Here is a 57,325-nt window from a genome sequence, read left to right as displayed (position 1 = left end):
GAACTCCGCCACATCGCGTGGCTTGGCATAGCGCTGACCGATGTAGTCGAGCAGGCGGTCGTTGCCCTCGCCCTTCAGGAATTTCTGATGGGCGCGCAGCACCGGGCTGTCGATGGCGAGCGGACCCTTTCCGGCAAATTCGCGGATCGTCTTCATATCGGGCATGGCTTCCAGACCATATTCCGACATGAAGCGCGGGCACGCATCGAGATAGCTCTCGACCGGCTTCTTGCCGCCCCACACGTCCCAGTAATGGCGGTCGCCATTGTGGTCCTGATCGGCCTTGTCCTCGTAATTGGCGCTGGGCGAGCCGGGCCAGTAGACGGCATCGGGATCGCCCTCTTCGGCGGCCTTGCGCAGCACGCCGTTGAACAGGATCGCCATGCCGACGGCCACCTTCTCCTGCTCATCGGGGCCGATGGCCTTGCGGAAGGTCTTGCGGTCATCCCAGCTGTCCCAGCCGGAGAGCACCTCATTGTTGCCCGACCACAGCACCAGCGAGGGATGCGATTGCAGGCGCGCGACCTGCTGCTCGGCCTCGATGCGGACATTCTCGCGATAGGCCGGATCGGGCGGGGTGACCGCACCGCCGAACATGAAATCTTGCCAGACCATCAGGCCCATCTCGTCGGCGGCCTCGTAGAAGGCGTCGTCGGGATAGATGCCGCCGCCCCAGACGCGCAGCATGTTCATGTTCGCATCGCGCGCGGCGCTCAGCAGCGAGCGGATTTTCGCGGGCGTGACGCGGGCCGGGAAGCTGTCGAAGGGGATGACGTTCGCGCCCTTGGCGAAGATCGGCACGCCATTGACGGCAATCGCGAAACCGCGTCCGTGATCGTCCTTGTCGCGCAAGAGGTCGATTTTGCGTAGGCCGATGCGGTGGGTGACAGTGCCGAGCGAGCCACTCGCGTCGCTTAACCCACCTGTCACCGTATAGAGCGGCTGCGCGCCATAGCCTGCGGGCCACCAGCGCTGCGGCTGGGCGATCTCCAGCGGCAGCGAGATATGGTTCACGCCCGCGACCAGATCGACGCGGCGCTCGAAGGGCATGGCGGCAGTGCCGTCCGGCGCGGCGATCGTGGCGCGCAGGGTGAAGGGCGCGGCCTGGTCGGCGTGAACCTCGAACGTGCCCATCAAGCGGGCCGAGGCATCGCCCAGCGCTTCCTGCGTGACGCGCATCGTATCGATCCGCGCGCTGTCCCAGGCCTGCAGATGCACCTTGCGCCATGGGCCGATGTTGACGATGCGCGGGCCCCAGTCCCAGCCGTAATGGTATTTGGGCTTGCGGATGTAGGGCGAGGTCTGCTTGCCTTCGGGTTCGTCGCCATAGATGGAATCATATTCGCCGGGCAGCGGATGGGCTTCCTTCAGTACCATCGGCTGCAGAGTCCTGATCGGCGAGGCGAAATGGATCTCCAGCATGTTCTCGCCGGGGTGCAGCACGTCCTTCACCGGCACCCGCCACTGGCGATGCGCATTGTCGGTGGAGAGGATGTCGCGGCCATTGAGCGTCACCCGCGCGAAAGTATCCAGCCCGTCCAGCACCAGATCGACATGGCCGCGCGCCAGCATCTCGGGCGTGGCGGTGATGGTGGTGCGGTATTGCCAGTCGGTCAGGCCCGCCCACTGGATCGCGCCCTCATTCTGGCCGAGGAAGGGATCGGGCACCTGACCCGTGGCGATCAGATCCTGCTGGACGCTGCCGGGCACATGGGCGGGAAGCCAGCCTGCCGCCTTGGGATGCGCCTTGGCCGCCGCTGCGTCCGCCGGGTCGATCCGCACGCTCCAGCCGCTGTCGAGCGGGGTGTCGGTGGGGGCCTGCGCCATGGCGCCGCTGCTGGCGCCCAGCAGCAGCAGGGCGATCAGTTTCATGGTGCGCTTCACTGGGCGGACTCCAGTTGCAGGCCGGCAACGGTGTAGTAAGGCCCATCATTGGGCGCGGTGAAGAGCATGCAGACATTCTGATCGCCCGCGCCCGCCGGCACCGTGCCGTTGAAGGTGAAGCGGTTGGGCGCGGTGGCCGGATCGGGCAGCGGGAAGGTGGCGATCACCTGGCCCTTGGGGCCCCCGCCGGGGATATCGCCCTCGCAGCCGCCGACGCGCATCACCAGCTCGCCATGGGGGCTGGTGTTGTAATGCCAGAGTTCCTTGGTCTTTTCGTAAGCCAGACCATAGTGGCGCGCCAGCCGCGCGACATCGACAGTGAACTTGCGCGGTGCGTCGGTGGGCACGGCGGGGGCCATGCTGCAATCGTCGAACAGATTGACGTTGAAGACCGGGCTGCCGTCGGGCGCTTCGGCGGTTAACGGGATGCGGTGGCCCAGCGCGCCCTTGGGGCAGGCGACCATCTGCGAGCTGCCCCAATGCAGCAGGCTGGCGGGCGAGGCATCGAAGGTGCGCGGCTTGGCGGTGGGCCGGTCGCCGTCGAAGGCTGCGGCCTTCAGCATCTGGCCCAAGCGGACCGTCACCGGCTCCTTGTAGAGCGGGGAGCGGGCAGTCGGTTCGCGCCCGTCGGTGGTGTAATGGATCTGGCCGAAGGCGCTCTGGCTGGCGATGGCCACGGTGCCCTGCTTGGCTGTCAGCAACTGGCTGCGCGGCACCTGCAGCGCGAAATCGACCGCGAAGGCGCTGTCGGCATCGTTGATGCCCTCGCGGGCATAGCGCAGGCGCTGGGGCTGCAGGCGGGTGAGGAAGCCCTGCCAGTCATGTTGCGCCGGGGCCGACCAGACCACTTCGGACAAGGCATCCAGACGCGGGAACATCACATGCTGCACTCCGCGCGGCGTGGTGAGATATTCCGAAAACGCCGTGATTTCCGCGCCCAGAATATGCCCCGCCTTGTCGGCAGCCAGCCCTTTGGGAAAGGGATCGTAAGCGTAGAGATCGGCCAGCGTCACCACGAAGAGGCGCCCGGCGGATTCATCGGCGCGGCGGCTCTGCACGCTGTCGAGATAGAGCGTGGGGGCCGGGGCCAGCACCACGTCGTGGTTCTGGTTGGCCGCCTCGACCGCGCCCTTGTCGCCGCGCCATGACATCACCGAGGCCGAGGGGGCAGGCCGCCCTCAAGGATCTCGTCCCAGCCGATCAGGCGGCGGCCATGGTCGGCCAGATAGGCGCCGAGCTGGTCGATCAGCCAGCTCTGCATGGCGTTTTCGCTGGAGATGCCCAGCGCTTTCATTTTCGCCTGCACCTCGGGCGAGCGCTGCCACTGGTCCTTGATCGCTTCATCGCCGCCCAGATGGATCATGGGCGAGGGGAAGATCGCCATCAGCTCATCGAGGACATTCTTGATGAAGGTGACCGAATGGTCGTTCACATTGAAAAGATAGGGGTTGATGCCCCAGTCATGGCTGACTTCGGGCCGGGCGCCCAGCACGCCGATCTCGGGATAGGCGGCCACGGCGGCCTGTGCATGGCCGGGCAGGTCGATCTCGGGCACGATGGTGACGCCGCGCTGGGCGGCATAGGCGACCAAGGCTTTCAACTCTTCCTGGGTGTAGAAGCCGCCGACCTTCTCGCCCGGCGCGCCGCCTGCCGAAGGGGGCGTGCGCCAGGCGCCGATGCGGGTGAGATCGGGATAGCGCTTGATTTCCACCCGCCAGCCCTGATCGTCGGTGAGATGAAGATGCAGCGTGTTGAGCTTATGCGCCGCCATCTGGTCGATGGTAGTCTGGATCGCGCTGATCGGCATGAAATGGCGCGCCGTATCCAGCATCACGCCGCGCCATTTGAAACGCGGCGCGTCGGCAATCTGCATCGCGGCAAGGCGGACCGGGGCGCCGATATGCGCATCGGGGCTGAGAAGCTGCGCCAGCGTCATCGCGGCATAGACCAGCCCGGCATCGCCCTTGGCGGCGAGGGTGACGCCCTTGGGTGTCACCTCCAGCCGATAGGCTTCATCGCCCGGCAGGCTGGCATCGCGGATGAGATGGATCACGCCCTTGGCGCCGGTGGCCAGCGTCAACCCGCGATCCTTGGCGACCTTCTCGATCAGCAGCTTTGCGGCGGTCTGAGCGCCACTGTCGCCCTCGGGCAGGGCGATGGCGGCGCCATTGGCGATGTTCAGCGTGCCCTGCTGGGGGGTGATCTGCGCGGGCATCGGGATCAGCGGCGGCAAGCTCGATGCCATGGCCGGGGCGCTGATCGTGGCGGCCAGAGCGATCGATAGCATGTGCAGGGCTTTCATCAGGACACCGCCTTGGCTTGATTTTGGGTAGGATCGGGCGGAAAGGGCGCGCTGCCCGCCTTGAAGGGAAGATAGTCGAAACGCTGCACCATGGCCGCCGCGCCCTGGGCATTGCGGACCTCGACCTGCACCTGCACCGGGCCATCGACACGCGGCCATGCGCCGGTCAGATCGAGGTGGTCCAGCCCGCCGGGGCCCAGCAGCGGCAGCGCGGCATCGCCCTGAGCCAGCAGGCTGCGGTCCTTGCCGATGGCCTGCCAGTGCAGGCGCAGATGGCTTAGCGGATAGGAGGGCAGGCTGCCCGCCGCATTGGCCACCAGCTTGACGGTAAAGCCGGAGGGCGCGCCATCGGCATAGGTCCATTGCACGCTGGCATGCAGGGGGCGGTTCACCTCTTCCCATGCGGCGAAGCTGGGGCGGCGCTGGCGGTCCTTGTCGACCAGACCGTGGTCGACATAGCCACCTTCTTCCGGCGCGAAGAGGTTCTTGTTCGAGCGATAATCCTGATAATCCCAGAAGATCGTGCCGCCCACAAAGGGGCGCGCGGCAAAGGCGGCCATCTGCTCACGCAGGTTCTGCGTGCGGTCGCGGTCGGCGCCGGCGCTGTCCGCCGAGAAAGGGCCGGGCCAGCCAAATTCGGAGATGACCAGCATCTTGTCGGGCCAGGTCTTGTCCATGGCCTCCAGCCATGGGCCCACGCCGCTGGCCGCGCCGCTCCATGTGCCGAAATAGGCGTTGGCCATGATAAAGTCCGCCGCCGCCAGTGCCGGAGTGCGCGGAGCGGCATGGGTCGAGACATCGGAATCGGCAAAAGTGACGAAGCGGCCCGGATCGATGCGGTTCAAATGCGCCTTCATCGCCGCGACATAGGCAGCCCCCTGCGGCGATGAGGAGTCGCATTCATTCATCACGCTCCAGGCCAGAATGCTGGGGTGATTGCCTGACTGCGCCACCACCTCGGCGGTCATGCGTTTCGCCAGATCCAGCAGGCGCGGATCGCCGAGTTGCTCGGCCTTCATCTGCCAGACCGGGATCTCGGGGATCAGCAGCATGCCCGCCCGGTCGGCGATGTCGAACACCGTTTCGGGCTGGGGGTAATGGATCGGGCGGGTCAGCGTGGTGTGCAGCTCGGCCAGATCGCGGTAGTCCTTCAGGATCGTGCCGCGTGTCTCGGCAGCGCCTTCCCACGGCGAGTCCTGATGGCGCGAGACGCCCGACAGGCGCACCGGCTGGCCATTCACATAGAGCTTGCGGTCGCGCAGGGTGATGGTGCGGAAACCGAGCGTGTCGCGCTTTTCATCCAGCATATGGCCGGTCTCATCGCTCAGGCTGGTGGTGACCTCATAGAGACGGCCATCGCCGATGTTCCAGAGCTGCGGATGCGGCACTGAAAGCGCTGCATCGACACTGCCGGACTGATGCGCGGGCAGGGTAATCTGCTGATGTGTCTCGCCAGCGGCTTGGCCATCGGGGTCGGTCAGCTTCGTGGTGATCGTAAACTTGCGGGGCTGCGCATCGACATTGTCGAGGCTGATATGCGTGCTGACAGTGCCCTTCTCCGCCGACAGTGTCTGGCTCAGCTTCTGGCCCCGGATCAGGCCGCCCTGGGCAATCCGCAGCGAGACATCGCGGGTGATCCCGCCGCCGCGCCACCAGTCATACCAGACATTGCCCGAGCCCTTCAGCCGCATCGCATAGCCGGGGATGGTGGCAAAGCCGGGGCGGTTGTCGGCCATCACCACGATGCGGTTGGCGCCCGCCTTCATCAGGCGCGAGACATCGAGGTCGAAGGCGGTGTGGCCGCCCTCATGCGCGCCGGCCTCCACGCCATTGACCCAGATCCGCGCCTTGTAGAACACCGCGCCGAAATGCAGTTCGAGATGCTGCCCGGCCAGCGCCTGAGGCAGCACCACCTCGCGTGAATACCAGCCGATCCCATCGGCATCGGCGCCGCGTGTCACATTCCAGCTATGGGGCAGATCGACGCTCTGGGCGCCCGGCGCATCGGCCTCAACCGGCGCCAGTGAGGCATCCTTGCCGGCGAAACGGAAATGCCAGCCCGCGTCCAGCGCGATGCTTTCGGCCCTGACGGCAGCGGAAGGCCAGCAGGCTGCGAGCAGCAGCAAAGTAGCCGGACGGAGGGTTTTCATGGCGCCCCGTTTCATAAATCTTGCAGGAAGAGAGGCGCCCGGCCGAAAACCGGGCGCCCTTTTGTCATCAGAAGGTGAACGACATCGAACCTGAGAAGGTGCGGCCGTTCTTGTAGAGAGCAGTCGGCGCGTCCTTCGTGCCGCTGTAGGAGTAGTAGGTCGAATCCAGCAGGTTCTGAGCGTTGAAGTTCAGCGTGAAGTGCTCATTGATCTTGTAGCTGGTCGAGAAGTCAAGCTGGTGATAGCCATCGGTGCTGTCCACCGAGTTCAAACGACCGATCCCGGTGAAATAATGGGTGCGGTAGTTCCAGCTCACCCGCGCCTGGAACGGCCCCTTCTCGAAATAGGGGATCACGTTGATCGTGTGGCGCGAGAGATAGGGCAGGTTCAGCACATCGCCCGCCGCATCGGTGCCCTTCTGGTCGGAGGCATAGGTGTAGTTGGTCTGGATGCCGAAACCGCCCCAGATCGGCGCCTGGAACGAGGCCGAAATACCGTTCACCACCGCATTGGACGCATTGATCGGCGAGCTGACCGAGTAAACGGCATTCTGGCCGGTCAGCGTGTTGAGCAACGTCTGGTTGTTGGTGGTCGTCACGATGTAGGACTGGATCTGGCGGCGGAAATACTCAAGCGAGAACAGCGCGCCAGGGCGGAAATACCACTCGGCCGAGGCCTCGAAGTTCCACGACTGATAGGGCTTGAGATCCGGGTTGCCGCCGCTGGCCGTGAACTGCGTGTCGTTGCGGCTGAAGGAACCGGCGAGCTGGGCATAGCGCGGACGGGCGATCACCTCGGCGATCGATCCGCGCAGCAGCACGTCGTCGCGCAGCTGATACGAGACGTTGAAGCCCGGCAGGAACTTCAGATAGTCGGTCGAATGGCGGGTTGGCGTGCCGACGGCCGCACCATTGGGGAACTCGGCATAGTCCGAAATGTCCTTGGTGTAGACCATGCGGTAGCCGACGTTGCCGCGCCACTTCTCATGCTCGAAATCGAGCTGGACATAGGCGGCGGCGTTCTTTTCCAGCACGCGGAAGGACGAGCCAAGATCCTTGCCGGTGTCCAGCAGATAGCCGTTGTTCAGCGCGTCGATCACGCCCTGCGAGGACAGGGTGGCGAACTGATTGGCATTGCCGCCGGCGCCCAGACCCGAGAACACACCAGCCGGGGTCAGCGTGGTCGAGAAGTTCGAGAGGCCGACCTGCGAGGTGTAGTAAACCTGCGAGCCATAGGCGTCGAGGCGGTTGACGTGGCTGGTGTATTTGGCGCCCAGACGGACCTTGCTGAACAGGGAATCCTCGACCGGGATCTCCGCGTCGAGCTGGCCATAGCCCTCGGCATCGGTGGTCATCGAGCGGCTGATGCCGCCGATCTGATAGCCGTTGATCGTCTGGCCATTGGCCAGCGTCACGGGCTTGGAGGTGTCGCCGCGGAAGAAGGCCGCCGGGTTGGTCGGATCGGTCGAATAGTTCACATTGGTCTGCGTGCCCGAATAGCTGAAGCTGTAGGGCATGTTGCTCTGCATGTTGAACAGATATTCGGGGTCGGTACCGCCCGAGGCCTTGCTCCAGCCGCCATTGCCGCTGATCGTCGCCTTGCCGACCTTCCACTTCCACGCCAGATTGGCGCTGTCATTGGTGACGGTGGACTTGCGGTAGTTCATGTCCAGCTCGGAGCTGGTCGAGGGCAGGGTGGTCGAACCGAAGCTGGCCGAGGTGACCAGGCCGTTCGAGACATTGGCCGACTGCAACTGGCCGGTGGCCCAGCCCGGATAGATGAACTCGGACTGGCTGAAGTTGTTGTAATTGGCCGTGATATGCATGCCGGTCAGCGACAGTTCCAGATTGCTGGAAGGCTTCCACTGCAGGCCGCCCTGGGCGCCGATACGCTCACGCGTCTGAACGAAATAGGCATGGTTGATGCCGACCGGGTAACGCGCCTTGTAGAGATCGGCCAGCGTGCCGCCGGTGACCACCGTGTTCGGGTTCTTCAGCGTGTAGCTGCCATCGGCGGCGGTGTTGAAGAAGTCCGAGCCCGAGCCATAGCCGAAATATTCGATGCCGGCGCGCGTCAGCGTCTGCTTGTCATAGGTGCCCGCCAGCAGGACGCCGAAGGTGTTGTCCTTGTTGTGCCAGCTATACAGCAGCGAGGCGCGAGGATTGGCCTTGCCCGAGCGGTCGTTGTAGGTCGCGCCCGCCGAGCCATTGATGGTGTTGGCCTTGAGGTCGAGCGGCTGACGGGTGCGCACGATCACGGTGCCGCCCAGGCTGCCCTCGTCGATGCGCGCTTCGGGCGACTTGTAGACCTCGATGCGCGAGACGATCTCGGGCGCCAGCAGCGTGTAGTTGAAGGTACGGCCCGAGACGTCGCCGGGGGCGCCGCCCCAGTCGGTCGAGGCGATCGAGTGGTCGTCGATCAGGATGCGGTTGAGCGCCGGATCGGTGCCCTGAATGGCCACCTTCTCACCCGCGCCGAACTGGTGGTCGACGCTGACGCCCGGAATATGGGCCAGCGATTCCGCCACGTTGCGGTCGGGGAACTTGCCGATGCCCTCGGCAGTAATCACGTCCACAACCGCGTTCGCGGCGCGCTTCACGCCGATCGAACTCTTGAGACTGGCGCGAATGCCGCTCACCACGATCTGATTGCTGTCTGTCGTTTCGGCGGCCTGGCTCTGGGCCTGTGCTGTTCCGGCGCATGCGATCAGGCCCAACAGGGCGCTGCTAACCATGAGTGCGGATTTACCATGTGTCATGCTCGAAAACCCCCTCGATCATCGGCAAAGCTGCCGGTTTCCCTCCCCGCAATGCAGCCATTCTGCATTTTTTGGTATGTAACCAATTGCGGATTCGTCCTGTAGAGCATGGTTACGCTACCACTCCAATAAGGCAATTCATATTTTTTAAAACACCGTGACTGTGTTGCATTTTTGCGGCATTTTGCAGGGGAATCCGGTGAGTGAGGCATCGTCAATGGGGAGAATGACGAGGGAAATCAGGATGCTGTGAGGATAAAGCGCGGCGGTGGATAAGGGGCTGTGGCCATCAGGCGTCGAGTTTTGGCCGACTCGAGCCCGGCATCGAGACGAAGTGCGGGGCTGGCACCTGTCTAAGAAGGTGAGAGATGTCTTTGTCGCGGTGGCAATACCAATACAGGCTTGATTCGACCGCCGTTTATAGATTGGAGGCATCGGGCGGAGAGGCTGGTGCTATTTAGGAGGCCAGGTTGGTGCGTCGCGGATGGCCTTCGCGCTTCACCCTGAAAACATAGGGGAGGGCGGGGGATTAGAGGCGTTTCTCCCGGTTCCCACATGTTGAGTGCCAGCCGGGTGGGTCGCGATTCTGCCGCAGTGTGGCTCGCTCTTACGAGGATAAAAAATACAAGTGCGGGTCATATTGCCAATTTTATAATACCAAAATATGATGACTGTCCGAGTGGCGTTCATGCCGGGATCATCCGGCATCGCGATCGACGACAAGATGGAAGGAATTGCCGGTGGCTTCTGGCCTTGATGTGTCCCTGATGGTCGCGCCCGACACCGGTGCGGGCGCCCCCTCGACCTTGATGCAGCGCGAAGCAGCGGAATGCGGGCAAGGGCTCGCCGCCTTTCTGGAGCGTAACCGCGCCACGCTGCGCGAGCTTGGCGCAAAATTGCGCGAATGGTCCCCCTCGATGGTGGTGACCTGCGCACGCGGCTCCTCCGACAATGCGGCCACCTATGGCAAATATCTGATCGAAACGCGGCTGGGTCTTCCGGTGTCCTCGGCGGCGCTGTCGGTCTCCTCGGTCTTCGAGGCGCCCCTGCGTGAGACCCGCGCCCTGTGCCTCGCCATCTCGCAATCGGGCCGCAGCCCGGACCTGCTGGCCACCGTCAGCCGCCACAAGGACAGCGGCGCGCTGGTCGTGGCGCTGGTCAATGACGAGACCTCGCCGCTGGCCGAGCTGGCCGATGTCGTCCTGCCGCTCAGCGTCGGGCCGGAGCTGTCGGTTGCGGCCACCAAATCCTGCCTGGTGTCGATGGCCGGGATTGCCGCGCTGGTGGCGAGCTGGGCGCAGGATGAGGAGCTGGACGCAGCGCTTCACGCGCTGCCCTCCGCGCTCGACCGCGCTTTTGCCGAGGACTGGCGTTCGGCGCTCGACGATCTGACCGATGCCACCAACCTCTTCGTGGTGGGGCGTGGTTTCGGTTTCGGCGTGGCTCAGGAAGCCGCGCTCAAGCTCAAGGAAACCTGCGCGCTGCATGCCGAGGCTTTCAGTGCCGCCGAAGTGCGCCATGGCCCGATGACGATCGTGGGCAAGGGCTTCCCGATCCTCGCCTTCGCCACCAGCGATACGGCGGGCGACAGCGTGCGCGGCGCGGCGGCGGAGTTCGCCGCGCGCGGGGCCTGCGTGCATCTGGCGGATCCTGCCGCGCGTGGAACGCAGGGCCTGCCCGCGCAGCCTGCCCATCCCGCGCTGGAGCCGCTGCTTCAGCTTGTCAGCTTCTACCGTTTTGCCAATGATCTGTCGCTGCGCCGGGGGCTCGACCCCGACAGCCCGCCGCATCTCGCCAAGGTGACCCGTACCCTATGACCCATCTTTCCTTCCGCAACGGTCAGGTGCTGACGCCGCAGGGCGCGCGCGACGGCGCCACGCTGCAGATCGCCCAGGGGCGCATCGCCGCGATCGGCGATGTGCAGGGCGATGCCTTCGACCTGCAGGGCGGCTGGCTGGTGCCGGGCTTTATCGACGTTCAGGTCAATGGCGGCGGCGGTGTGCTGTTCAACGATGACATCACGGTCGAGGGCATCCGTGCCATCGCCGATGCCCATCGTCCCTATGGCACCACCGGCCTGCTGCCCACGCTGATCAGCGACAGCCTCGAGCATGTCGCCATGGCGCTGGACGCTTGCGAGGCGGCCATCGAGGCGGGCGTGCCTGGCATTCTGGGCGTGCATATCGAGGGGCCTTTCCTCAATGCGCGCCGCAACGGCATTCACGACACCGCCTTCTTCCGCCGCATCGATGCCGAGGCCATCGCGCTGCTGACCCGCAAGCGCAAGGGCAAGGTGCTGCTGACTCTGGCGCCCGAACTCTGTGATCCGCAGGATATTGCGCAACTGGTGCAGGGCGGCGTGATCGTCTCGGCCGGGCACAGCGATGCCGATTACGATACGGTGATGACGGCGATCGGTGCGGGCCTCACCGGTTTCACCCATCTGTTCAATGCCATGTCGCCGCTGCATCACCGCAATCCGGGGATGGTCGGGGCCGCTTTCGATGCGCCCGAGACCTACACCGGGCTGATTGCCGATGGCGCTCATGTCCATCCCGCCGCCATGCGTCTGGTGCTGCGCGCTCACCCGCATGAACGCGTCGTGCTGGTGACCGACGCCATGCCCAGCGTGGGGGCGAAGGACAAGAATTTCGTCCTGCAGGGCAAGGCGATCCATGTCGAAAACGGCATCTGCCTCGATGATGCGGGCACGCTGGCCGGGTCGGATCTCGATATGGCGGGGGCGGTGCGCAATCTGGTGCGCATGGCGGGGGCCGATGTGGCCGATGCCTCGCTGATGGCCTCGGCCAGCCCCGCCGCTTTCCTTGGTCTCTGCGACCGTGGTAGCATCGCGCCGGGGCAGAGCGCGGATCTGGTCTGGCTCGACGCTGATCTGCAGCCGCGCGCCATCTGGCAGGACGGGCGGCTGACCGGGGGCTAACCCTCGGCGTTTACACCATTTGCGCATACCACATCGGGCATTCCATTTCTGGCGGGGGCTTTCTGTAACGTGACCAGTCTCATTCTCAGTTCCCCTCTGCGCGGCTTTGCCCTCGCGCTCGATGAGGTGCCCGATCCGGTGTTCGCGCAGAAGATGCTGGGCGACGGCGTGGCGGTGGACCCGACCGGCGACTGCCTGCATGCCCCCTGCGACGGCACGGTGATCTCGGTCCACGCCAGCCGCCATGCGGTGACCTTGCGCGCCGATGAGGGCGCTGAAATCCTGATGCATATCGGCATCGACACGGTGGCGCTGGGCGGGGCGGGCTTCCGCACCCATGTCAGCGAGGGGCAGCGCGTGCTGCGCGGCGATCCGCTGGTCTCCTTCGATCTGGATGCGCTGTTGCCTCAGGCCCGCGCGGTGGTGACGCCGATCCTGCTGACCAACCCCGAGCAATTCCGCATCGCCCGGCGCGAAACCGGCAAGGCGGTCGGCGTGGGCGAGGCGCTGTTCTTTGTCGAGCCGCTTGAGGCAGCGGTGGCGGGCGCGGCGCTGGCTCAGGGCGAGGTCTGCTCGGTCGATCTGCTAGTGCCGATGATCCATGGCATCCATGCCCGCCCGGCGGCGCGCATCGCCGAATGTGCGCGCGGTTTTATCGCCGAGGCCACGCTGGCCAAGGGCGACAAGACCGGTTCGGCGCGCAGCCCGGTCGCGCTGCTGGCGCTGGGGGTGCGCTGTCAGGATGAGATCACCCTGCGCACCGAGGGCCCCGATGCGCCCGAGGCTCTGCGCGCGCTGGTCGAGCTGATCTCCAGCGGCATGGGCGAAAGCGCCGAGGCGGCAGCCCCCGCGCAACCCGCCCCGCCTGCCCCCGAATTGCCGGCCTTGCCCGCAGGCTGGCTGGGCGGCGTGACGGCGGCGCCGGGTCTGGCGATCGGCAAGGTGCGCTGGTTGCGCCATGTCGAGCGAGAGATCCCCACCTACAGCGATGATCCGGTGAAGGAGGTGCAAAGGCTGAACGCAGCCCTGGCCGATCTGGGCCAGCGTCTGGCCGACCGCGCGCAAGGCGAGCATGGCAGCGTCGCTCAGGCCCATCTGGCGCTGCTGGAGGACCCCGAGCTGCGCGTCGCCACCGATCGCGGTCTGGCGCAGGGCCACAGCGCCGATTTCGCCTGGCGCAGCGCGATGCGCGCTCAGGCCGATGTGATGCGCGCCACCGGCGACCGCCGTCTGGCCGAGCGGGCCGACGATTTCCTCGATCTCGAGCGGCAGGTGCTCGCCCTGCTGGCGGGCGAGGAGCCCGAGGCGCGGCTCGACCTGCCCGAGGACACGCTGCTGCTGGCCGAGGATCTGCTGCCCTCGCATGTGATGGCGCTCGATCTGGCCAAGGTGCGCGGCTTTGCCACGATGCGCGGCGGGCCGACCTCGCATGTCGCCATTCTGGCCGGAGGCATGAACCTGCCCGCGCTGGTCGCGCTGGGCGACAACCTGCGGGCGTTGGAGGATGGCGCGCTGGTGATCCTCGACGCCGGGCGCGGCGCGATCAACCCCGCCCCCGATGAGGCGGCGCTCACGCAGGCGCGCGACACCATCGCCGCCGAGGCCACCCGCCGCGCCGCCGCTCTGGCCGCCGCCGGGGAACTGGCGCGCACGGCCTGCGGCACACGGATCGAGGCTTTTGCCAATCTGGGTTCCGCGCAGGATGCGCAGGTGGCGATGGCCCATGGCGCGGAAGGCAGCGGCTTGCTGCGCACCGAATTTCTGTTCCTCGAAAGCGCCACCGCGCCCGATGAGGACCAGCAGGCCGCGCAATATCAGGCGATTGCCGATGCGATGCAGGGCCGCCCGGTGATCGTGCGCCTGATGGACATCGGCGGCGACAAGCCCGCGCCCTTCCTGCCCATGGCGCCCGAGGAAAACCCGGCGCTGGGCCTGCGCGGCATTCGCGTTGGGCTGGACCGCCCCGATCTGCTGCGCAGCCAGTTGCGCGGCATTCTGAAGGTGCAGCCGCTCGGCCAGTGCCGCATCATGGTGCCGATGGTCGCCAGCCTTGCCGAATTGCGCGCGGTGCGTGGTGCTCTCGATGCCGCGCGCGCCGAGATGGGCATCACCGAAACCATCCCGCTGGGCATCATGGTCGAGACGCCTGCCGCCGCCGTCACCGCCGATCTGCTGGCTGCCGAGGCCGATTTCCTCTCGGTCGGCAGCAATGATCTCACCCAATATGTGCTGGCGATGGACCGGGGCAATCCCGCCGTCGCGCCTGGCATCGACGGGCTGCATCCCGCCATTCTGCGCCTGATCGGCCAGACCTGTCAGGGCGCGGCGCAGCATAACCGCTGGGTCGGCGTCTGCGGGGGCCTTGCCTCCGATCCGCTGGCGGTGCCGATCCTGCTCGGGCTTGGCATCACCGAATTGTCCTCCACCCCGGCGCAAGTGCCCGCCATCAAGGCCGCGATCCGCGCCGTCACGCTGGAGGCCTGCCGCACGCTGGCCGCAGAGGCGCTGGCACTGTCTGATGCCGCGCAGGTGCGCGCTCTGGCGCGCTCGTTTCAGGAGAAGCTGGCATGAAGTCTCTGATGAACGGCCTGCAGCCTCTGGGCCGGGCGCTGATGCTGCCCATCGCGGTGCTGCCCATCGCGGGCCTGCTGCTGCGCCTTGGCCAGCCGGATCTGCTGAACATCGGTTTCGTCAGCGCGGCGGGTGACGCGATTTTCGCCAATCTGGGCCTGCTGTTCTCCATTGGCGTGGCCACCGGCTTTGCGGCGGATGGCAATGGCGCGGCCTGTCTTGCCGGTGTCGTCTGTTTCCTGGTGGCCCGCAGCGGCGCCGAGTCCCTGATGACGGTGCCCGGCGATGCGCTTTCCGGCGTGCCGGCCACGCTGACCGCCATGGCCGAGGCGGCCTGGAAGCAAAAGGCGATTGCCCGGCTCGACGTGCCGCTCGGCATTGTGTCGGGTCTGGCGGCGGGGCTGCTCTACAACCGCTTTTCGGCCATCCGCCTGCCTGAATATCTCGCCTTCTTCGGCGGCCGCCGTTTCGTGCCGATCGTCTGCGGGCTGGTGGGGCTGGTGCTGGCGGGTGTGGTCGGCGTCGGCTATGCCGCGATCGCCGCGGGCGTCGACCATCTGAGCGATGCCATCGTGCGCGCCGGGCCCTTCGGCCTGTTCCTCTTCGGCCTTGCCAACCGCCTGCTGCTGGTCACCGGTCTGCACCATATTCTCAACAATGTGGTGTGGTTCGTGCTGGGCGATTATCACGGGGCGACGGGCGATCTGCGCCGCTTCTTCGCCGGCGATCCCACGGCGGGGGCCTTTATGTCGGGCTTCTTCCCGGTGATGATGTTCGGCCTGCCCGCCGCCTGTCTGGCGATGTATCACACCGCGCGGCCCGAACGCCGCAAGGCCGTGGGCGGCATGCTGCTGAGCCTTGCGCTCACCTCGATGCTGACCGGCGTGACCGAGCCCATCGAGTTCAGCTTCATGTTTCTGGCCCCCGTGCTGTTTGCGGTGCATGCGGTGCTGACCGGCCTGTCGATGGCGCTGATGAACCTGCTCAATGTCCATCTGGGCTTTGGTTTTTCGGCGGGGCTGCTCGATTATCTGCTCAACATCGGCAAGGCGACCAACCCGCTGCTGCTGATCCCGGTCGGGCTGGCCTATGCCGCGATCTATTACGTCAGCTTCCGCTTTGTGATCGTCAAACTCGATCTGGCGACGCCGGGCCGCGAGGCCGAGAGCGAGGCTGGCGATGAGGTGGATGTGGCAACCGACGGGCGCGGCGCGGCTTTCGTCAAGGCGCTGGGCGGTGCGGCCAATCTCACCTCGATCGGTGCCTGTACCACGCGTTTGCGCCTGACCGTTCAGGATCAGACCCTGCTGAACGAGGGCGCCTTGAAGGCTTTGGGCGCGCGCGGGATCATCAAGCCCTCGCCCACTGCCGTCCAGATCGTGCTGGGGCCGATGGCCGATCAGGTCGCGGTGGAGATGCGCGCCGCCGCGTCGCAAGGCAACCCGCAGCAGGCAGGGGCGGCAAGCCCCGCGCCTCAAGCCGAGGCCGAGGCAGAGGCAGAGGTCGAGGCCGGGCAGGCGATCCCCGCAACCCTTCGCGCGGCGCTGGGCGGTGAGAATGCCATCGAACTGCGCCGCTTCCACGGCCGCATCAGGGCGAAGCTGAAAGACCCGGCCAAGGTCGATCACGCCGCTCTGCTGCATCAGGGCGTGCGGCATATTGCCGAGATCGGCCCCGATACGCTGGACCTGCTGATCCCCCCGCAGCTCTGACGCCGCCCCGCCGCATCTGAACAACCAACACCCATCCCAGCGACGGGCGGCCCCGTGTGGCCGCCCTCGATGCCCCCTATTGTGAGGACACGACCCATGACCATCTTCGGCGCTATCGAGGCAGGCGGCACCAAATTCGTCTGCGGCGTGGGCAATGCGCGTGACGGGTCGCTGCGCACCGCCTCCATTCCCACCCGCGATCCGGACACGACCTTTGCCGATGTCTGCGATTTCTTCCGCGAGGCGGTCGGGCTTGGGCCGCTCTCCGGCATCGGCCTTGCCAGTTTCGGGCCGATCGGCGTCAATCCGGCCGCGCTGGACTATGGGCATATTCTGGCCACCACCAAGCCGGGCTGGGAAGGGACCGACATGATCGGCAGGCTGCGCGATGCGCTGAATCTGCCGATCGCTCTGGATACCGATGTCAACGCCGCCGCTCTGGCCGAGGCGGCCTGCGGGGCCGAGCCCGTGCGCCATCTGGCCTATGTGACGGTGGGCACCGGCATCGGCGTGGGGCTGGTGGTCGACGGGCGCAGCGTGAACGGCATGGCTCACCCGGAGATCGGCCATATTCTGGTGCGTCGCCATCCCGCGCATGGCGATTTTCCGGGCATTTGCCGCTTTCATGGCGATTGTCTGGAAGGGATGGCGGCAGGCCCCGCGCTGGAGGCGGCATGGCCCGGCCACAACCAGCATTTCCCTGAGGATCACCCCTTCTGGGCGGTGGAATCGGACTATATCGCCCAGCTTTGCATGAATCTGATCCTGACGACCGCGCCCGAGCGCATCGTGCTGGGCGGCGGGGTGATGAAGCAGGAAAGGCTGTTCCCCCTCATTCAGGCCCGCACTCTGGAGTTGCTTGGCGGCTATGCCCATGGCGTGACGGATATGGCGGCGATGCGCCGCATGATCGTGGCACCGTCCTGCAGCGAGCCCTCCGGCCTGATCGGCGCCTATCTGCTGGCCGAAGGCTGCGTGGAGCCGGAAGCCCTGTCGCTGAGCCCCAGGGTGGTGTGCGAAGCCTGAGCGCCGCCGACAGGTCTAGCCTGTCGGGGACGGCTGCCGCGCGAAGAGGGCAAGGGCAACCCGGATCGCGGCGACCAGAGCCAGGGGCTGATCGAGCATGACATGGTGGCGGGCAAAAGGGATGGCCGACGTGCCGACGCAGTTGGGCAGAAGCTGCTGGAAGGCGGCGATATCCTCCTTGCTCACCACGGCTGACATATCGCCATAGATCAGCATGAGGGGCGGGGTCATGCCGGCGATCCAGTCGTCAGGATCGGCCGGCTCCCTGTTGGCATTGACCATGGGATCGAAACGCCAGCTCCAGCTCGTGTCGCCATGCTGGTCGGTGATCGGGCGGAGCGAGTGCCGGGCGATATGGTCCAGCAGATCGAGATGATCGCAAGGCTGATCGGGCAGCAGCCTGAAACGCGCCAGCGCCTTGGCCTGAGAGGGGTAGCGGCGTTCGGGCATCGGGCTGCCCTTGCGCCCTTTCCAGCGGCCGGGGACAAAGCTGTCGACCATGATGGCCTGGCCGATCCGGTCGGAGGCATGCGCTGCGGCATACATGAGCGGCACGCCGCCGAAGGAGTGGCCGATAACGGTCGGCGGGCCTGCCAGATCCAGCCCGGCTGCAGAAATGGCGGCCAGCAACTCGCGGGCATTTTGCGGGATCGAATAGGCCGGGCGCCATGAGGACCGCCCCATGCCCGACCAACTGATGGCCGCGCAGCGATGTGTGGCGGCAAAGAGCGGGGCGATAAAGCTCCACCAGTCGGCATGGGCCAGATTGCCATGCAGAAACAGGAGGCCGGGTTTGCCCCTCTCTCCCCAGGTCAGCAGCTCGATGTCCGCGCCGTCAACGGGGATGAAGGAGCGTTCCGGTTCATGCCCAAGCACCGCATGAAGCCAGGATGAGGTCAGGGGCTTTTCGCCGCCGAGATGGGCGAGCGGCAGGGTCTTCTCGGCGGTTGTCAAATTGATCCTCCGTGGGGGAATGGGCCGTGCGGTGCTCATCTCGCGGTTTCCTGTCCGCATCAAGCGCTCTGTGGGGCGATCGGGCATCCGTGGTGACATTGTGTGAATGCCCCGCGTCCATTCGCATGCAGGCCGACGATGGCGCGCAACCGAGGCGCGGCATCATCGGCCTCACCAACCGGGGGCAGGCGCGCAAGCCCGATGACTGGGGCGCGCTGCGGGCATGGGGCTGGGGGGCGAGCCGGGCGCTCGACGATCTGGCGACCCGGCCCGAGGTCGATATTCATCATGTCGGGATCGAGGGCGTGTCGCGTTACGGCAAGGCGGCGCTGATCGCGGCGGCCTTTGACCAGCGCTTTGCGATGGTGCTGATCGGTTCCTCGGGCAAGGCAAGCGCCAGTCCGGCATAGGGTCAGTGTCGAGGGCGGGGCTCGTCCAGACGCCTGCGCATGTCCTTGTAGGCATGGGCCAGCAGCGCGCACAGGGCGGCTTCGTCTGGCATGCGGTTGAAACGCAGCTTGACGTGACGCATGCGCTTGCCGGTGCCCTCCAGCAGATGGGCCGGGTCATCGAGATCGGCGCCGCAGAAAAACCCGATGTTGGCATGCGTGGCATAGGCATCGACATAGGCAAAGGCGGCCTCCTCCACACAGGCGGTGGGGCGCCCGTCATGGATCAGGTCTCGCACATCCGCGCCGCAGTCGCGCAGCCTTTCATACCAGGGCTGGACCAGGCTGCGCAGGGCATCGCCCTGGGCGAACCATGCATCGATGGCGGGATCGCGTCGGCGCGCCTCGGGGAAAAGGAAGAGAGCCTCCATTCAGGACATTCTAGAGGACCTCATGAGGTGCGACAAGCATGGGGCTTGAGCACCGTCTGGCATAGGTAGCCCCTATGGATCGGCCAACAATTGCTATTTTACTTGATCAGCCAAGTCCTGAACAAGCCTCTCCAAAGGATCGTATAAGGAGAGGGCATTGTGGACCTGACGCTGGACCGCAGATTGTTTGTCGGATCGACCATCGCCTGTCTGGCCGGGCTGCCTCATGCCGCCGCTGCTCTTGCCGGTCAGCCGCTGCTGGCGCGGGTCATTCTGGACAATGATTTTGCCGGTGATCCCGATGGGCTGTTCCAACTGGCCCATCATGTTCTGTGCCGTTCGGTCCGCATCCCGCTGATCATCGGTTCCCATTTGCCGGCCGCCTTCAGCAGCGGCCATGACGCGCGGGATTCCGCCGATCGGGCGCGGGAACTGCTGGCGCTCATGCAACTTGACCGCAGCCACACGCCCATCGCGGGGGCAGAGGCGCCGATCCGCTCCCGCACATCCTGGACGCCGAGCGCCGCTTCCGCCGCGATCGTGCGGGAGGCGATGCGCGATGACGTGAAGGAGCCGCTGATCTATGCCTCCGGCGCGGGTCTAACCGATCTCGCGCTGGCCTGGCTGAGCGAGCCAAGGATCGGGCGGCGTATCAGGCTGATCTGGATCGGTGGCAACACGCATCCGGGCTTCGGCAATCCCGGTGTGAAAGCCGGTGAGCCCGAGTTCAACTTTTCGATCGACCCGATCGCCGCGCAGGTGCTGTTCAACGAGTCCGATATCGAAATCTGGCAGGTGCCCTCCGACGCCTACAGCCAGATGCTGTTTTCCAACGCCGAGCTGGAAGAATTGGGCGCAAGCGGGCCTTTGGGAGCCTATCTGAAGGCCAGGGTTGATGCGATCCCCGCGATGTTGGCCAGCAAGATACCGGGCCTGCCGCCGATCCCCACCACCGACGCCTATGTGCTGGGCGACAGTCCGCTGGTGACCTTGACCGCGCTGGTGCCTCCCATGCAGCCCGATCCGACCTCTTGCCGCTTTGCTGCCATGCCCACGCCGCGCCTTCTCGACAATGGCAGCTATGTGGCACGCCCCGATGGACGGCCCATGCGTGTCTACACTCAGATCGATGCCGGGCTGACATTCCGCGACATGCTGGCGCGCTTCAGGATCAGTGCCCCTGTCACCCGATGACCGCCTGCGGGGCTGATTACGTGGTATAACGGATTGGAAAGCCTTTCCGTTCATACATCGATTCTGATCTCCGCGCTGATCTGGCGGTGGGACGCCAATCAGCGGTGACGACATGCCACAAGCCTTGCTGCCCTTTCTGGTGAACATCACCATTGCCGCCATGCTGGTGGCGAGCTTTCTCACCATCGCACAGCTCAACCCCAGCGTGCGCAAGGCCCGGTGGATCGCGCTCTGCTACGGCTTGGGGGCGCTCAATCCGCTGGGTGAGATGGCGATCCTCTTCGGAGGCGATCTGAAATGGATGGGCATGATCGCCGCCGGGGGATTTCTCGGAGGGATCACGCTCTACTCACCGGTGATGTCGCAATTTTACGGCAAACGCCCCTGCTGGCGGGCTGCCGCGATGATTGTGCTGATCGGCCTTGCCTATAGCTGGGTCACGATCGGCATGCCGGATAAGAGCCTGTGGATCGACCTTGGCTTTCAGGGTTCTTTCGCGCTGGGCAGCACGCTGTGTGCGGTCACCACCTGGCGCCATGCTCCGCCTTCGGCGATGAACCGCGTTCTGGCGGGCGTTTTCGTGCTGACCGCGCTGCATTTCCTGCTCAAGCCCTTTGCCGCGCTGCTGCTGGGGGGCGCTGTCAGCGAAACGCATTATGCCCACACGCTCTATGCGGTGGTGTCGCAGTCCAGCACGGGCTTTCTGATGGTGGCCGCCGGATTGCTGTCGCTGATCACCGTGCTGCAGACGGTGGTGCAGACCAATTCGCTTCAGGCGCGCACCGACCTTCTGACCAGCCTGCCCAACCGCCGCGCGCTTTTCGAGCGATTTGCCGCGCTGATGGCCGATCGGCATGGCGGCTTTCCGGTGGGCGTCGCGGTGATCGACATCGACCACTTCAAAAAGATCAACGACAGCTTCGGCCATGCGCAGGGCGACGAGGTGCTCAAGGCTGTCGGCCTGTGCCTTGACCGCAACCGGCCTTCGTCCGCCATGCTGGCCCGGATCGGCGGCGAGGAGTTCGTGATGCTGCTGCCGGGGCTGGACGAACAGGGGGCCCTGCTGGTGTGTGAGCATCTGCGGCGGGCGGTGGCCCGTCTGGCGCCGGGGTCGGCGCATGCCGTCACGGTCAGCGTCGGCCTCACGCTGGTCGAGAGTGGCGAGGATCTGGCCGATACGCTGCGCCGGGCCGACCGCGCGCTCTATGAGGCCAAGCGGGCCGGGCGTGACCGCTGCCGGGTCGCGGATGAGCAGATCAGCGCGACAGGGCCAGTGCGTCTCTCGCTGGTCGGCGGCGTCCAGGAGCCTGACCGGCGGACATGGGGCCGGTCAGGCGCGTGATTTCAGTTTGATCCCATCAGAGAGCAGTCGAGCGAAGCGAGGCCGCGCAACGTGTTGTGCGGGCGGCGGACCGGGTTCGCTGCCTCGATCCGCCGGACCTTGCGTGCCATCGTCTCGAGGATGACCGAGATTTCCAGCTTGGCCAGATGCATGCCCGCGCAGACATGCGTGCCCATGCCAAAGCCCAGATGGTCGCTTGGGCGGCGGGTGATGGTGAAGCGCTCTGGATCGGTGAATTTGTCCGGGTCGCGGTTGGCGCAGGCATAGAGCATCAGCGCGCGCGATCCCGCCGGAATGCGGGCATCGCCGATCTCGACATCGGCGGTGACATGCCGGGCAAAGCCGCGGATCGGCGATTCAATCCGGATCACCTCATTGATCGCATGGGGGATGAGCGTCGGGTCCTCGCGCAGAAGGTCCCATTGGTCGGGATGGGCGGCGAAGAGTTCCAGCGCCGCGCTGGTGGCATTGATCGTCGTGTCGAGCGCGGGGGTCAGATAGTCGATCAGCATCATCCTTGCGGTGTGCTCGCTGATCGTTCCGGCATCCGCCGCGATGAACAGCGCCTCACCCCAGCCGCCCGGAATGAGCGAGGCACGGTCAAGCCGTTCGAGGACATAGCCGATCACATGCTGCGCGATGGCCAGACCGTCCAGCGTGCGCGCATTCTCGATCGGGCCGAAGGCGTTGAAGATCGCGGCGGCCCAGTCGAGCATGTTGGTGCGCCCCTCCTCGTTCAGCCCGACCAGTTCCGTCACGATGGCCAGCGGGAGGTAATGCGCGAGGTCGACCACCCCATCGAAACTGTCGCGTGTGAGCAGGACGTCGATTCTGGCTTCGACCAAAGCCTCCAGACGAGGCCGCAACTCGGCCAGCGCCTTGGGCATCAGCGGACGGGCGAACAGGCGGCGCATGGCCAGATGCTGCGGATCGTCGCTGCACAGCATGATCCCCTGGGATGCGCTGTTCATCGGCTCGTTCATCATGCAGCCGCTGGCCGAGGAGAAGATCTCGGGGGACAGCAGCGCGCCGCGCACGCTCTCATAGCGGGTCAGCGCCCAGACGTCGTTCCGCGCCAGCCATACCGCCGGGCCCAGCGCGCGCAGGCGGTCATAATGGGGGTAGGGATCGAGAATGACCGCATCGCTCCAGAAATCGATCTCGCAGGTGGGAATGGCCTTGCTTGGCTGCATCGCTTCTCTCCGTATCAGTGCTTTATGTCTGGGTGACATTCTGTCATTATGAGGGCATGGATCATGTCGAGATTGCCGGTCGCCCCGTTGGCTCCCCCGTTGGCGAGGCCGTCAAAGAAGACCACCGCGTTCGCGTTGCGCGGGAAAGGCGTGAGCGCATGCGCGCCCATCTGCTTCAGTCGGTGATGGCGGTCTGCGGCGGCCGGAAGCTGACGGGGGCAACGGTGATCGAGGATGTGGTGCGCCACGCCGGGGTCTCGCGCGGCACCTTCTACAAATATTTCGACACGCTGGATGAGGCGGTGACGCAACTGGCCTTCGAACTGGCCGAGCAGATGACCGACGACATCCACAACGTCTATGACATTCTGACCGATCCGGTGATGCGCACGGCGACAGGCTTCCAGACCTTCCTTTCGCGCGCCTGGATCGATCCGGACTGGGGCAGCTTCATCACGCATCTCGGGCTGCTGGGCGGCGAGGACGGGCTGATCGCCAGAAAGGTCAAGGGCGACATCAGGATGGGTGTCGAAACGGGCGATTATTCGGTGGTGTCGGTCGATTTTGCCGCCGACCTGCTGATGGGGGCCAAGCATGAGGCGATCCGCCGTATCATCTCGGGCGAGCGTGACACGGCCTATATCACCGGCGTCGCCGCCATGGTGCTGCGCAGCTTCGGCGTATCGCCCAGCAAGGCCGAGAAGACGTCCGAGAACGCCTTCAAGCGCCTGTGCGTCGAGGCGCCCGGCATGATGGCGTGGTGGCGCCCGATCGGCTGAGGATGCGGGCGCCACAGCCATCTCAATATTTGAAATGGGCCGAGATCATGACGGTGCGCAGCGCATTGGGCCCCGCCAGATAGGCCCCGTAGAAAGCGCCGAACCGGGGATCGACCGAAGGGCTGGCAAAGTCCTGCGAGATCGCATTGGTGACGTTCTTGGCCACCACATCCATGCCCCACCGCTTGTCGCTGGTCTCGATGCCGGCCTGCAGGTCGAGCGTGGTCAGCGGTGCTGATGGGAACAGCTCCTGATCCTGGTTGAACATGCTGCTGCGGTGGCGGACATTGCCGCCCAGATGTCCCCTGAAGCGGTCGTTCAGCCGCGTGTCATAGGTGAGTCCCGCGTTGAAAATGAGCTTGGGCGCCTGCGAGCGGCGATAGCGTCCATAGACCGGATTGCCGCTGGCATCCACGGCAGGCGCGTTGGTGGCCGGATCGATCGGCTGGATGACGCCGGTGGCATCGGCATAGGTCAGGCCGCCGTCAAAGCGCAGGTCCGGCGTCATCTGGAAGGCGCTTTCCACCTCGACGCCGCGGCTGCGGGCCGGGCCGTTGAAGGTGATGAAGCCAAGCGTGCCGCCGGTGAAGATCGTGTCCTGGAAATCCTTGATGTCGGTCCAGAAGCCCGCGATGTTGAACCGCAGGCGCCGGTCGAACAGGGTGGTTTTCAGCCCGATCTCATAGCTTTTGACCTTCTCGTCCCGGATCGCCGAACCGGCGGCGACCAGAGCGGCGGGCACCTTGCCATTGACCAGCGCCGTGGGCGGAACCGCGATCGTGTTGCTCTCGACAAAGCCGCCCGATTTGCTGCCGTGCCCGAAGGAGGCATAGGCCATGACGCTGCGGGCCACATCATATTGCAGGCTGACATTGCCGTCGACGAAGCCCGAATCATGCGACAGCGGGGTCGGATCGAAGGGCGGGTTGGCGATGGTGTTCCAGACGGTGAGGGGCGCCAGCGCCGTCCGTCCATAGATCACATCCTTCGTCTCGCGCGTGTAGCGCAGGCCGCCCGCAAGGCGCAGGCTGTCGGTGATGTGATAGGTGCCCGATGCGAAGACCGAATAGGCTTTCTGGTCCTGAATGAAGCGGTTGACGAAAGGGCCGTTGAACAGTTGGCCGGGACCGGGCGCGCCTGCTGGCGGAAAGCCGGGCACATGCCATTCCTGATCCTCGCGTGAGTTCCAGTGGCTGCTCAGATAGAAGAAGCCCGCCATGTAATCGAGCTTGCCTCCGGTGGGCGACTGGATGCGCAACTCCTGCGTGAACTGGTGATAGCGTTCGGAGCGTAAGAAATTGACACTGTCGTCGGTGGTGAAGTCGAAGTCGTCGGTGTTGTCGAGCTCGTAATTCACATAGGAGGATTGGGCAGTCAGCAGGTGATCGCCCAGCTTCAACTCGGCCTTGGCGGTCGCCAGGTTCGAACGGGTGATGTGGAAGGTGTCGCCATTGGGCGTGGCGCTGGTGAACTGGGCCGTGTGGCCGTCGAGAACCGTCTCGCCATAGCGCGCCGGAACCGTGCCGCCCACCAGTTGATAGCTGGAGCCGATCTGGCGGTTTTCGCCATATTGGTCCGAAACCGTCAGCGTCAGCGTATCGGTCAGCCGGGCGCGCAGGGTCGCGCGCAGGCCCAGATCCTTGCGCTCGGGCCCGTCATGGTTGGTGGTGTCATTGTGCACCCATCCGTTGAGGTCGTTGTAATGGGCCGCCACGCGCAGCGAGACCTTATCGCTGAAGGGCAGGTCACCGGCCGCATCGAGCTGATAGCCTCCATATTGCGCCTCATATCCGGCGCGGCCTTCGAACGAAAATTTGTCGCCCGGCTGCTTGCTGACCACGCTGATCGCGCCGAGGCTGGCGTTCTTGCCCAGCAGGGTGGATTGCGTGCCCTTGATGAACTCCATGCGGTCCATGTCGAAGAAGCCGGTGGAGTAGAGGCGGCTTTTGCCGAGGAAAACGCCATCGTTGAATACGGCCACCGATTGTTCAAACGCCTGCGGGCGCGCCTGTGTGCCAAGGCCGCGGAAGGTCAGCGCCAGGCCGTCGTCCGGCGCGCGTGAGAAGACCACGCCGGGCACCAGCGTGACGGCCTGAAACAGATCCTTGATCCCCTGCGTGGCCAGCGCCTGGCCGCTGATGGCCGTGACGCTGACGGGCACACGCTGCACCGATTCGGACCGTTTTTGCGCGGTTACGACGATTTCCGCCACGCCGCCCTGCGAGGCGGAACCCTCCGTGCCGGTCGGCGCGGATTGGGCGGACGCCCGCCCTGAGCCCACGCAGAGCAGGCCGCACAGGGCCACCGAAGCAAGATAGTGCCTTCGTGTCATCGTCATCCCTCTCTCCTCGCGTCCCGGCGATTCACTGTCCGCTCGGGTCCGCTTGCATGGCCGCTCATCCGGCTGCCTGTGGACGATCTTGACTTCATAGTGACATATCTGTCAAGATGACATTATTGGTCATGATGAAAAGATCCGACGCGCGGCGTCGGGCAGGAGAATGGAATGGCTGAAGGCCCCTATGACGTGATTCAGATCGGTTACGGCCCGGTGAGCGAATCGCTCGCCCTGATGCTGGGCCGCAAGGGACGGTCCGTTGCCGTCTGCGAGCGATGGACATCGCGATACCCGCTGCCGCGCGCGGTTTGTGTGGATCACGAGCTTTACCGCGTGCTCTCGGCCAACGGGATGGGCGAGATCCTTCCCTCGGTGACGCATGGCGGGCCCCTCTACCAGTGGTTCAATGCCGACTGGAAAGAGCTGTTGGTGATCGACTGGCAGAAGGCCTCGATCTCGGGCGGTCCCGAGGTGAATTTCGTCCATCAGCCGACGCTTGAAGGTGCGCTCGACACGATGGTGCAGCAGCAGAAGGGTGTGGACCTCCATCTCGGCTGGGAGGCGGTCGCGGTCACGCAGGATGCGGATCTGGCGCATGTGACGCTGCGCCATGTGGAAACCGGCGAGGAAAAGGTGCTGTCCGCGCGCTATGTCGTGGGGTGTGATGGTGCCAACTCGCTGGTGCGCACCACCATTGGCGGCGAGCGCGAGGACCGCGGCTTTCAGGCGGACTGGCTGGTGATCGACGTGCTGCTGAAGGACGGCGTGACGGTCGAGGGGCTGGGGTTGCCCGCTGCGGGCCAATATTGCAACCCGGCGCGGCCCACGACCATTGTGCCCGCCGGCGTGCGTGACGGCCGCCTGTTCCGTCGCTGGGAGTTCATGCGCCTGCCGCATGAGACGGTCGAACAGTTGGAGGATGAGGCTTACGTCTGGGAACTGCTCAAGCCATGGGCGGGGCCGGACGATGTCGAGCTGGTGCGCCACAAGGTCTACAACTTCCGCTCGCTGATCGCGTCGCGCTGGCGCGATGGCCGCTTGCTGATCGCTGGAGATGCCGCCCATGTCATGCCGCCCTTTATGGGGCAGGGCATGTGCGCGGGGATGCGCGACGCCTGGAATCTGGCGTGGAAGCTGGAACTGGTGCTGTCAGGCGTGGCGGATGACCTGCTGCTCGACACCTATCAGGCCGAGCGGATGCCGCATGTCAGCCAGATCACCGATATGGCGATCTTCCTCGGCAAGATCATCTGCATCCCCGACCCGGACGTCGCTGCCGAGCGTGATCGCGCCTTTCTGGGCGGCGATGCCCCGCCGCTGCCGCCGTTCCCCAAGCTCGATCACGGGCTGCTGTTCCGGCCGGACGGCGCGGCGCTGCAACCGGGAGCGGGTCTGCTCTCGCCGCATGTCGTCATCGAGCAGGGTGGCACGCGCGCGCGTTTCGACGATGTGACGGAGGCCGGCAGCGGTTTCGTCGCGATCGCGCGGGGTTTTGATCCTGATGCGTCCGTTGGTCCCGCGCGCGACGCATTGGCCATCGCCGGGCTTCGCTGCCTTCGGCTTGGCGCCGGTCACGCCGTCGATGTGGATGGGCGGATCGACGCCTTCCTCGATGCGCAAGGCTGGAACGCGATGATCATCCGCCCCGATTTCTACGTCTATGGCGGCGCCATCGAGGAGGACGATCTGTCCACACTGGCCGGAGCGCTTGCGGCGGACCTGCGCGCGCATGGCCTCCACGCATCCACCACCACCATTCTTGAGCATAAGGAAAACGTATGAAACTCGCCCGTTTTGCAGTCGGTGACGGCGTCCACCTCGGTCTGGTCGATGGCGACCGGATGTATGATCTGACCGCCGCCGGCCTGCCCTTTGCAACCATGCTCGCGCTGGTCGAGGCGGGGGAGGCCGGTCTCGACGCGGTGCGCAAGGTCGCCGGGAATGCGCCTGCCACGCCGCTGGCGCAGGTGACGCTGCTCGCCCCCATCGAGAAGCCCGGCAAATATCTGGCCATCGGCATGAATTATCAGAAGCATCTGGAGGAGGCCGACAAGCTCGGTGTTGCCCGCGCAAAGCATCAGGTGTGGTTCAACAAGCAGACGACCTGCCTCTCCGGACCTTTCGATGCCATCGAAGCCGGTGTGACCGAGAAGCTGGACTATGAGGTCGAACTCGGGGTGGTCATCGGCCGCCGCGCCAAGGGCGTGGCGCCGCAGGACGCGCTGGCCCATATCTTCGGCTATTTCGTGGCCAATGATGTGTCGGCCCGCGACTGGCAGTTCCATTCGCCCACCTTCACCATGGGCAAGTCCTTCGACACGCATGGGCCGATCGGCCCCTGGATCGTTACTGCCGATGAGATTGCCGATCCTCAGGCGCTCGACCTGCGCTGCCTGGTCAATGGCGAGGTTCGACAGGCCAACAACACGGCGAACATGCTGCACCGGATCGACGCGCAGATTTCCTATCTCTCGACCGCCTTCACGCTGGAGCCGGGGGATCTGATCGCCACGGGCACGCCCGAAGGCGTCGGTGTCGGCATGGAGCCGCCGACCTTCCTCAAGAGCGGCGATGTCGTGCGCTGCGAGGTCGAGGGCATCGGCATCATCGAGAACCGCGTGGCCTGACAACGCTGGCGGCGGTGCAAGCGCCGCCGCCAGACACCATAAGAGAGGATGACGATATGGCCGTTCTGGGAATGCTGTCCTTCACGCTCGAGGTGCCGGACATCGAGGAAGGCGTTCGTTTCTACAGCGATGCCGGGCTGATCCCCGCCGTTGAAGGCGATGTCGCCCGCCTGCGTTGCGAAGGGCAGGAGCGGGCGTCGATCACACTGCTGGGCGGCTTTGCATCGAAGCGCCTGCATCATGTCGCGTTGCGGGCGGAGGATTTGGGCGCGATCGCCGGGCGCGTTCCCCGCTTCGGTGGCCGCCTTGTCCCTGCGCCCGAAGGCTTCCCCGACACCGGGCTCTGGGTCGAGGATCCCCATGGCATGCTGCTGCATCTGGTCGAACATCCCTGCGATCCCCCGCTGCAAGGTGGCCCCGCATTCGAGATCAATGCGCCCGGACGTATCCTGCGCAAGCGGCGGTCGGCGATGTTGCCGACAGGGGCCTATGGCGCGGTTCATCCGCTCCGGCTCGGCCATGTCCTTGTCTTTTCACCGGATGTGCCGGTCAGTGTGCGTTTTGTGACCGAGGCGCTCGGCATGGGGCTGGCCGACCGATCGCAGGATGTCATCGCCTTTTGCTGCGCGCGCAAGGACAGCGAGCACCATGTTCTGGCTTTCGCCAAATCGCCGGGGGTGGGTTTCCACCACGCCAGCTTTCAGGTGAACGACCCCGATGAGGTTGGCCGTGGCGGTCGCGCTCTGGCCGGGAAGATGGGCAAGGGCGACTGGGGTTTCGGGCGCCACACGGTCGGCTCGAACTTCTTCCATTATATTCAGGACCCATGGGGAAGCTGGTTCGAATATTATTCCGACATGGATTATATTGACGATTACGCGCTGTGGACCCCGACCAACTATGCCCTTGAGGACAGTCTGGCGAATTGGGGACCGGCGGTTCCGGGCGATTTCGTCCATAATTACGAGGTTGCGGGATAGGCCGGATGGTTCCGTCTCCGTTCTGTCCGGCAGATGCCCGCCCGATCCGATCACCTTTGTCAGGGGTTACGGCAAGGGCCGGTTTGGCGAACGGATATGCTCGCGACGGATGCCAAGGCCAAGCAGCCTGGCGGGAAGCGCCTGCAGGGCGGGCACCGCCTGCAGCAGGCGCAGGATCATGGGGGCACGCGGCGCGGTCTCTCGCATGGCCGCGCCGATGACATTGCGATGGACGACGCGCTGCAAGGCCTGAATGATGCCGACCGCAAGCTTTCGTCTCTCGCGAACCTTGTGCAGAAGAGGATCGGGATCGCCTCCATCCGCAAGGCATGCCGCCAGAATGTTCGCGGCGGCAACCGCATCCTGGATGGCAAGGTTGATGCCAACGCCGCCCACCGGCGACATGGCATGCGCCGCGTCGCCGATCGCCAACAGGCCGGGCCGATGCCAGCGGGTCAGATGATCGAGCGAAACCGTCAGCAGCTTGACATCGTCCCAATTGTCGAGGGCTGCGATATGCTGTGCCAGGGGTGGCGCTGTTGCCGCCGCATCGGCCCGGAAGCGCTCCAGACCTGCCGCGCGAACTCTCTCGGCTCCGCCCTTTTCGATGACACGGGCGCATTGGAAATAATCGCCGCGGTCGATGGTGACGATCATTTCGCCGCCTCCGATATAGCCCTGGGTGCGATTGTCCGGGGTGGGCGCCTTGGGAATGCGGAACCACATGACATCGATCGGCGCCCCAAGATCTTTGCGCGGCAATCGGGCGGCGTCGCGCAGCAGCGAACCGCGCCCGTCCGCCGCGATGACCAGCGTGGAGCGCAGGGCCTCGCCGTTGGCGAGGCGGACCCCTTCGATGCGCTGGGGCCCCTCGATCAGGCCCACGGCTTCGCTTTCCATGCGCAAGGTGAAACAGGGCAGCCGGCGGGCCTGTTCGGCCACGAAGTCGAGGAAATGCCATTGCGGCATCATGGCGATGAACCGTGCCGGTCCTGGCAGGCGGCTGAAATCCGCGATCCGATAGGTTTTACCGTCGATGACGCCGCCGACGGTCGTGACCTTGTTATGATCACGCATCAGCAGGGCCTCGAGCAGACCGAGTTCATCGAAAAGGTCGAGTGTGGAGGGGTGAACGGTATCGCCGCGAAAGTCGCGCAGGAAATCCGCATGCTTTTCCAGAACAAGCACCGGCACGCCGGCGCGGGCCAGCAGCAGGCCCATCATCATTCCGGCCGGGCCACCCCCGACGACGATGACGGGCGGTTTGTCATGATCGATCATCGCTTGACCTGCCTCATCGACAATGCGGATGGAGAGAAGCGGATGCGGCTTTCATGTGCAAGGCAAAAGATCGAAGAGTAGCCGCATAAGGCGCAATCAAAAGGTTGCTTCTGGGCTTGGCACATGTCATCCATGGGGCATCAGGAGGTTGCTCATGAACACCGATCGGATCGAAAAGCAGATCATTCTGCGCGCCACGCGGGAGCGCGTCTGGCAGGCTATCAGCGACTCCGCGCAGTTCGGGATATGGTTCGGTGTCGAGTTCGACGGCCCTTTCGTCGCGGGGCAAGCGATGATCGGCAGGATCGTGCCGACACAAGTCGACCCGGATGTCGCCAGGCTGCAGGAGCCGCATCGCGGAACGGCATTTCGGATTGTCGTCGAGCGGATCGAGCCGATGGAGGCTTTCGCCTTTCGCTGGCATCCCTTCGCCATCGATCTGGCCTATGACTATGAGGCCGAGCCCATGACGCTGGTGACCTTCGGCTTGAGCGATGTCGAGGATGGTGTTCTGCTCAGCATCACCGAAACAGGCTTTGATCGGCTGCCGATGGCGCGGCGGGCTCAGGCCTGGCAGGCGAACGATGGTGGCTGGCAGCATCAGACGCGCTTGATCGAGCGTTATCTGGCGCTGGAGGCAAGGCAGGGCTGATGCAGGCTACCGCATGGCGCCACCCTTTGCGGGCGCCGGATGCCGTTGCGATTTTCGCCGCTCTGGGGGAACCGCTTCGACTGGCGATCATCGAACGCCTCTGCATCGAAGGGCCTCTTTCGACGGTTCGTCTGGGTGATCGGTGGAATGGCGTCTCGCGTCAGGGCCTCACAAAGCATTTGCAGGTCCTGGAAGAGGCGGGGCTGGTGGACAGTGCCCGCCGGGGACGGCATCGCCATTGGCAGGTCAGGCCCGATCGACTGGCGATGGCCCGCGCCTATCTCGATGAGGCCTCGCAGCAGTGGGATGTGCGCCTCCAGCATCTGAAGCTGCTGGTTGAAGGCGAGGAAAACCGTCCCTGATCAAAGGAATGGACGATACAACCGGCGGCAGGTGCGGGATCATCCGCAGTGTGGAACCCGCCACCGATCATGGTTGCCTCAGCTCAGATCGTGGAGAGCTTTGCCCAGCGGCGCGGTGATGCTCAGATCCGAAAAGCGCACATGCAGCCCGCTGCGCTCGGGCGTGCAGGCCATGGGCCCGACCTGATAGGAGGATGCGACGGGAAAGGGCGCGAGGCGGACAAGCGGCCAGACCTTGCCATCGGCAGACACCTGAAGCCTGAGCACGCCCTTGGCGACGGTCACGCGCATCCAGAAATCCCGCGCATCATGCTCATAGGGGCCGGTGGACCAGTCGGACTTGCCATCGGTCAGCACGCTGCTGAGCATGGCGCGCCCATCGGACAATTCGATGCCAGCCTTGACCCAGCGCCGCTCATCCACGCGGACCATGATCCCGGCCTGATCATACAGCTCTTCATAGCGCCCGCGAACACGCAGTTGGGCGGTGAAGGCGTCCGGCGTGGTAAAGCCAAGGAAATGGCCGCTGTCACGCGTGAAGCAATAATGTGTTTCCCGCCAGAAATCGCTGCCCTTCCCGGTCACGAGAGACAGGTCTCCCGCTGCGTCCACCTGCCAGCTCTGCGGTTCGTTCAGCCAGCGGCCGTCATGGCGACCAAATGCGGAGGTTGCGGTTGCGGCGAGCGCCGTGCCGGCGGTACCGGGAAGGGCCAGAGCGGCCGCACCGCCGATGATGCTGCGTCGTGACATCGATGTGTCTGCCATGCTTTAGGTGCCTTTCGGAAGAACGGGCCTTGTGTACAAATGTACGCATGATGCGGAAAGGGAAAATTTTGGCGGCCGGAACATCCAGACAGAACGATCCCGAGCGGCGGCAACGCATCATCGATGCCACGCTCGACGTGATCGCCCGGCATGGGGTGGCCGATACCACCCATCGGCGCATCGCGGCCGCGGCGCAGGTGCCGCTGGGATCGGTCACTTATTATTTCACCTCGCTGACCGAGCTTCTGACGACCGCCTTTCTGCAGTTGGCCAACCAATCCTCCGATGCCTTCCGATCGCGCCTGGAGGCGGCCACCGACCGGGCCACCGCCTGCGACGCTGTGGTCGATATTATCGCCGGCTCGGTCTGGGCGGAACCGCGCACGCTGATTCTCAGCTACGAGCTTTATGCCTTTGCTGCCCGGCACCCGCCGGTCACGGTCGTGATGCAGCAGTGGATGGATCACAGCCGCGCTGCCTTGGGCCGGTTCTTCGATCCCCTGACAGCCCGCGCGCTGGACGCCTTGGTCGAGGGCATCGGGATCCACAATTCGATCGATCGCGCGCCCATCGATCGGGACGAAATCCGTATCATCGTCGAGCGGATCGCGGGGACATAGTCCATTGGCCGGGGATCGATGTCCAAAAAGAGGCTGCCTATCGTGGCAGGCGATCAGCCAGCATCCATGACGCAGCGGAATCCCACAGCCCCTGACCGGTCCATGCCGGGCGACATCAGCAGATATTTCCCGTGCTGAGACAGGCGGTAGGCCTGAGGGACATACCATCGCGCGCCTTCGGGCTGATAATGGCTGCCGCCGCGCAGGATCGCGGCGCTTGTGTAATCATCCTCCCATTCATGCGGTCAGCTCGCTGTCATGGCAGGGGCAGGGGGGCAGGGGGGCAGGGGGGCAGGGGGGCAGGGGGGCAGGGGCAGGGCAAGGGCTCTCACTGCGCCTTCCTCCGATGCGATGCGCCGAAGGCCTCGATCTCGGCGCGGCTGGCCATGGCGGTCTGGGCGCCGTGCCGCGTGACGGCGATGGCCGAGGCCGCGATGGCGAAATCGACCGCCGCGCGCGGATCGGCGCCTTCGCTCAAGGCCACGGCAAAGGCGCCGTTGAAAGCGTCGCCCGCCGCCGTCGTGTCGATGGCGGCGATGTCATAGGCGGGGTGGAAGCTGGGCTCGCCCTGCTCGGGCAGCAAAAGGGCGCCGCGCGCGCCCAGCTTGAGCACGATCCCCCTCGCGCTCTGTTGCCGCAGCAGCATGGCGATGGCGAGCGGGTCATCCGAGGCCGCGTCACCGCCGGCCAGTGCCAGTGCCTCGCCCTCGTTGGGGGTGAGCCAGTCGGTCAGGGACAGCAGCTCGCGGGACAGGGGTTGCGCGGGGGCGGGGTCCAGAATGAAGGTGGCGCCATGCCGCTGCGCCAGCATGGCGGTGTGCAGCACGCTGGGCATGGGCGTTTCCAACTGGGCCAGAACGATGCGGGCATCGCGGAAGGCACCCTCGTCGATCCGCTGGGCATCGAGCAGGGCATTGGCGCCCGATGCCCCCACGATCATGTTGGTGTCGCCATCGGCGGTGATGACACAGGCCACGCCCGAGGGGCCAGCCACGCGCGACAGGCCCGACAGGTCGATGCCCTCCTGTCGCAGGCCATGGGCCAACTGATCGCCATAGGCGTCGTCTCCGACGCAGCCGATGAAACCCACCTTGCCGCCTGCCCGCGCCGCGGGCCACCGCCTGATTGGCGCCCTTGCCGCCCGGCACGCTGGCAAAGCGCGCGCCCAGCAGCGTCTCGCCCGGTTGCGGCAGGCGCTCAGGCATCATCACGAGGTCGATGTTGGCGCTGCCCACCACCAGAATATCGCTCATCTTATTGTCCATAAAGAGGGGCGGCGGCCACCATGAACAGGCCCACCAGAAACAGCACGAACATCGGCGCCAGCAGCATGCGTGAGGCGCGCGTGATGGGACTGACGGTCACCTATGGTTTCTATGCGGGCTGCGCCTGCCTGTCGATTGGCATCGTGCTGCGCATGATCCGCGAGACACGCGGCGTGGAGCTGGAGGATATGCCGGGCTGAGGCATCCATGCCGTTCACATATTCGGATAGTTCGGCCCGCCCGCGCCTTCGGGAGTGACCCATTCGATGTTCTGCGTCGGGTCCTTGATGTCGCAGCTCTTGCAGTGCAGGCAGTTCTGGGCGTTGATCTGGAGGCGGCTGGCGCCCGACGCATCCTCGACAAATTCATAGACGCCCGCCGGGCAGTAACGCGCCTCGGGCCCGGCATGCCGCGTCAGGTTGACCGCCAGCGGGACCTGTGCGTCCTTCAGGCGCAGATGGCATGGCTGATCCTCGGCGTGATTGGTCGCGGAAAAGGCGACATTGGTCAGCCGGTCGAAGCTGATCACGCCATCGGGCCTGGGATAGGCAATGGGCCGGTACAGATCGGCGCGCCCCGTCGCCTCATGATCGCGGCGGTGGGCCATGGGCGGCGCGATGCCGAAGCCCAGCAGGCTGCGGCTCCACATATCCGCGCCTGCCAGCACCGTGCCGAGCGCGCCGCCAAAGGTGGCAACCATCGGCTGGGCATTCTGCACCAGTGTCAATTCCTCGGCGATCCAGCTTGAGCGCAAGGCTTCTTCATAGTCATCCAGCTGTGTTCCGGCCTGATCTGCCGCGATGGCGCGCGCGATGCTCTCGGCGGCCAGCATGCCCGATTTCATCGCCGTATGGCTGCCCTTGATGCGCGGCACATTGACGAAGCCCGCCGCGCAGCCGACCAGCACGCCGCCGGGGAAGGCCAGATGGGGCACGCTCTGCCAGCCACCCTCATTGATGGCGCGCGCGCCATAGGCCACGCGCCTGCCGCCTTCCAGTATGGCGCGGATGGCGGGATGCTGCTTCCAGCGCTGGAACTCCTCATAGGGGCTGACATAGGGGTTCTTGTAATCGAGCGCGGTGACAAAGCCCAAAGCCACCTGTCCGCCCGCCTGATGGTAGAGAAAACCGCCGCCCCATGATCCGCTTTCCGACAGCGGCCATCCCTGCGTGTGCAGCACCCGGCCCGGCACATGGTGTTCCGGCGGAATGTCCCACAATTCCTTGATGCCCAGGCCATAGACCTGCGGCTGGCAATCGCGCTCCAGATCGTATTGCGCCTTCAACCGCTTGGTCAGATGGCCGCGCGCACCCTCGGCAAAGATCGTGTATCGGGCGGTCAGATTCATGCCCGGCTGATAGTCGGCGCCAGGTTGGCCATCGGCACTCACGCCCATATCGCCGGTCTGTACGCCGATGATGCGATCACCCTCGACCAGCAGTTCGGCCGCCGGGAAGCCGGGGAAGATCTCCACCCCCATGGCCTCGGCCCACGCGGCCAGCCAGCGGCACAGATTGCCCAGACTGGCGGTGTAGCATCCCGCATTGCTCATGAAGCCAGGCATGATGGCGTGAGGGAGCGAATATTTGCCCTTTTGGGTCAGCACCCAGTGCCAATTGTCGGTCACCGGGGTTTCCGCCAGCGGGCAGTCGTCGTTGCGCCAGTCGGGCAGCAACTCATCCAGAGCCCTTGGATCGACCACCGCGCCCGAAAGGATATGCGCGCCGATTTCGGAACCCTTTTCCAGCACGCAGACGCTGAGATCCGGCGAGATCTGCTTCAGCCGGATGGCGGCGGACAGCCCCGCCGGGCCGCCGCCCACCACCACCACGTCATAGGCCATTGTCTCGCGCTGGATCGTGTTGCTCTGAAGGGTCATCGCCGGTCCCCGCCCGACTGGACGAGCAGCGTCGAGGTCGCTGTCGCCAGATCGCGCCCCGCCGCATCGCGGATCGCCCCTTCGGTGAACAGCAACTGACGCCCCGCCTTTTGCACCCGCCCCACCAGCGTCAGCGGCGCCGAGCCCATTTCGATCTTGCGCAGATAGGCCACCTTCAACTCCGCCGTCAGTGAAAAGGCGCCATCAGGCACCATCGTGCAGCCCGCAAAGCCGCAGGCGCAGTCCAGCAGGGTGGCGATATAGCCGCCATGCATCACCCCCTGCCGGTTGCGGAACATGGCCTGCGGATCGGCCTGCAACGTCACCTCTCCGGTGGTGACATGCACCAGCCGCAAGCCGAGCAGGCGGCTCATCGGCGCTTCCAGATGCTCTTCGAGGAGGGGCAGGGAGGGGTGCGCGGTCATCGCCGGTCCTTTACAAGCTGGCCGTCAGGGCCGGGACCGCCTCGAACAGGTCAGCCACCAGTCCGATATCGGCGATCTGGAAGATGGGCGCGTCTTCATCCTTGTTGATGGCCACGATGGTCTTGCTGTCCTTCATACCGGCCAGATGCTGGATCGCGCCGCTGATGCCGACCGCGAGATAGACCTCCGGCGCGACGATCTTGCCCGTCTGCCCCACCTGACAGTCATTGGGTGCAAAACCCGCATCCACCGCCGCCCGCGATGCGCCCACGGCGGCCTGCAATCTGTCGGCCAGCGGGAAGAGCACCTGCTCGAAGGTCGCGGCATCCTTCAGAGCCCGCCCGCCCGAGACGACCACGCGCGCGCTGGTCAATTCGGGGCGCTCGCTTGCGGCGGTTTCGGCGCCGATAAAGCTGGATTGGCCGGTGTCTCCGGTGGCGCTTACGGTCTCGATCGATGCCGGGCCGCCGTCTCCCGCTTTGGCAAAGGCCGTGCCGCGCACGGTGATCACCAGCTTGGCATCGCTGCTTTCCACCGTGGCGATGGCGTTGCCCGCATAGATGGGGCGAGTAAACGTCCGAGGCCCCTCGACGCTCAGGATTTCCGAAATCTGCGCCACATCCAGCAAGGCCGCCACGCGCGGCGCGATGTTCTTGCCGGTGGTGGTGGCCGGCGCCAGAAAGGCATCGTAATCCGCCATCAACCCGACGATCAGAGGCGCGACATTTTCCGCCAGCCCATGGGCATAGGCGGCATCATCGGCCACCAGCACCTTGTCCACGCCCGCGATGGCCGACGCCACCTGCGCCACGCCATCGACACCGGCCCCCGCCACCAGCACATGCACCGTGCCCAACTGTGCGGCAGCGATCACGGCGCTGCGCGTGGCATCCTTGAGAACGGCCCCATCATGTTCGGCCCATACCAAGACTTGCGCCATTCTATGCGACTCCCAGTTCCTTGAGTTTGGCGACCAGCCCATCGACATCGGCCACCCTGATCCCGACCCCGCGCACCGCGGGCTCGGCCACCTTCGACACCCTCAGCCGGGGCGCGACATCGACGCCGTAATCCTCGGGCGTCTTGATGGCCAAGGGCTTGGACTTGGCCTTCATGATGTTGGGCAGCGAGGCATAGCGCGGCGCGTTCAGCCGCAGATCGGTGGTGACGATGGCGGGCAGGGCAAGGCGCAGGGTCTCCAGCCCCCCGTCGACCTCGCGCGTGACCAGCACATGATCGCCCTCGACCACCAGCTTGCTGGCAAAGGTCCCCTGCGGGCGCCCCAGCAAGGCAGCCAGCATCTGGCCCACCTGATTGCTGTCATCATCGATCGCCTGCTTGCCCAGCAGGATCAGATCGGGCGTCTCATCATCGGCGATCACCTGCAGGATCTTGGCCACGCCCAGCGGCTCGACCTCGCTGTCGGACTGCACCAGAATGGCCCGGTCCGCCCCCATGGCCAGCGCCGAGCGCAGCACCTCCTGCGCCTTGGCGGGGCCGATCGAGACCACCACCACCTCGCTGGCGATGCCCTGTTCCTTCAGGCGCACCGCTTCCTCGACGGCGATTTCGTCGAAGGGGTTGATGCTCATCTTCACGTTGGCCAGATCGACCCCCGTGCCATCCGCCTTCACGCGCGGCTTCACATTGTAATCAAGCACCCGCTTGACCGGCACCAAGATCTTCATGACGCTGCTTCCTCCGCTCAGACCGCCTCGACCACCAGCGCGATGCCCTGACCGCCGCCGATGCACATGGTGGCCAGACCATAGCGCCCGCCGATGCGATGCAGCTCATGCACCAGCTTGGTGGCGATGATCGCACCGGTCCCGCCGATGGGATGGCCCAGCGAGATGCCGCTGCCATTGGGGTTCACCTTCGCCGGATCGAAACCTAGCTCGCGCGAGACAGCACAGGCCTGCGCCGCAAAGGCTTCATTGGATTCGATCACATCCATATCGCTCACGCTCAGCCCCGCCTTGGCCAGCGCGTTGCGCGTGGCGGGCACGGGGCCGATGCCCATATGGGAGGGCTCCACCCCGGCATGGCCATAGGCGACGATCCGCGCCAGAGGCTTGAGCCCGCGCGCTTTCACCGCCGCCTCGCTGGCCAGCACCAGAGCGCCCGCGCCATCGTTGATGCCGCTGGCATTGCCGGCGGTGACGGTGCCATCCTTGCGGAACACAGGCTTCAGCTTCGCGAAATCCTCGGCGGCGGCATCGTGGCGGACATATTCATCGGTGTCGAAGACGGTCACGCCCTTGCGGCTCCTGATCTCGACCGGCACGATCTGGCCGGCGAAACGGCCTTCCTTGATGGCCTTTGCCGCGCGCTGCTGGCTTTCCAGCGCCAGCGCATCCTGATCCTCGCGCGAGATGCCGTAACGCTCGGCGACATTCTCGGCGGTGACGCCCATATGGATGGCCTCGAAGGGGTCGGTCAGCGCGCCGACCAGCCCATCGACCAGCGCGGCATCGCCCATCTTCTGGCCCCAGCGCAGGGCAGGGGCGAAATAGGGCGCGCGGCTCATGACTTCCACGCCCGCGCCAATGGCCAGATCATGGTCGCCCAGCATGATCGACTGCGCCGCCGAGACGATGGCCTGCAAGCCGGAACCGCACAGCCGGTTGACGGTATGGGCCGGGCTCTCCTTGGGCAGGCCCGCGCCGATGGCGGCGATGCGCGCGGCATAGGCGTCGCGCGGCAAAGTGTGGATCACATTGCCCAGCACGAAGTTGCCGATGTCCGTGCCCTGCAGGCCCGCGCGCTCGATGGCGGCGCTGCTGATCAGGGCGGCCAGTTCGCCGGGCTGCTGGTCTTTCAGCGCGCCGCCGAAGCTGCCGATGGCGGCGCGCGCCGCCGCAACGATATAGACTGCCGTCATCCTACTCTCCTGAGTTTTATGCGTTGAGCGTCGAGAAGGCGGCGCTCTTGGCCGCCATGGTTGCGATCAGCGCGGCGGGTTCCCACGCCCAGCCGTTGCGCCCCGCCGCCAGACCGGCGATGCGCCGGGCCAGATCGGGCGCGGCGATGCGGTCGGCCTGAAACAATGGCCCGCCGCGTTCCCGCGCAAAGCCGTAGCCGTGGAGAAAGACCATATCGACATCGACCGGGCGATAGGCGATCCCTTCGCCCACGATCCGCAAGCCCTCGTTGATCAGGGCAAGCAGGCAGCGCTCGACGATTTCCTCGTCGCTGATGGCGCGGCGGGTCACGCCGATCTCTTCGGAATAGGCCAGGATCAGCGTTTCAATCTCGGGATCGGGCGAGGGCGTGCGGCCATCTGCATAGAGATAGATGCCCTTGCCGGTCTTCTGCCCGAAGCGACCCATCTCGCAGATGCGGTCGATCACGCCGGAATAGGGGCGGTCTGGCTGTTCGAGCGCGCGGCGCTGGCGGATGGCCCAGCCGATGTCCTGCCCCACCAGATCCATCGTGCGGCACGGGCCCATCGCAAAGCCCCAATGCTCCAGCGCGGCGTCGATCTGCTGGGGCAGGGCGCCTTCCTCCAGCAGGAACCACACTTGGCGCAGATATTCCTCGAACATGCGGTTGCCGATAAAGCCGTCGCACACGCCCGAGACGACCGACACCTTGCCCAGCCTTTTGCCCAGCGCCATGGCGGTGGCCAGCACATCGGGCGCGGTCTTTGCCCCGCGCACCACCTCCAGCAGACGCATGATGTTGGCGGGCGAGAAGAAATGCAGGCCCACCACGCGTGAAGGATCGGCCACGGCCTGCGCAATGCGGTCCAGATCGAGCGTGGAGGTGTTGCTGGCCAGAATGGTGTCGGGCCGAACAACGGCCTCGACAGCCTGCAGCACCGCGGTCTTGACCGCCATATCCTCGAACACGGCCTCGATTACCAGATCGACCGGGGCGAGCGCCTCATAGGTGGTGGCACCGGTGAAGCGGGTCAGGCGGGCGTCGGCCTCATCGGCGGTGATGCGGCCCTTGTTGACATCGCGCGCCAGCGTCTTGCCGATGGTGTTGCGCGCGCGGGCCAGAGCATCCTCGCGCAGTTCCACCATGGTGACGGCCAGACCTGCGTTCAGCAAGGCGATGGCGATGCCGGTGCCCATGGTGCCGCCGCCGATCACGCCTACGCTCTCGATCGAGCGCAAGGGTAGATCGCGCGGCAAGCCGGGGATGCGGGCCACCTGACGTTCACCGAAAAAGGCATGGCGCAGCGCGCAGGAGGCCTCGCTGACCAGCAGGGCGGCAAAGGCTCCGGCTTCATAGGCAAGGCCTGCGGCGAGATCGGGGGTGATCTGTTCCACGCAGTCGATGATGGTGGCAGGGGCATGGTTGAGGCCGGAGCGCCGGCCTGCGCGGGCCTCGGCCACGGCCTGCGCGAGGTCTGAGGGGGGGCGGAAGCGCTCCGGTCTGCCGCAAGGGCAGTTCTGTGGTTACGGCCAGATCCAGCGCGGCGGCCACGATATCGCCTTCGACCAGAACGTCGATCAGGCCCGATGCCTGCGCCAGTTTCGCCGACACCGGCTTGCCGAGCAACATCATCGCCAGTGCCGGGCCCGCGCCGATCAGCCGGGGCAGCCGCTGCGTGCCGCCCGCGCCGGGGAGCAGGCCCAAGGTTACCTCAGGCAGGCCCAGTTTTGTTGCCTGATGCGCCAGCCGGTGATGGCACGCCAGCGCCAGTTCCAGACCGCCGCCCAGAGCAGCGCCATGGATCGCGGCGATCACCGGCTTGGGGAACTGCTCTACCCGCGCGATCAGGTCGCGCAGACCGTCGGCGGCGCCGCCGCCCTTGTCAAATTTGGCGTCGAATTCGGCGATATCGGCCCCGCCGCAGAAAAATTTGCCCGCGCCGGTCAGCACGATGGCGCGGCAATCGGCATCGTCCAGCGCGGCGGTCAGGGCTTCGTCCAGCGCGCCGACAAGCCCGAAGGACAGTGCATTGACCGCGCCATTCTCCATGATCAGCAGCAGGGTGGCGCCGTGGCGCGTGGTGGTGACGCTCATGATGGGGCTCCGCACAAGATCAGAAGGCGTCGGCGGGCAGGGCGAACAGCGAAGCCGAGCCCGAGGCCAGCGCGGCAGCCAGCCCTTCGGTTTGAGGCAGCACGCGTTGGGCGTAGAAGGCTGCCAGCGCACGCTTCGCCTGATGCTGGGGCGTGTCGCCCGGCGCGGCGGCCATGCGAACCCACATCCAGCCCAAAGCCACCAGTGCGAAGAGCCGCAGATAATCCACGGCAGCCCCGCCGCTCTGGTCGATATCCGCGCCTTTCAGGCCTTGCGTGGCGGTCCGCAGCAGGGCCAACGCCTTGGTCACGGCTTCGGCGATGGGAACGGCCTCGCCCGAAGCTTTGGCCAGATCGGCCTCGATCAGCGCGAAGAAGCCTTCGACCACCGCGCCGCCATCCATGCCCAGCTTGCGGCCCACAAGGTCCATGGCCTGCACGCCATTGGTGCCCTCGTATATCTGGGCGATGCGGGCGTCGCGCACGAATTGCTCCATGCCCCATTCGCGGATGTAGCCATGGCCGCCGAAGACCTGCTGTGCCTGCACCGTGGCCTCGAAGCCCAGATCGGTGAATCCCGCCTTGACCACCGGCGTCAGCAGGGCGACCAGCGCATCGGATCGGGCGCGCTCGGCGGCATCGGGGTGGCGATGCGCGCGGTCGAGATGCAGCGCGGTCCATCCGGCCAGCGCGCGGCCCGCCTCGACAAAGCTGCGCACGCCCAGCAGCATGCGGCGCACATCGGCATGCTCGATGATGGCGACCGGTCCGCGCGCGCTATCGGCGCTGCGCCCCTGCAGGCGTTCGCGCGCATAGGCGGCGGCCTGCTGGTAGGCGCCACCCGCCAGACCCAGCCCCTGAATGCCCACCATCAGGCGTTCGGCATTCATCATGGTGAACATGGCGGCAAGGCCCCGGTTGGCCTCGCCCACCAGCCAGCCCACCGCGCTGTCGTAATTCATCACGCAGGTCGGCTGGCCGTGAATGCCCATCTTCTTTTCCAGTGCGCCCACCGACATGGTGTTGCGCAGCACGTGATCGCCATGCTCGTCGGGCAGGAATTTGGGGACGAGGAACAGGCTGATGCCCTTCACCCCCGCCAGGGCATCGGGCAGGCGCGCCAGCACCAGATGCACGACATTGCCGCCGAAATCGTGGTCGCCCGAGGAAATGAAGATTTTCGTGCCGGTGATGGCGAAGCGATCATCGCCCAGCGGCACGGCCTTGGTCTGCAGCAGGGCCAGATCGGTGCCGGCACCGCTTTCGGTCAGCGCCATGGCGCCGGTCCATGCGCCATTGGTGAGGCGCGGCAGATAGGTTTCTTTCAGCGTGTCGCTGGCGTGGGCCGCAATGGCTTCGGCGGCGCCGCGCGTCAGGCCGGGGAACAGGCCGAAGGCCATGTTGGTGGCCGACAGCATCTCGTCCTGCCAGAGCTGCAGGATGAAGGGCAGCCCCTGCCCGCCATAGGCCGGATCGGCCGTGAGCGAGGTCCAGCCCGCTTCGGTGAAATCGCGCCAGGCGGCGGCAAAGCCGGGCGGGGTGGTGACCGCGCCATCCTTGAGCCTGCTGCCATGCTCATCGCCCTCACGGTTGAGTGGGGCGAGGCGTTCGGCGCAGAAGCGGCCCGCTTCTTCCAGCACGGCCTGGGCCAGTGTGGTGTCCACATCGAGGCCCAGCTCTCCCATGGCCTCGTCGAAGCCGAGAACCTCATTCAGCAGGAAGCGGTAGTCTTCGATGGGGGCTTGATAGGCGTGCATGGTTGATCCTCCCGACAGTGACGGGATGGCTATACCAAACACTTGTTACAATCAATGGCCAAACACGCCCGAGCCGCAAATCGGGGCGTAGGCGATCAGTGGTGTCGGAAGATCCGGGCGATCTGGCGCCCGATATCCGCCGGGCTCAGGCGGCCCGGCCGATACCAGGTCGAGGCGGAATTGAGCTGCGACAACAGGGCGTTGCGATAGATTGAACGGTCGATGCCATCGGGCAGGGGCAGCGGTTCGATCAGCGCGCGGAACAGGCCTTCGAACGCATCGCGCCGGGCCACCAGCTTGAGCCGGATGGGTGGGGGCACTTCACGGAAATCGTTCATCATCGGCAGGGTGAGCGAATCGGGCGCAAGCTGGATCTGGGCCAGCGTGACACAGGCGGCTTCCAGCCGATCCCATGGATCGGTGAAGCCCGCGATGTCGGCCTCGATACGCCGCTGCGCCGCATCGAGCGCGGCATTGTGCAGCTCGACGAAGAGTACATCCTTCGATTTGATATGATGATAGAGCGAGCCGCCCAGCATGCCCGCCTGCTCGCCGATGTCGCGCATCGACGTGCCGCGATAACCCTTCTGGGCGAACAATTGCGCGGCGATTTCAACCACCTGACGCCGACGATCCGACCCCTTGATCTCCAGATCGATGTCAGGGGCGGGCAGAGTCTGTTTTGGCGGCTGGCTGGTCATCATGCTTCCGGTCGAGGCTTGCGGAACCCCTCCTTAAGCCATGATGGCGGAGGAAATCCACAAGGCGCGTCGATCCGGCTCAGTTGGCGGCGATAATCAGTTCCGTGGTCAGGCGGATATGCTCGGTCATGGTCGCCACCAGATTGTCGGTGTCGCGGGCCAGCGCGAAATCGGCGATCTTCTGATGCTCGTCGGCGACGTCGCGCTTGCCCTCGCCAAAGGCGGAGAGGATGCGGTAGCGTTCGGACTGTTCGTAAAGCTGCCCATGCAGCGCCAGCAGGCGGCGGCTGTCACAGGCGCTGACCAGCGCGGCATGGAATTCGGCATGGCGGGCCACCCAGTCGGCGATGCTCACCCCGTCGCGCAACTGCGGCTCGGGCTGAGGCATGGCGCGCAGGCGATGCGCCGCCGAGAGAATGCGGACCTCCCAATCGACATCACCGCGCGCCACGCTGCGGCGCAGCGCGATGGCCTCGATCTCGCAGCGCAGGTCGGTCAGGTCGCGCAGATCCTCCATCGAGAGCGGCGCGACGCTGAAGCCGCGCTGATCGCGCGAAATCACCCATTGTTCGGGGACCAGCCGCGACAGCGCCTCGCGCACGGCGCCGGTCGCGACTTTCAGTTCCTCGGCAAGATCATTAATTTTCAGCTTCTTGCCGGGCAGATGCACGCCCGCGATGATGTCGTTGCGGATCGCCTGATAGGCCAGGCTGGTCTGGCTTCTGGGGGCATCATTCAGGGTCGTCTCGATCATTGGGGCAGTCCATAGCATTTTTGCCTCACGGGCGATGCCATAGGCGCTGGCAGGATGGAAAATATATTTTTTGCCAGCGCCCATGGATGATCGTCAGAACTGCACCTGATCGCCGCCCTTGAGCGAGAGGATGGCGCGGGCTTCGTCAGGCGTGGCGATCTCATGGCCCAGCCCTTCGAGGATCTGGCGCACCTGCGTGACCTGAGCGGCATTGCTCTGCGCCAACTGCCCCTTGCCCAGCCACAGCGAGTCCTCCAGCCCCACGCGGACATGCGCGCCCATCGCCGCGCCCATGGCGGCCACCTTCATCTGCGCCGCCCCCGCGCCCAGCACCGACCAGTTGTAGGCATCGCCGAACAGGCGATCGGCGGTGCGCTTCATATGCAGCACCTCGTCGGGATGGGCACCGATCCCGCCCAACAGACCGAAGACCGTCTGGATGAACAAAGGGGCCTTCACCAGCCCTTCGCGCCAGAAGTAATGCAGATTGTGGAGATGGGCGGTGTCATAGCATTCGAACTCATACCGCGTGCACGTCGCATTGAGCTTTTCGAGGCAATAGCGGATGTCGCGATAGGTGTTGCGGAAGATGAAATCGTCGCTGGCCTCCAGCATGGCCGGTTCCCAGGCATGCTTGAAATCCTTGAAGCGCTTCAACATCGGAAACAGGCCGAAATTCATCGATCCCATGTTCAGGCTGGCGACTTCGGGCTGCCACCGCGCGGCCGGGCCGACGCGTTCCTCAACGGTCATGCCGGGCGCGCCGCCGGTGGTGATGTTGCAGACCACGCCGCTGCGCTGCTTGATGCTGCGCAGGATCGGCTCGAAGGCCTCGACGCGCTGGTCGGGGCGTCCATCCTCGGGGTTGCGGGCGTGCAGATGGACAATGGCGGCGCCAGCCTTGGCGGCTTCCACGGCGGAATCCGCGATCTCCTGCGCGGTGACCGGCAGATAGGGCGACATGGAGGGGGTGTGAATGCCGCCGGTGATGGCGCAGGTGATGATAACCTTGCTCATGAAATGCTCCGAAACGATTGGGATCAGGCGTTTTCTGCTGCGATCAGCGCTTCCAGACGGCGGCGCACCGCCACCGCGCCTTCATCGATGCGCAGCAGCGCGGGTTTCAGCGACCAGAAGTCGGCCTCGCCCATGCGCGCCTGCTGGGCGGCGATCATCGGCTCATCCTCGGTGGAGAAGATGCGGTTGCGGATCTCGCCGATGGCGGCGTTGAGCTGCGCATCATCCACTGCATAGTCGCGGGTGGAGGCGAAGAAATAATGGGTGGTCCGCGCGGTTTCGGGCGTCATGATATGGACATTGGTGGAGGTGCCGGACCCTTCGCGTGGATTTCCGGCGGGCACCACGCCATTGATCAGCTTCATGATCCCCGGCGCGCTCCATTCCACATGGGTCCAACTGTCGGCGCGCTCCACGCCGGGGGGCAACTTGCCGCGCACCAGCGGGGGTGGGATGTCATCATAGCTGTCCCAATGGATGGCGATGATGCCGTCCTCGCGCTGCTCGACCTTGGCGCGGGTGCGGGTGATCGATCCGCCGCCCAGTGTGTCGGGGTGGAGATAATCGGTGTGCGACAGGTCGAGGATGTTGTCGATGAAGAGCTGATAATGGCCGGTGGCGGCGATATAGCCCTTGTTGAAGGCGGTGTCGGGGGCCTGCGACAGAAAGGACAGATCGCGCAGCGCCGCAGGGTCGGCCAGAGCCGGATCGCCCATCCAGATCCAGATCGCGCGATGCGCTTCGATTACCGGAAAGGCGGTGGTGGCCAAAGCGCGGGTCACCGGCCCATGCGGGTTGCGCACGCAGCCGCCCGAGCCATCGAAGGCCAGTCCGTGATAGCGGCAGGTCACCACGCCTTGCGCCACATCGCCGATGCTCAGCGGCGCGAAACGGTGGGGGCAGCGGTCGAACAGCGCCTTGGGCGTGCCCTCGCCATCGCGGAACAGGAACACCGGCTGGTCGAGCAGGGTGCGGGCGAGGCCCTTGTCTCCGACCTCATCGGACCATGCCGCCATATACCAGCAGTTGCGCAGATAGGTCATGCCATGATCCTTTCCTGTCCGGTGGCGCGGGGCAGAATGGCGTCATCCCACTGGTCGCCGCGCCATGCGACATGCTGATCTGGGCGGATCAGCGCCAGATCGGCTTCATACAGTGCCCTGACATCCATACCTTCGGGCCGCACCACCTTGAGCGGAATGCGCAGCGCCGCCGCCTGATCGCGGGCCAGAGCGATCTGGGCGTAATCGGCCTGCGGGTCCATCAGCAGGGTGAAGCCCTCTCCGAACAGATCGTAGAGCGAGCGGCCATCCTCCAGCCAGGCATGCGGCGCCAGATAGCCGGGGCGGGCATGGGGGCGATAGTGTTCGCTGTCATGCGCGGGGGCGGGGGCGTCCTCGGGCGCCACCAGCGGTGAGTTCTCATAACCAAGGCCAAGAACCGTGCCGAGCGTGTTGAATTCACGGCCCTTGGAGGCCTGCACCCCGGCACCCACCTTGCCGCGCAGTGCGGCACCTTCGGGCGTATTCTCCTCGATGACGGGAGGAATGGCGGCGACATAGGAGGCGAAATTGGCGATGGCCTCATCGATCACCTTGCGGTGGATGGGGGCGCGTTCGGCCTCATAGCTGTCGATCAGCGCGGGGCCGCCCCAGCCTTGCAGCGTGGCGGCGATCTTCCAGCCCAGATCGACCCCGTCGCCCACGCCCATGTTCATGCCATAGCCGCCCGCCGGGGGATGCAGATGGCAGGCATCGCCCACAAGGATCATGCGGCCCTTGCGGTAATGATCGGCCTGAAGGTCGCTGGCCACCCATGCGTCGGCGCTCAGGATCTCGATGGGCACGTTAAAGCCGGTGCGCTGGCGGATCAGCGCGGCGGCGTCCTCGGGCGAGACCGTCTGGCCTTCGGGCACGCCGGCGGGGGCGAAGAACCATGTGTCGTTGCGGTCCATTGGCCCCACGGCGCTGAAGCCGTCCTTGCCGATCTGCCAGTAGATGGCCGCCGGGCCATGAGCATGAGCCCCGGCCAGATCGGGTGCGCGGAAGATGATGTTATAGGCATGGGCCAGCCCGCGCCGTCCCTGCATCGTGGCGCCGATGGCTTCACGCACGGCGCTACGCGCGCCATCCGCGCCGACCAGATAGCGGGCCTTGACCGTGGTGTCGCCATTCGCATCGGTGATGGTGGCGGAAACGCTGTCCTCATCCTGCGTGGCGGCGATGCAGCGCGTGTTGAAGCGCACCTCCACGCTCGGCAGAGAGCGCGCCTTGTCCAGCAGCACCTTTTCCAGCGTATATTGCGGCACCCACTGGGCATGCTCGGGATAGCGCGGATCGCGCTGCGGCGCGGCGTTGAAGGCATTGGCAAAGCGCGCCAGCTCGAACCCCGCAAGGCTGGTCACGAAGACCATATTGTTGGGATAGTCGATGCCGAAAGGCGCCTCCTGCGCCAGTCGGTCGGCGATGCCCCAGCGGCGCAGATGGGTGCGGGTGCGCACATTGGTGGTCTTGGCGCGCGGGGCGGTGCCCGCGCGCTCATTGCGTTCGACCAGCAGCACGCGAATGCCGCGCGTCCCCAGCTCGATGGCGGTGGCCAGCCCCGAGGGCCCGCCACCGACGATCAGCACATCGGTTTGCAGTTCCATCACAGCACCTTGTTTTCGATGGCGCCGATCTTCTCGACCTCGCAGCGCACCACATCGCCCGCTTTTAGAAAGGCCGGAGGGTTGCGGGCCACGCCCACACCCTCGGGCGTGCCGCTGGCGATCAGATCGCCGCTCTCCAGCGTGAAGGCGGTGGAGAGATAGGCGATCTGCGCCCAGATGTTGTGGATCAGCCCGCTGGTGTCGCTGTCCTGCCGCACCTCGCCGTTGACGAGGCAGCGCAGCGCGAGGCTGTGCGGATCGCCGATCTCATCGGCGGTGACGATCCAGGGGCCGATGGGGCCATGGGTGTCGAAGCTCTTGCCCACGGTGAAGGTGGGCGAATGCTTCTGCCAGTCGCGCGCGGAGACATCGTTCATCACCGTATAGCCGAAGACATGCGCCGGGGCCTGCTCCTCGGTGATGCCCTTGGCGGGCTTGCCGATCACCACACCCAACTCGACCTCATAGTCCAGCGCCTCGCTGACGCCCGGATCGATGGCATCGTAAGGTCCGGCAAGGCACGAGGTCTGCTTGTTGAACCAGAACTGGTTCTCCGGCACGGCCACGCCCAGACGGCGCGCTTCCTCGGCATGCTTGCGGTAATTCATGCCGATGGCGAGGAATTTGGCGGGCCGCTCGATGGGGGCCAGCAGGGTGACATCGCTCAGCGCGATCCGCTCGCCGCTGGCCGAGACATGCGCGCTCACCGCTGCCAGAGCGGCATCGCCGCCCGCCACGATGGAGAGCATCGTGGGCCAGTCTGCGCTCAGCGCGTCGAGCGGCACGATCTGCGCGCCGCTGTCCTCACCCACCACCACGCCGAGGCGGGGCCTGCTTTGTCCGGCTGTCTCGAACCGCGCCAGCTTCATACCATTTCTCCCATTGTTCTTGCGTCAAACTTATGCGCGGATCACACGAAATCCGCCGGGGCATCGGGCCCCCATTGCTGGCCCAGCAGCACCGGCAGGCCATGGACGCCGCCGGGCGTCTCGGCGGAGAAGACATCGCCGTCGGTCCAGTGCTCGATGCGGTGGCCCCAGGGATCGCGCCAGTAATCGAAGACCTGACTGCCCAGAATATGCCGCCCCACGCCCCAGAGCTGCTGGTGTCCCGCCTGCTTGAGATGCTCATGGCCGACCATCAGATCGTCGAGATCGGCGACCTCAAAAGCGGCGTGATGGAAGGCGGGCGGGCGGCCTGGCATGGTCGCGAAGTTCAGGCTGTGGTGATCGGTGGGGATCGCCCCGCGATCGAGCCGGATAAAGGCGGCGATCATGATGCCGTCGGGGGTGCGGACCTCATCGGACATCAGCAGGGCGAAGCGGGCGCGCCACCAGTCCCATGTTGCCTGCAGATCGCTGACGCCCAGCACCACATGGCCCAGCCGCGCGACGCCTGCGGGGCGGGTGGTCATGCGCTTGGGCTGGTTGGGGCGGTCGCGTCCGGCGATGGTGTTCCACGCGGCGGCGGCTTCGCCCGGAGCGATGGGCAGGCGCGCCTTGCTCGCGATGACATTGACTACAAAACCATCGGGATCGCGCAGGCTGATCTGCGATCCGCCGCCGGGGCCGGGGGCTGGTTCCACGGGGACGCCTTCCGCTTCGGCCAGGCTTTGCAGCTCGGAGAGGCTGGCGGCGCGCAGGGTGACCGAGACATAGGCGGGATCGCCCTGCACGGTTTCATGCAGGAAAGGCGCGTCGCTGGTGCCGCGCATGCGCAGGATGCCGTCGCCGGTCTCCGGCGCCTCGACCATGCCGAAATCCCGGAGAAATTCGCGCATTTGCGCCAGATCGGGCGCGCTGAAGCGCACGGATTCCACATCCTCGATGGTGATGGTGGTCATGTCTCTCCTCTTCCCCGCACGCGGGTCTGCCGATCCTGCATCGAATCGATCAATATGTATCAAGTAGCAGAATCTATCTTTTTTACGAGAAAAAAGTTTTTTACAAAGGGCGGGTTCCGAGTCGCCAACGACCGGATTCAAAACCGAACGCCAGAATGGGCGGAGGGAGGGACAATGCCTGAGACCAGAACTATCTATGCGCGCGCCTGTGCGTCGGCCGCGGCCGTAACGGCGGCCTTGTTGGCGCCGTGCAGCGCCATGGCCGAGGATGCCGCCGCGCAGGCCGCACCGGCGCAGGATGGCGCGCCCAGCGTGGCCGACATCATCGTCACCGCGAACAAGCGCGCGGAAAATCTGCAGAAGGTGCCGATCAGCATCGCCGCCTTCACCGCCAAGGCGATCGACACGCAGGGCATCAAGAGTGTGGTGGATCTGCCGCAATTGACGCCGGGTCTGGGCTTCACCCGTACTTTGGTGGGCACCAATGCCTTCCTGCGCGGCGTGGGCACCACCAGCGCGGGCTATTCCACCGAAAGCCCCATCGCCACCTACGTCGACGGGCTCTATATGCCCAATTCGGCGGCGTCTTCCTTTTCCTTCAACAACATCGAGCGGATCGAGGTGCTCAAAGGTCCGCAAGGCACGCTCTATGGCCGCAACACCACCGGCGGTCTGATCCATGTGATCACCAAGGAGCCGGGCGATGTCACCAGCGTCGACACCTCGGTCAGCTATGGCAATTACAACACGGTGCAGGCCAATTTCTATGGCTCGACGCCGCTCAGTGACACGGTGGCGGTCAATCTGGCGGCGCTTTACGTCAATCAGGCCGATGGCTGGGGCCGGAACCAGTTCACCGGGCAGGAAGCCTATAAGTTCAAGGATGTGGGCGTTCAGGGCAAGATCCGCTGGCAGCCCGCGCCCGACACCAAGATCACCCTGCGCGGCTTCTTCGACAAGGTGGAGACCGATCAGGGCAATGCCGTGGCGATGTATCCCGGCTCGGTGGGCACGGATGGCTCGACCTATGTCGGCAAATATCAGATCAACAGCCGCCTGACGCCCTTTGCCCATCAGCGCCAGTACAGCGTCTCGCTGAAGGCAGAGCAGGGGCTGGGCTTTGCCAATCTGACCAGCATCACCGGCTATATCGACAATGCCTCACCCAGCCTGCAGACGCAGAGCCCGGTGCTGGGCCAGCCGCTGCCGGGGCAGGGCACGATCAATCTGGGCGGTTACCAGACCGCCAAGACCTTCAGTCAGGAGTTGCAGCTCACCTCGAACAACAAGGCCTCGCCGTTCCAGTGGATGGTCGGCGCCTTCTATTACCACGACAACAGCATGATCCAGATCAACGTCTATGGCACCTGCATCGGCGCCGTCTGCGCGGCCCCGCTGCCGACGCAGACCACCGGCTATGCCAACACGCGATCCTATGCGGGCTTTGCGGAAGGGACCTATTCCTTTACCCATGCCACACGGTTGACCCTGGGCCTGCGCTACACCAGCGATCAGAAGACGCTGACCGGGCAGATCGTGCCGCTGGCGGGCTATCCGGACTCCATTCCCGCTTTCCCGGCGGGCACCGTCACCACGCCCGCGCAGGGCGGGATCGTCACCGATGTCACCTTCAACAAGCTGACGTGGAAGGCGGTGCTGGCGCAGGATCTTTCCGACCGCATCCATGCCTATGCCTCCTACAACCGGGGTTTCAAATCGGGCGGCTTCAACCCGACCAGCTTCACCAATCCGGCCTCCAAGCCAGAGGTGCTGGATGCTTTCGAAGTCGGCGTGAAATCGGAGCTGTTCGACCGCAAGCTGCGGCTCAACCTCTCGGGCTTCTACTATGATTACAAGGGTATCCAGTTGCGCTCCACCGCGCCGCCGGCCCCTCCGGGCAGCTCGATCCTGTTCAATGCGGCAGAGGCGCATATCAAGGGCATCGATGCCGATTTCTCGGCGGTGCTGGCGCCGGGGCTGTCGCTCAATGGTGGGTTCGAAGTGCTGGATGCGAAATATGCCAGCTTCCCCTCGGGCGTCTGCACCACGCCGCGCATCATCGGGCCCGGCGTGCTGGGCGGCACGGTGAGCAGCACCTGCAATCTGGCGGGCTTCAAGCTGCCGCAATCGCCTGATTTCTCGGCCACGCTGGGGCTGACCTATCGCGCCGAAACCCGCATCGGCCGCTTCGAGTTCAACGCCAATGACGGTTACAAATCCAGCTTCGTGTGGGAGCCCGACAACCGCCTGAGGCAGGGTTCCTACCATCTGGTCAATGCCTCACTCACCTGGACGCCGCCCGGTTCGCGCTTCAGCCTGCAGGGCTATGGACGCAATCTGGGTAACGCCTATTATTTCGTCAGCGGGGCCAATGGCGGCGGGAACGATGGCTATGTGCCGGGCGCCCCACGCACCTATGGCGTGAAAGCGAGGTATCAGTTCTGATGGGCACGCCGGTTCCAGAGGTCGATATCGATCTGTTCGCTGCGGCCAGCCTGCGCGATCCTTTCGCGGATTACGCAAGGTTGCGCGATGCGGGGCCGGTGGTGCGGCTGGCCCGGCCCGAGGTCTATGCCCTGGGCCGGTTCGCCCCGGTGCAGGCGGCCTTGCGCGCCGCCGATGCGCTGATCAGCGGCGAGGGGGTGGGGTTCAGCGCCGCCTTCAACGCGCCCAAGGGCATGAATGTGCTGCAATCCGACGGCGACCTGCATCAGCGGCTGCGCGCGGCGGTGACCAAGCCCTTGACCCCGGCACGCCTCAGCAAAGCGCGCGCCGATTTCAAGGAGATGGTCGCCACGCGGGTCAAGGCGCTGGCCGGGCAGGGCTGGTTCGATGCCATGCGCGATCTGGCGCCGTTTCTGCCGGTGCAGGCGATCTCGCATTTGGTCGGCCTGCCCGAGGTGGGGCGTGACCGCATGCTGGAATGGGCCGCCGCAGCCTTCAACGCCATCGGCCCGATGCAGGACCCGGCGGACGTGGGCTCCTTGCGCGATGCCTTCGCTTTCCTCAGCACGCTGAGCCCGGACAAGGTGGCGGATGGCAGCTGGGCCGCCGAACTCTTCGGCGCGGCGGAGAGCGGCCGGCTGACCATGCAGGAGGCGATGGCGGCGATCAGCGCCTATGTCATCCCCAGCCTGGACACCACCATTCTGGCCAAGGGCCATCTGCTGGCCAATCTGGCGCGCCATCCCGAGCAATGGGCGATGCTGCGCGAGAACCCGAAGCTGATCCCGGCGGCGGTGCTGGAGGGGGTGCGCCATAGCTCGGTGCTGCGCTGGTTTTCCCGCGTGGCGGTGGCGGATTACGCCGTGGAGGATATGGTGATCCCGCAAGGCGCGCGGGTGATGCTGCTCTATGGCTGCGCCAACCGCGATGAGCGGCGCTATGCCGATCCCGACAGCTTCGACATCACCCGTGACAGTCGCGACCACCTCGCCTGGGGCACCGGCCCGCATATGTGCGCGGGGATGAATCTGGCGCGGCTGGAAATGGAGGTGCTGGTCGAGGCGCTGGTCGAACAGGGCGTGACCCTGACCCTCGGCGAAAGCGAGATGGGCAGCAATGCCGGATTGTATGGCCACACCAGCCTGATGCTGCGGCTGGATTGAGGGAGACACGCGATGCTGCTGACGGCCCTGACCGGCTCCGCCCCTTGCCCTTGCTGCGCCTATGCCCATGCGCAGGCGGCGATGCCCTCGATGCCCTTGCGCGGGATCACCGGCTGGTTGACGGGTCTGGTCCCGGCGCCCGCCGTCGTGGCGGCACCCGCGCCGCCGCGCGATCTGCGGATCGAGAATGTCACCATCGTCGATCCCGTCGATGGCGGCAAGGCACGGGGCATGAGCATCGCGATCACCTTGGGCCGCATCACCGATATCTTCCCCACCGGCAGCAAGCAGGTTTCGCCGCAGGTGCAGGTGGTGGATGGCACGGGCAAATTCGTGGTGCCCGGCTACAATGACATGCATTCCCATGTGCTGGAATTGCCCGATCCATCCGGTTCTCTGGCGCTGATGCTGGCCGAGGGGGTGACGGGTTTTCGCCAGATGTCGGGCTCGCCCGCTCTGCTGGCGGCGCGACGGGCGGGGAAGCTGCCGATCGGGGAGCTGGCGCCTGCTTTGCTGGAAACGCCCGGCTCGTTGCTGACGCCCTTCAATGCCGGGTCCGCCGATGCGGTGGTGGAAGAAATCCGCCGCCAGAAGACGCAGGGGGCCGATTTCATCAAGGTGGGTATGGTCGCGCCCGAGGTCTTCTTCGTCGCGCTGGAAGAGGGGCGCAAACAGGGCATCGCCCTGCTGGGCCATCTGCAGGAGGGCACCGATGCGCTCGATGCCACCGCCGCCGGTTTCCGCTCGGTGGAGCATCTGGGGCCGGGCAGCACGGTGTGGATCTGCTGCTCGGACGATGAGGCCGAATTGCGCGCCGACAGCTATCGGCGCGAGGTGATCAAGGCGCCGCCTTTCAAGATCCCGTTCCTTGAAACGCTGGTGATGAAGAAGCTGGGCAAGATGCTGATCAACCCCTCGGCCTTTGCCAAGCCCCGCGATGTGGATCGTCTGCAGCGCGCCATCCGCAGCTTCAACCCCGATAAGGGCCATGCCGTGGCCGAGCGTTTCCGCGCGGACGGCAGTTGGCATGTGCCCACCATGGTGCGGCTGCGCACGCAGGAATATGCCGAAAACCCTGAGTATGAGCAGGATGAGATGCTGGCCTATATGCCCGCCAGGGCGGTGAAGAACTGGCGCGAGGTGACGGCGCGTTTCAAGGCTCTGCCCGCCGCCGTGCGCCATGCTTTCCGCGATGCCTATCCGCGCCAGCTAGAACTGGCGAAACTGCTGTGCGACAGCGGGGTGCGGATGATGGCGGGCACTGATGGCGGTTCCTATCTGGGGCCGGGCCTGACGCTCAAGCAGGAGTTTGCCGAATTGGCACTGGCCGGGATCAGCCCCTTGCGCATTCTGCAGATGGCCACCACCGATCCCGCCGACTATCTGGGGCGCAGCGATGCCATGGGCCGCGTGGCGGTGGGTTACGACGCCGATCTGGTGCTGCTGGATGCCGATCCGCTGGCGCGGGTGGAGCATCTGCACGGCATCGCGGCGGTGGTCCGGGCGGGAGCCTATCATTCGGCTCAGACCCTGGACGGGCTACGCCGGAGCGTTGCCGAAAAGCGGGGCAGCTTGCACTAGGCCAAGCGTCCCCGCGCGATCAGCGGCTGCCCTCAATCCCGCCCCGGCCACATGCGCTGCAACTCGCGCTCGCGGTCGATGAACTGGTGCTTCAGCGCCCCGCCGACATGCAGGACGAACAGGACATAAAGCGCAATGGCCCCCAAGCCATGGGCCGCGCCGAAACCGTCATGTAGCCTGTCGCGCAGCGCCGGATCGAGATGCTGGAACCAGGCGATGCGCGGCCATTCGAACAGGCCGAACCACAACATCGGATGGGTGCCCGCATCCTTCCAGGCCGAATCCATGATCCAGCCGGTCAGCGGCATGCCGAACATCACCAGATAGAGCAGCGCATGCACCCCATGCGATGCCGCCCTTTCCCACCCCTGATAGGAGGGCGGATAGGCGGGCGGGCGATGGGTGAAGCGCCACAGCAGACGCATGATGGCCAGCCCCAGCACGGTGATGCCGATGGATTTATGGGCGTTGATCATCGGGCGCACCTGCTCGTCGGCGACCAGCGGCCACACCCAGGCGAGCACTATATTGGCAATGATCATGACCGCGATCAGCCAGTGCAATGCTATGGCCGCATGCGTGTAACGCTTCACCATTCTGCTGTTCCCTTTGCAGCTTAATGGCCTATTCATCGTCCAACGCCGGTAACAACGCAATGACCATGCTTCAGCACGCCTTCAATCTCCAGTCGCCGCGTCTGACGCCCCGCCCGGTGCCGCTGGCCGGGCGGATCATTGGCCTGATCTCGCCGATCCTGTTTCTGACGCTGACGCTTCAGGTGTTCCTGCGCGCCAATCTGTGGAGCTGGAGCGTGGGGATCGCCTATATCCTCTATGATACGGCGCTGTTGCTGTTCACCGCATGGAGCATTCTGCCGCTGCGCCATGCCGCGCCCGCGGTCACGCCGCCCTTGCCCGCGACGCGCCCGACTTTGGGCGTGATCATCGCCGCGCGCAACGAGGCGCCGGTGCTGGGCGTCACCATCGACCGTCTGGTGAAGCAGGAGGATCCGCCCGAACTGATCCTGCTGGCCGATGACGGTTCGGATGATGACAGTGCCCGCGTGCTGAAAGAGCTTTACGGGCTGGCCACCCCCGCTGTGGGCGAGATCAGCGGCCCGGCGCCGGGCATGCCTTCGCTGCGCTGGCTGCGGCTGCCCCATGGCGGGAAGGCGCGGGCGCTCAATGCCGCGATCATCCATGTCGACACCGATCTGATGCTGACGGTCGATGCCGATACGCTGCTGGCGCCCGGTTCGCTGGCGGCGATGCGCCGGGCCTTTGCTGTCGAGCCCGAACTGGTGGCGGCCACCGGCGTGATCAGGCCGATCTGCGGGCCGCAGCTCTCCGGGCGGATTTTCGAGACCTTTCAGCGTTACGAATATGTCCGCAATTTCCTCTCGCGCTATGCCTGGATGGAGCAGGACGGGCTGCTGCTGATCTCTGGCGCCTTTGCCGGTTTCCGCCGCGATGCGGTGCTGGAGGTCGGCGGTTTCGACCCCGAATGCATGGTCGAGGATTATGAGCTGATCCACCGCCTCTACCGTCATTCCGCCGAGACCGGGCGCGGCTGGCGGACCCGCGTGATCGGTGGGGCCATGGCCAGCACCGATGCTCCG

At 65.5% G+C, this 57,325-nt stretch carries 48 protein-coding genes (2 of these 48 cut by a window edge); 20 read left to right on the top strand and 28 right to left on the bottom strand.

The features are described 5' to 3' along the window. The 5 genes from ABDW49_RS25795 to ABDW49_RS25775 all read right to left on the bottom strand — a co-directional run. Positions 1-1,872, bottom strand: the 5' portion of a protein-coding gene (locus ABDW49_RS25795) for a glycoside hydrolase family 2 protein (protein WP_343616485.1). It extends 741 nt beyond the left edge of the window; the window shows 1,872 of its 2,613 coding nt (coding positions 1-1,872); it begins with the start codon at positions 1,870-1,872; its stop codon lies beyond the left edge, outside the window. Positions 1,873-1,880: 8 nt separating this feature from the next. Next, complete coding sequence (locus ABDW49_RS25790; RefSeq protein ID WP_343616484.1) at positions 1,881-3,035, bottom strand: family 20 glycosylhydrolase; 1,155 nt, start codon at positions 3,033-3,035, stop codon at positions 1,881-1,883. Then, positions 3,035-4,186, bottom strand: coding sequence for a beta-N-acetylhexosaminidase (locus ABDW49_RS25785; protein ID WP_343616482.1), 1,152 nt, complete (start codon positions 4,184-4,186; stop codon positions 3,035-3,037). Before ABDW49_RS25785 ends, ABDW49_RS25790 begins: the two co-directional genes overlap by 1 nt. Then, positions 4,186-6,336, bottom strand: a complete 2,151-nt coding sequence (locus tag ABDW49_RS25780; RefSeq protein WP_343616480.1) for a glycoside hydrolase family 2 TIM barrel-domain containing protein — start codon at positions 6,334-6,336, stop codon at positions 4,186-4,188. Before ABDW49_RS25780 ends, ABDW49_RS25785 begins: the two co-directional genes overlap by 1 nt. A 67-nt stretch (positions 6,337-6,403) precedes the next feature. Continuing rightward, positions 6,404-9,070 (bottom strand): TonB-dependent receptor, encoded by a 2,667-nt coding sequence (locus ABDW49_RS25775; RefSeq protein ID WP_343616479.1) that lies wholly within the window; start codon positions 9,068-9,070, stop codon positions 6,404-6,406. A gap of 791 nt (positions 9,071-9,861) precedes the next feature. Between ABDW49_RS25775 and ABDW49_RS25770 the strand changes: the two genes are divergently transcribed. The 5 genes from ABDW49_RS25770 to ABDW49_RS25750 all read left to right on the top strand — a co-directional run bounded on the left by ABDW49_RS25770 (position 9,862) and on the right by ABDW49_RS25750 (position 17,344). Continuing rightward, positions 9,862-10,911, top strand: a complete 1,050-nt coding sequence (locus ABDW49_RS25770; RefSeq protein ID WP_343617400.1) for an SIS domain-containing protein — start codon at positions 9,862-9,864, stop codon at positions 10,909-10,911. Then, positions 10,908-12,035: an N-acetylglucosamine-6-phosphate deacetylase gene (nagA, locus tag ABDW49_RS25765; RefSeq protein ID WP_343616477.1), complete on the top strand. Its 1,128-nt coding sequence runs from the start codon at positions 10,908-10,910 to the stop codon at positions 12,033-12,035. The genes ABDW49_RS25770 and nagA overlap by 4 nt, the downstream gene beginning before the upstream one ends. A gap of 69 nt (positions 12,036-12,104) precedes the next feature. Next, complete coding sequence (ptsP, locus tag ABDW49_RS25760) at positions 12,105-14,606, top strand: phosphoenolpyruvate--protein phosphotransferase (RefSeq protein ID WP_343616475.1); 2,502 nt, start codon at positions 12,105-12,107, stop codon at positions 14,604-14,606. Then, positions 14,603-16,318, top strand: a complete 1,716-nt coding sequence (gene nagE, locus ABDW49_RS25755) for an N-acetylglucosamine-specific PTS transporter subunit IIBC (protein ID WP_343616474.1) — start codon at positions 14,603-14,605, stop codon at positions 16,316-16,318. Before ptsP ends, nagE begins: the two co-directional genes overlap by 4 nt. A 96-nt stretch (positions 16,319-16,414) precedes the next feature. After that, positions 16,415-17,344, top strand: a complete 930-nt coding sequence (locus tag ABDW49_RS25750) for an ROK family protein (protein ID WP_343616473.1) — start codon at positions 16,415-16,417, stop codon at positions 17,342-17,344. Between the two features lie 15 nt (positions 17,345-17,359). Here the strand turns inward: ABDW49_RS25750 and ABDW49_RS25745 are convergent, their stop codons facing one another. Continuing rightward, positions 17,360-18,298: an alpha/beta hydrolase gene (locus ABDW49_RS25745; RefSeq protein WP_343616471.1), complete on the bottom strand. Its 939-nt coding sequence runs from the start codon at positions 18,296-18,298 to the stop codon at positions 17,360-17,362. A 125-nt stretch (positions 18,299-18,423) separates the two neighbouring features. On the opposite strand from ABDW49_RS25745, the gene ABDW49_RS25740 reads away from it, so the two are divergent. After that, the gene (locus tag ABDW49_RS25740; RefSeq protein ID WP_343616470.1) at positions 18,424-18,708 is read left to right on the top strand and encodes a hypothetical protein; all 285 of its coding nucleotides are present in this window, start codon (positions 18,424-18,426) and stop codon (positions 18,706-18,708) included. Between the two features lie 2 nt (positions 18,709-18,710). Here the strand turns inward: ABDW49_RS25740 and ABDW49_RS25735 are convergent, their stop codons facing one another. After that, a complete protein-coding gene (locus tag ABDW49_RS25735) occupies positions 18,711-19,118 on the bottom strand; it encodes a DUF1801 domain-containing protein (RefSeq protein ID WP_343616469.1) in 408 nt (135 codons plus the stop codon). A gap of 159 nt (positions 19,119-19,277) precedes the next feature. Between ABDW49_RS25735 and ABDW49_RS25730 the strand changes: the two genes are divergently transcribed. Further along, positions 19,278-20,312 carry a nucleoside hydrolase gene (locus ABDW49_RS25730; protein ID WP_343616468.1) on the top strand — a complete coding sequence of 345 codons (1,035 nt, stop codon included), beginning with the start codon at positions 19,278-19,280 and terminating at the stop codon, positions 20,310-20,312. Positions 20,313-20,424: 112 nt separating this feature from the next. Next, the gene (locus ABDW49_RS25725; RefSeq protein WP_343616466.1) at positions 20,425-21,654 is read left to right on the top strand and encodes a GGDEF domain-containing protein; all 1,230 of its coding nucleotides are present in this window, start codon (positions 20,425-20,427) and stop codon (positions 21,652-21,654) included. 2 nt (positions 21,655-21,656) lie between these two features. Here the strand turns inward: ABDW49_RS25725 and ABDW49_RS25720 are convergent, their stop codons facing one another. Further along, the gene (locus ABDW49_RS25720; protein WP_343616465.1) at positions 21,657-22,847 is read right to left on the bottom strand and encodes a cytochrome P450; all 1,191 of its coding nucleotides are present in this window, start codon (positions 22,845-22,847) and stop codon (positions 21,657-21,659) included. A gap of 158 nt (positions 22,848-23,005) precedes the next feature. Between ABDW49_RS25720 and ABDW49_RS25715 the strand changes: the two genes are divergently transcribed. Further along, the gene (locus tag ABDW49_RS25715) at positions 23,006-23,626 is read left to right on the top strand and encodes a TetR/AcrR family transcriptional regulator (RefSeq protein ID WP_343616463.1); all 621 of its coding nucleotides are present in this window, start codon (positions 23,006-23,008) and stop codon (positions 23,624-23,626) included. A 22-nt stretch (positions 23,627-23,648) separates the two neighbouring features. Here the strand turns inward: ABDW49_RS25715 and ABDW49_RS25710 are convergent, their stop codons facing one another. After that, positions 23,649-25,964, bottom strand: coding sequence for a TonB-dependent receptor (locus ABDW49_RS25710; RefSeq protein WP_343616461.1), 2,316 nt, complete (start codon positions 25,962-25,964; stop codon positions 23,649-23,651). A 168-nt stretch (positions 25,965-26,132) separates the two neighbouring features. Between ABDW49_RS25710 and ABDW49_RS25705 the strand changes: the two genes are divergently transcribed. Genes ABDW49_RS25705 through ABDW49_RS25695 form a run of 3 tightly spaced genes read left to right on the top strand, consistent with a single transcriptional unit; the run spans position 26,133 to position 29,571 of the window. Beyond that, positions 26,133-27,746 carry a bifunctional 3-(3-hydroxy-phenyl)propionate/3-hydroxycinnamic acid hydroxylase gene (locus ABDW49_RS25705; protein WP_343616459.1) on the top strand — a complete coding sequence of 538 codons (1,614 nt, stop codon included), beginning with the start codon at positions 26,133-26,135 and terminating at the stop codon, positions 27,744-27,746. Next, positions 27,743-28,591 carry a fumarylacetoacetate hydrolase family protein gene (locus tag ABDW49_RS25700; protein WP_343616457.1) on the top strand — a complete coding sequence of 283 codons (849 nt, stop codon included), beginning with the start codon at positions 27,743-27,745 and terminating at the stop codon, positions 28,589-28,591. Before ABDW49_RS25705 ends, ABDW49_RS25700 begins: the two co-directional genes overlap by 4 nt. Before the next feature lie 56 nt (positions 28,592-28,647). Continuing rightward, a complete protein-coding gene (locus ABDW49_RS25695; protein ID WP_343616456.1) occupies positions 28,648-29,571 on the top strand; it encodes a VOC family protein in 924 nt (307 codons plus the stop codon). 66 nt (positions 29,572-29,637) lie between these two features. Here the strand turns inward: ABDW49_RS25695 and ABDW49_RS25690 are convergent, their stop codons facing one another. Beyond that, positions 29,638-30,852 carry an FAD-dependent oxidoreductase gene (locus ABDW49_RS25690; protein ID WP_343616454.1) on the bottom strand — a complete coding sequence of 405 codons (1,215 nt, stop codon included), beginning with the start codon at positions 30,850-30,852 and terminating at the stop codon, positions 29,638-29,640. A 154-nt stretch (positions 30,853-31,006) separates the two neighbouring features. Between ABDW49_RS25690 and ABDW49_RS25685 the strand changes: the two genes are divergently transcribed. Further along, positions 31,007-31,504, top strand: a complete 498-nt coding sequence (locus ABDW49_RS25685) for an SRPBCC family protein (protein ID WP_343616452.1) — start codon at positions 31,007-31,009, stop codon at positions 31,502-31,504. After that, the gene (locus tag ABDW49_RS25680; RefSeq protein ID WP_343616450.1) at positions 31,504-31,866 is read left to right on the top strand and encodes a metalloregulator ArsR/SmtB family transcription factor; all 363 of its coding nucleotides are present in this window, start codon (positions 31,504-31,506) and stop codon (positions 31,864-31,866) included. The genes ABDW49_RS25685 and ABDW49_RS25680 overlap by 1 nt, the downstream gene beginning before the upstream one ends. Before the next feature lie 78 nt (positions 31,867-31,944). Here ABDW49_RS25680 and ABDW49_RS25675 read toward each other — a convergent pair whose 3' ends face one another. Beyond that, a complete protein-coding gene (locus ABDW49_RS25675) occupies positions 31,945-32,631 on the bottom strand; it encodes a DUF1349 domain-containing protein (RefSeq protein ID WP_343616448.1) in 687 nt (228 codons plus the stop codon). Positions 32,632-32,678: 47 nt separating this feature from the next. Between ABDW49_RS25675 and ABDW49_RS25670 the strand changes: the two genes are divergently transcribed. Beyond that, complete coding sequence (locus tag ABDW49_RS25670) at positions 32,679-33,251, top strand: TetR family transcriptional regulator (protein WP_343616447.1); 573 nt, start codon at positions 32,679-32,681, stop codon at positions 33,249-33,251. Positions 33,252-33,579: 328 nt separating this feature from the next. Here the strand turns inward: ABDW49_RS25670 and ABDW49_RS25665 are convergent, their stop codons facing one another. Beyond that, the gene (locus ABDW49_RS25665; RefSeq protein ID WP_343616446.1) at positions 33,580-34,407 is read right to left on the bottom strand and encodes a PfkB family carbohydrate kinase; all 828 of its coding nucleotides are present in this window, start codon (positions 34,405-34,407) and stop codon (positions 33,580-33,582) included. A gap of 129 nt (positions 34,408-34,536) precedes the next feature. On the opposite strand from ABDW49_RS25665, the gene ABDW49_RS25660 reads away from it, so the two are divergent. Next, positions 34,537-34,716, top strand: a complete 180-nt coding sequence (locus ABDW49_RS25660; protein ID WP_343616444.1) for a hypothetical protein — start codon at positions 34,537-34,539, stop codon at positions 34,714-34,716. 14 nt (positions 34,717-34,730) lie between these two features. Here the strand turns inward: ABDW49_RS25660 and ABDW49_RS25655 are convergent, their stop codons facing one another. From ABDW49_RS25655 to ABDW49_RS25585, 15 genes are all read right to left on the bottom strand, one after another. After that, the gene (locus ABDW49_RS25655) at positions 34,731-36,395 is read right to left on the bottom strand and encodes an electron transfer flavoprotein-ubiquinone oxidoreductase (RefSeq protein WP_343616442.1); all 1,665 of its coding nucleotides are present in this window, start codon (positions 36,393-36,395) and stop codon (positions 34,731-34,733) included. Beyond that, positions 36,392-36,820, bottom strand: coding sequence for a PaaI family thioesterase (locus ABDW49_RS25650; RefSeq protein ID WP_343616440.1), 429 nt, complete (start codon positions 36,818-36,820; stop codon positions 36,392-36,394). Before ABDW49_RS25650 ends, ABDW49_RS25655 begins: the two co-directional genes overlap by 4 nt. 10 nt (positions 36,821-36,830) lie before the next feature. After that, positions 36,831-37,760 (bottom strand): FAD-binding protein, encoded by a 930-nt coding sequence (locus ABDW49_RS25645; RefSeq protein WP_343616439.1) that lies wholly within the window; start codon positions 37,758-37,760, stop codon positions 36,831-36,833. A 1-nt stretch (position 37,761) separates the two neighbouring features. Then, a complete protein-coding gene (locus ABDW49_RS25640) occupies positions 37,762-38,508 on the bottom strand; it encodes an electron transfer flavoprotein subunit beta/FixA family protein (protein WP_343616438.1) in 747 nt (248 codons plus the stop codon). A gap of 17 nt (positions 38,509-38,525) precedes the next feature. After that, complete coding sequence (locus ABDW49_RS25635; RefSeq protein ID WP_343616436.1) at positions 38,526-39,704, bottom strand: acetyl-CoA C-acyltransferase family protein; 1,179 nt, start codon at positions 39,702-39,704, stop codon at positions 38,526-38,528. A gap of 16 nt (positions 39,705-39,720) precedes the next feature. Continuing rightward, positions 39,721-41,100, bottom strand: a complete 1,380-nt coding sequence (locus tag ABDW49_RS25630; RefSeq protein ID WP_343616434.1) for a 3-hydroxyacyl-CoA dehydrogenase NAD-binding domain-containing protein — start codon at positions 41,098-41,100, stop codon at positions 39,721-39,723. Beyond that, the gene (locus ABDW49_RS25625) at positions 41,057-41,800 is read right to left on the bottom strand and encodes an enoyl-CoA hydratase/isomerase family protein (RefSeq protein WP_343616432.1); all 744 of its coding nucleotides are present in this window, start codon (positions 41,798-41,800) and stop codon (positions 41,057-41,059) included. The genes ABDW49_RS25630 and ABDW49_RS25625 overlap by 44 nt, the downstream gene beginning before the upstream one ends. Before the next feature lie 19 nt (positions 41,801-41,819). Beyond that, the gene (locus ABDW49_RS25620; RefSeq protein ID WP_343616430.1) at positions 41,820-43,556 is read right to left on the bottom strand and encodes an acyl-CoA dehydrogenase C-terminal domain-containing protein; all 1,737 of its coding nucleotides are present in this window, start codon (positions 43,554-43,556) and stop codon (positions 41,820-41,822) included. A 95-nt stretch (positions 43,557-43,651) separates the two neighbouring features. Further along, complete coding sequence (locus ABDW49_RS25615; protein WP_343616429.1) at positions 43,652-44,260, bottom strand: TetR/AcrR family transcriptional regulator; 609 nt, start codon at positions 44,258-44,260, stop codon at positions 43,652-43,654. A gap of 76 nt (positions 44,261-44,336) precedes the next feature. After that, entirely contained in the window at positions 44,337-45,011 is a 675-nt protein-coding gene (locus ABDW49_RS25610; protein WP_343616427.1) for an FCD domain-containing protein, read from the bottom strand. 93 nt (positions 45,012-45,104) lie between these two features. Next, a complete protein-coding gene (locus ABDW49_RS25605) occupies positions 45,105-46,028 on the bottom strand; it encodes a 3-keto-5-aminohexanoate cleavage protein (protein ID WP_343616425.1) in 924 nt (307 codons plus the stop codon). A gap of 23 nt (positions 46,029-46,051) precedes the next feature. After that, complete coding sequence (locus ABDW49_RS25600; protein WP_343616424.1) at positions 46,052-47,071, bottom strand: aromatic ring-hydroxylating dioxygenase subunit alpha; 1,020 nt, start codon at positions 47,069-47,071, stop codon at positions 46,052-46,054. Further along, positions 47,068-48,675, bottom strand: a complete 1,608-nt coding sequence (locus ABDW49_RS25595) for an FAD-dependent oxidoreductase (protein WP_343616423.1) — start codon at positions 48,673-48,675, stop codon at positions 47,068-47,070. The genes ABDW49_RS25600 and ABDW49_RS25595 overlap by 4 nt, the downstream gene beginning before the upstream one ends. Beyond that, positions 48,675-49,544, bottom strand: coding sequence for a fumarylacetoacetate hydrolase family protein (locus ABDW49_RS25590; RefSeq protein WP_343616421.1), 870 nt, complete (start codon positions 49,542-49,544; stop codon positions 48,675-48,677). Before ABDW49_RS25590 ends, ABDW49_RS25595 begins: the two co-directional genes overlap by 1 nt. 41 nt (positions 49,545-49,585) lie before the next feature. Continuing rightward, entirely contained in the window at positions 49,586-50,518 is a 933-nt protein-coding gene (locus tag ABDW49_RS25585) for a VOC family protein (RefSeq protein WP_343616419.1), read from the bottom strand. A 174-nt stretch (positions 50,519-50,692) separates the two neighbouring features. Here ABDW49_RS25585 and ABDW49_RS25580 point away from each other — a divergent pair, with 174 nt between their 5' ends. The 3 genes from ABDW49_RS25580 to ABDW49_RS25570 are packed head-to-tail and all read left to right on the top strand — an operon-like array spanning position 50,693 to position 55,707. Further along, a complete protein-coding gene (locus ABDW49_RS25580) occupies positions 50,693-52,963 on the top strand; it encodes a TonB-dependent receptor (RefSeq protein ID WP_343616418.1) in 2,271 nt (756 codons plus the stop codon). Further along, complete coding sequence (locus tag ABDW49_RS25575; RefSeq protein ID WP_343616416.1) at positions 52,963-54,126, top strand: cytochrome P450; 1,164 nt, start codon at positions 52,963-52,965, stop codon at positions 54,124-54,126. Before ABDW49_RS25580 ends, ABDW49_RS25575 begins: the two co-directional genes overlap by 1 nt. 12 nt (positions 54,127-54,138) lie before the next feature. Further along, entirely contained in the window at positions 54,139-55,707 is a 1,569-nt protein-coding gene (locus tag ABDW49_RS25570) for an amidohydrolase family protein (protein WP_343616415.1), read from the top strand. Positions 55,708-55,739: 32 nt separating this feature from the next. On the opposite strand, the gene ABDW49_RS25565 is transcribed toward ABDW49_RS25570, so the two are convergent. Next, complete coding sequence (locus tag ABDW49_RS25565; protein WP_343616413.1) at positions 55,740-56,303, bottom strand: cytochrome b; 564 nt, start codon at positions 56,301-56,303, stop codon at positions 55,740-55,742. A gap of 65 nt (positions 56,304-56,368) precedes the next feature. On the opposite strand from ABDW49_RS25565, the gene ABDW49_RS25560 reads away from it, so the two are divergent. Further along, on the top strand, positions 56,369-57,325 hold the 5' portion of the coding sequence (locus ABDW49_RS25560) for a glycosyltransferase (RefSeq protein WP_343616411.1). 486 nt of this gene lie beyond the right edge of the window; 957 of the gene's 1,443 nt are visible here — the first part of the coding sequence; its start codon is at positions 56,369-56,371; its stop codon lies beyond the right edge, outside the window.

Source organism: Novosphingobium sp. (assembly GCF_039595395.1).
Classification (GTDB): Bacteria; Pseudomonadota; Alphaproteobacteria; order Sphingomonadales; family Sphingomonadaceae; genus Novosphingobium.
Note: the sequence above shows the minus strand (reverse complement) of the source record. Positions and strands in the feature narration are given on the sequence as shown.

Excerpts from the sequence above, each read along its gene's own strand:
- ABDW49_RS25770 (WP_343617400.1), top strand. The coding sequence starts at position 9,862 with ATGGTCGCGCCCGACACCGGTGCGGGCGCCCCCTCGACCTTGATGCAG.
- ABDW49_RS25575 (WP_343616416.1), top strand. The coding sequence starts at position 52,963 with ATGGGCACGCCGGTTCCAGAGGTCGATATCGATCTGTTCGCTGCGGCC.
- ABDW49_RS25585 (WP_343616419.1), bottom strand. The coding sequence starts at position 50,518 with ATGACCACCATCACCATCGAGGATGTGGAATCCGTGCGCTTCAGCGCG.
- ABDW49_RS25605 (WP_343616425.1), bottom strand. The coding sequence starts at position 46,028 with ATGAGCAAGGTTATCATCACCTGCGCCATCACCGGCGGCATTCACACC.
- ABDW49_RS25690 (WP_343616454.1), bottom strand. The coding sequence starts at position 30,852 with ATGATCGATCATGACAAACCGCCCGTCATCGTCGTCGGGGGTGGCCCG.
- ABDW49_RS25680 (WP_343616450.1), top strand. The coding sequence starts at position 31,504 with ATGCAGGCTACCGCATGGCGCCACCCTTTGCGGGCGCCGGATGCCGTT.
- ABDW49_RS25785 (WP_343616482.1), bottom strand. The coding sequence starts at position 4,186 with ATGAAAGCCCTGCACATGCTATCGATCGCTCTGGCCGCCACGATCAGC.
- ABDW49_RS25735 (WP_343616469.1), bottom strand. The coding sequence starts at position 19,118 with ATGGAGGCTCTCTTCCTTTTCCCCGAGGCGCGCCGACGCGATCCCGCC.
- ABDW49_RS25750 (WP_343616473.1), top strand. The coding sequence starts at position 16,415 with ATGACCATCTTCGGCGCTATCGAGGCAGGCGGCACCAAATTCGTCTGC.
- ABDW49_RS25700 (WP_343616457.1), top strand. The coding sequence starts at position 27,743 with ATGAAACTCGCCCGTTTTGCAGTCGGTGACGGCGTCCACCTCGGTCTG.
- ABDW49_RS25570 (WP_343616415.1), top strand. The coding sequence starts at position 54,139 with ATGCTGCTGACGGCCCTGACCGGCTCCGCCCCTTGCCCTTGCTGCGCC.
- ABDW49_RS25600 (WP_343616424.1), bottom strand. The coding sequence starts at position 47,071 with ATGACCTATCTGCGCAACTGCTGGTATATGGCGGCATGGTCCGATGAG.
- ABDW49_RS25615 (WP_343616429.1), bottom strand. The coding sequence starts at position 44,260 with ATGATGACCAGCCAGCCGCCAAAACAGACTCTGCCCGCCCCTGACATC.
- ABDW49_RS25620 (WP_343616430.1), bottom strand. The coding sequence starts at position 43,556 with ATGCACGCCTATCAAGCCCCCATCGAAGACTACCGCTTCCTGCTGAAT.
- nagA (WP_343616477.1), top strand. The coding sequence starts at position 10,908 with ATGACCCATCTTTCCTTCCGCAACGGTCAGGTGCTGACGCCGCAGGGC.
- ABDW49_RS25675 (WP_343616448.1), bottom strand. The coding sequence starts at position 32,631 with ATGGCAGACACATCGATGTCACGACGCAGCATCATCGGCGGTGCGGCC.
- ABDW49_RS25775 (WP_343616479.1), bottom strand. The coding sequence starts at position 9,070 with ATGGTTAGCAGCGCCCTGTTGGGCCTGATCGCATGCGCCGGAACAGCA.
- ABDW49_RS25790 (WP_343616484.1), bottom strand. The coding sequence starts at position 3,035 with ATGTCATGGCGCGGCGACAAGGGCGCGGTCGAGGCGGCCAACCAGAAC.
- ABDW49_RS25590 (WP_343616421.1), bottom strand. The coding sequence starts at position 49,544 with ATGAAGCTGGCGCGGTTCGAGACAGCCGGACAAAGCAGGCCCCGCCTC.
- ABDW49_RS25650 (WP_343616440.1), bottom strand. The coding sequence starts at position 36,820 with ATGACCGCGCACCCCTCCCTGCCCCTCCTCGAAGAGCATCTGGAAGCG.
- ABDW49_RS25595 (WP_343616423.1), bottom strand. The coding sequence starts at position 48,675 with ATGGAACTGCAAACCGATGTGCTGATCGTCGGTGGCGGGCCCTCGGGG.
- ABDW49_RS25635 (WP_343616436.1), bottom strand. The coding sequence starts at position 39,704 with ATGACGGCAGTCTATATCGTTGCGGCGGCGCGCGCCGCCATCGGCAGC.
- ABDW49_RS25670 (WP_343616447.1), top strand. The coding sequence starts at position 32,679 with ATGATGCGGAAAGGGAAAATTTTGGCGGCCGGAACATCCAGACAGAAC.
- ABDW49_RS25625 (WP_343616432.1), bottom strand. The coding sequence starts at position 41,800 with ATGAGCGTCACCACCACGCGCCACGGCGCCACCCTGCTGCTGATCATG.
- nagE (WP_343616474.1), top strand. The coding sequence starts at position 14,603 with ATGAAGTCTCTGATGAACGGCCTGCAGCCTCTGGGCCGGGCGCTGATG.
- ABDW49_RS25715 (WP_343616463.1), top strand. The coding sequence starts at position 23,006 with ATGCGCGCCCATCTGCTTCAGTCGGTGATGGCGGTCTGCGGCGGCCGG.
- ABDW49_RS25780 (WP_343616480.1), bottom strand. The coding sequence starts at position 6,336 with ATGAAAACCCTCCGTCCGGCTACTTTGCTGCTGCTCGCAGCCTGCTGG.
- ABDW49_RS25610 (WP_343616427.1), bottom strand. The coding sequence starts at position 45,011 with ATGATCGAGACGACCCTGAATGATGCCCCCAGAAGCCAGACCAGCCTG.
- ABDW49_RS25655 (WP_343616442.1), bottom strand. The coding sequence starts at position 36,395 with ATGACCCTTCAGAGCAACACGATCCAGCGCGAGACAATGGCCTATGAC.
- ABDW49_RS25720 (WP_343616465.1), bottom strand. The coding sequence starts at position 22,847 with ATGCAGCCAAGCAAGGCCATTCCCACCTGCGAGATCGATTTCTGGAGC.
- ABDW49_RS25645 (WP_343616439.1), bottom strand. The coding sequence starts at position 37,760 with ATGGCGCAAGTCTTGGTATGGGCCGAACATGATGGGGCCGTTCTCAAG.
- ABDW49_RS25695 (WP_343616456.1), top strand. The coding sequence starts at position 28,648 with ATGGCCGTTCTGGGAATGCTGTCCTTCACGCTCGAGGTGCCGGACATC.
- ABDW49_RS25660 (WP_343616444.1), top strand. The coding sequence starts at position 34,537 with ATGAACAGGCCCACCAGAAACAGCACGAACATCGGCGCCAGCAGCATG.
- ABDW49_RS25740 (WP_343616470.1), top strand. The coding sequence starts at position 18,424 with ATGCAGGCCGACGATGGCGCGCAACCGAGGCGCGGCATCATCGGCCTC.
- ABDW49_RS25565 (WP_343616413.1), bottom strand. The coding sequence starts at position 56,303 with ATGGTGAAGCGTTACACGCATGCGGCCATAGCATTGCACTGGCTGATC.
- ABDW49_RS25580 (WP_343616418.1), top strand. The coding sequence starts at position 50,693 with ATGCCTGAGACCAGAACTATCTATGCGCGCGCCTGTGCGTCGGCCGCG.
- ABDW49_RS25710 (WP_343616461.1), bottom strand. The coding sequence starts at position 25,964 with ATGACGATGACACGAAGGCACTATCTTGCTTCGGTGGCCCTGTGCGGC.
- ABDW49_RS25685 (WP_343616452.1), top strand. The coding sequence starts at position 31,007 with ATGAACACCGATCGGATCGAAAAGCAGATCATTCTGCGCGCCACGCGG.
- ABDW49_RS25640 (WP_343616438.1), bottom strand. The coding sequence starts at position 38,508 with ATGAAGATCTTGGTGCCGGTCAAGCGGGTGCTTGATTACAATGTGAAG.
- ABDW49_RS25705 (WP_343616459.1), top strand. The coding sequence starts at position 26,133 with ATGGCTGAAGGCCCCTATGACGTGATTCAGATCGGTTACGGCCCGGTG.
- ABDW49_RS25725 (WP_343616466.1), top strand. The coding sequence starts at position 20,425 with ATGCCACAAGCCTTGCTGCCCTTTCTGGTGAACATCACCATTGCCGCC.